Below are 57,671 nucleotides of genomic sequence, written 5' to 3' on the forward strand. Positions count from 1 at the left end.
AGTTGCCTTCGAGGATGACCTCGATGTGTGGTGGGGTGGCGGGAAGATCATGGGGTGTGTCTTTGTAATGGGTGTGGCCACACAAAGGAGTGTTTGTGTGGCCGCGGGGTGGGTTGGGTGAATTACCCTTCTAGGGCGCGATCCACCGGCAACCAATCCGCACCAAACAACGAAGCAATATCTTTAAGCATGGAACGATCCGCATCAACGCTGGCAGCCAAACCAGATAGACGTGTCACCATGCGCTGAGCTGCATCTTCCTCAATTGTGCCTTCACCAAAAATCAACGACCAATCACACACCTGGCCATCACGGTGCGCCCTGCCCATCATCTGTTGCGCAGCAATGCCGGAATAGCGTGGCTGGTGGAAATACCCGCGCCGTGGGGCTGTCGTGGCCACCGAACCATCGGACAGTTCCTCCCCTGCGTGCAACGATACCGACGATACTGTGTTCAAAACAGCGACCTTGACCTGTCCTTTTTGAAACATTAGGCGTTGCTCCTCCATGTCGGGTCGGCCACCAAACAGTCGTGCCACTGGGATTCCCCGTTCCTCCAACGCATCTGCAATAGGTTGCGCTGCAGTACCCACATGCTCCACAGCGACCAACACCTGAAAACCGCTCTCCACATCCATCGCCACTCGATCCACCGTGGAATCAATACGCAAATGCGAAGCCTTTTGTCTGAACCTCGTTACTGCAGCCAGCCCACGCGCCATATCGTTTCCCTGGCGTGCCAACCGCATTTCCCGCTGGTAGTCGCCCCATTCGGCCAAATAGAGTCGGCGTTGCTCGGGGGACAGTTCGACCGGCAATCCCTCCAAGCTTGGGGCACCCCACGCAGCTTGGCGGTTAATCATCACAGGTGGTGTGGCGTGCAGCATCCAGTCTCGAACCGTGGCAATCGCTTTGTCCCGCACATGTTGGCTGGCTGCAGCGTCATCATCCCACCCCCAAGTACCGAACTTTTTGACCACTGGGAAACCATGCTCCGACAGCTTTAATCCCAGGTCATTCCACTCTTTCGGGGACTCTCCATGGATTTGAGCAAGGAGCGATGACAGATACAGATATTCCGTGGGGCAATGCCCCGGCGTCGCCGTCACCGACAACACAAACGGTGTGCTGGCACCAGGAGCGCTGTTGGCTTTGTTGATCCGCTTCATGCGGTTGGTGCGCTGAGAATCGCGCCTAAACTGGTGTGCTTCGTCGTTGATGACCACGGTGGGATTGATCCGTGGACGACCGTTGGGGCCGATCAGGTGCTTTAACCCACCATCTGATGACACGATGATCCAGCGCAGCCCACCATCACCAATGGCCGCGATATTAAGCCTCCACATGGGAATAGTCATGGTCGCTGGCCGATCCACGGTAATCAGCACTGTATCCCCACCACGGAGATGGCAGATCGCTTTCGCCGCCAACAGGCACGTAATCGTTTTACCTGTACCAACGCCTGAACCAATAAACGTTCCCCGCCACTTGGCAGCTGCAGCCTGCACCGCAATCGTGGCGTCCTCAATCTGGGCGGGGCGAGGCTTTCTGGGGGTTGCGGTGGCGTGGTGGGTGGGTGTTTTCTCCCCGTTGAGTTCGTCCTCCACCCACGCCTCATAGCTGTATGGTTTTGCAGCATACGGCGCTAAATCCGCTGGTAGTTCTTTCCCGACATAGAGGTGACGTTTCAAATCTTGACGGTAGTGAACGTGCGGTGGTCGGAGTTCAAATGGGAGATGCAGGAGGAAGAACTTTTCCCCCGGCCCTGGGGTGGGTAGTGGTGGGAGTGCTTTTGTAGTGCGCTTTTTGGGTGCTCTACGAGTACGGGTTCGGGCGGTGGCCATGGTTTTCACCAATCTTAAATCTGTGGATAGGAAAACACTGCACACCCCAAGAAAACGCAAAGGGTGCGCAGTGCGCTGTGGGAAAGCTAGTTGGGGGGAATTACACCTGGGAAAGTGCGGGGCGCAAGCGCGTTTTATCGGGGATCGCCCAGACGTAGACGATCTGATCCGCTGGCACGTTCAGTCCCTCCAATCCTCCACTGACCAGCCGTGATGCTTCTTCGCCGGTGATTTTAGGATTGTTTTTGAGGGAGGACACCACCTGGTTGAGGTATTTTTCTGCAGCACAAATGGCGTCCCATTTTCCATACACCGGTGCGCACACACCGGTTTTCAGCAAAACAACGAGTCGGCCCCACGCGGGATCGTTGTCTACATACTGTACGAACTGGCACATCGTCATGATCTTTCCCTAACTGTTGTGTGGATCTAGGTGGGTGAATGTTCAACTCGGAGGAGCTGTACGGTTTGGTTGTCGATTTCCCTGGTCTGTGGCCAGCCTGTTCCTGCAGGCAGGGGGATGCTGGGGTATTCCCATCCACGTGGATCCACGTAGATGCCGCACTCCATGGGTGGGTGACTAGAAGGGGTCGTCATCTCCATCCTTTTCTGGGGATTGGGACTGTGGTTTTTCAGCGAGAAGTGTTGCCAGTGATGTTGCCTTAGGGGCATTCTCCGTGCTCGCAGGTGCTGGCACTGCCTCCACGGTGTCCACATCCTCCGCCACCGGCGCCGGTTGTGGGGCAGGTTTCTGCTCTGGCTCTGGCTCTGGGGTGGGTTGTGGCGTGGCCACCGGCGCTGGCGCTGGCGTGGACACCGGCTCCGGGGTGGGTTCCGGAGTTGGTGTGCGAACAGCTTCTTCCACAGGGGCGACAGGAATAAACGCCGGGGTACGTGTGCCATCGTCGTGCACAAGAACACCATCGCTGCTCACTGTTGTTGCAGGCAGAGGGTTACTTTTCTCGAAGATGGGGATTTCTGGGGCGTCATCAGCACGGATCAGCAACTCCGTGATGTTGGCTTTCCTTTGATTAATGACCGTTGACAGGAACATGCTGTAACTCAGTCGCAGTGCGATACGCAGCGTGAGTAGACGAAGGTGCTGGTCGTCGCTGTCGGAGGCGAGTTTCATCAGCGCAGCGGTGTCCGCGATGTTGGCGGGATCTGCAGCAACCAGCGCGCGCACCACCTTCATGTGGGTGAGCGCTGCAAACGTGAACGGGGCGCGGTCATCACCAGAGGGCGCGGTCAAACCTCCACGGTGGTCTGGTCGCCCATCGGCCAGCCATGGGGATGGGCCAGCCATGGACACGATGTCATTGGTCAGCCTGGTGGAAACTTCGCTCAAAAATGCGCTGACTGATTCTGGGGTGAAGTGTCGCAACGTGATCTGTGAAGCCGCCAGTCCCAGTTGTTCCACTGAGTCCCGAGTGTTGTGTGAAGCCATAGTTTCCTCCTAGTTTTTTCTGTTTCGACAGTTTAGGGGGAGGGTGTTCACGAACTGGGTGGGTGGAGGTTGCGCTGGGGTTTTCATGTCCGGGCATACGTGAACACCCCAGTCTTAAAGTGTTCACCATCAAACAAAGTTCACAGAACTGCAGCCCCAGATTAAAGAAAGTAGAACCATGAATTGCCTTATCATTCAGCACGAAGTTGTCAGCACCAGAAAGATCATTATTTCGGGTTCCTATATCGGCGCTGGTGGTGCATCAACCATCAACCGTATTTCGTCATCTGACAAAAGTGATGACACCATCGCAGACATGTTTTTGGAGCTGTGGCAAAAAACAGATCCCAACGAAACCACCATCACCTACATCTCCGAACACAAGGTGCGGAGAATCCTCATTGAGCAGGCAGAACATTTCCCCGGCCTGAAAATCCAGAAAGTAATCACCGGCGCAGCACCCACCGAAGCATGGAAAATCTGCAGAAAAATGCTGTCCGACCTGGTAACCGACTACGAAAACGAACACGGCATTAAAAAGAAGCGGAAGACTGCCACGGCAACCCCCGTCGTCGTGGCCACCGACGCATCCAAAGGCAAACTACGCAAAATGGCCATCAGTGCAGTATCAACCACCGGCGTCATTCGAATCTCCACGGTGGAAGCTGGCCAAGTAGTTGAGGGTGAGTTCGCCGCTGTACTCCTCGCCCTCAACCACTGGGGTCAAACCAACGAGGATCTACACATCCTCACCGACTCCCTGGACGTGTTTGAACGGCTCAACTCAAAGCCCTCCAACCGCTGGAAGTCTGATCATGAAAAGAAGTGCCTTGAAAAGATTCAGGAACGCAGGGACGCCAACAAGGTTGTCGAAATTCACTGGGTACGCAGCCACAACGGCCATTTCCTCAACGACTTGGCCGACCGAGCGGCACTGACTGTTCGACGCTGCAAGCAGTGGGAAATGGACGAGACTTCGAAAGGTTTCATCGACGCATTCCACGAAGAACTCCGCGCAGGCCTGGTCGGAAAGGAACCGACAGACTTCATCCACGAAGCCTGCAACGACTTCCTGCCAGCCACGCGGAAAACCCTTGCACTTGCAGCATGAAAGAGCTAGTCAAGCATGTTATATACAGGGTTACTTCTGGCTGCATCTCTCGTAGCTTTACCCGCACCGCGCGTGTAGCGCTCAGTTGATCGCAGCGATTCATGACCTAACAGGTGTTTCAGCTCATGGATGGTCACGTTCGGATCATTCGCAAGCATGGTGGCCACAGTGTGGCGAAGCTGGTGCACGAGCGCTCCTTGGCTTCTGCTTCCCGTAATTCCAGCTACATCGAAAGCGTATTTCACTCGGTAATACACCGTAGATGGCGTAATCCGCTGGCCTAAATGATTGACGAAAACTGGGTCATTGGGCTTCCAGTATTTCCAAATATTTTCCGACCTTCCCTCTTCAACAGGTAGCTTTAACCTGCGACTTTCGAGGTAGTCTTCCAGAACTTTGGAGACTTCTTTTTCAAAAATCTGTACACGCTCTTTATTGCCTTTTCCCCTGATTTTGAGGGTGCGCGCGCCCGGTTCCTCGTAGATTTCTTTAATGTCTTTGAAGTCGATGCCACACAGTTCTGATTCTCGCATTCCGGTGACAAGAAACAGCAAAATCATGGCGTGGTCGCGTTCCCTCCACCTCGCAGGATGCGGGGAGGTGAAGTCTCCGTTGTATTCAACGTCGCTGGCTAATGTGCGGAGTAGTTGGTCAACATCTTCGGAGGAAAGTGGGGTGGGAATTCTGTTGGCGAAGTTGTTTGCCGCCGTCACCACTTGGCCCATGGGGTTTCGTTCGCTCATTTCATAATCGACCAGGAGCTGGCACATAGAATTCCACACCGTCCAACATTGTTGCTGGCTTGAGGGCGCTCGGGTGGTGGCGTATTCGTTGAAGGCGTCGCCCAGGTCGTTGCGGTTGATTAGTTCGATGGGTAATGCGTTGGCGGGTTCGCCTGAGATGTCAGAAAGAATTCGTCCCATCGAGTTGATTGCGTTTCTGTAACTGCGAATGGTGTTTGGTGATTTTCTTTGTCCCTGACAGCGGGATAGGAACCATGTTGCTAATTGCGTGATGGTTTCTACTTCGGTTCCCGTGCGCCACTTGTATCGAAATTCTTCTCCAATGGTTTCGACCATTTCAGTTTTTTGTTTGGTGTTGGGCTTTTTAGAGTTTTCGTTTTGTTCGTCCATTTTCTTTCCTATTCTTTGTTTTTGTTCAGGATTGAACTTTTTAAGATTCTTGATGTTTGCTGCTTTTTAATTATAAATAGTCAGTGTGTACCAAGTTTGGAATGTTTACACACTTTCGTCACATTGTCTGGTTTTGAATCGTATTGACTGTTTTGTATCTGTAAAAATCGGTTCTGCTCAAAAATGGTGCCGCCGTCTCACGGCTTGTAAGCCACTGTTGGGTCACCGGTAAGGCTTCAACGCCTTAAACGGGCGTGTAGAGCATTCATGCAGGTCAGAGGGGGTTGGGTGGGTTAGTGAATTTGGGGCAGAAGGAGTCTTTAACGCTTGGGGGAGGGGATTTTGCCTGCTCATGCTCGAATTGGAGAAACGTGGATAATGTCAATTATCCACGTTTCTCCGACTTCTTGCCAGAAGTGCCATCTAGGCGACTTTCCGGAAACTCGAAATGGTCAACATGTTTCATATCTAAACATCGTTACTTTTTGGACTATATGTTTAAAAACCATTCAATATTAAATATTGAGACAATGGCTTGAAAACATCTTTCAACAACATGCTTCATCAGTGTTCATCAAAAATCATGAATATGACTTTTTGGACGATGTTGGACTTTGTGGGGCTACCGGTTTTTCGAAACTCACTTAACTTTTTGCGCTATTTCCTAAAAGGTGAATATCTTGCAGTTGCGATCATTCCCTCAACGGACAAAACCTCCACGCCCCAACCCCCAACAACGATACTTTTATAAAAGTATCGTTGTTTACTTGTATACTTTTATAAAAGTATGATAGTTTCGGGAATGTCATCGACACAGCGCTAAGGAGAAAAACGTGGCTAGGGAAATTTTGACTGCACGACTTGGGGCACGCAAAGCCACCGATGAACCGACTGTCGGCTGGGTGGAGGGAATGTCCACTGCAGACGCATGGGAACATGGGCGAAGCTGGTGGCGCATGAATCCTGGCAGGGCCATCGAGTGCGAGTTGATGCTGATCCTTGACCCCGACTACACCGTCATCGCGGTGGGCACCATTGATGGCCTCATGAAAGGCGAAAACTACACCGAATTCAAGCGCGCGGAGATTGTTGGTGAAGTGATCGACGACCACGAGTACATGGGCTGCACGGTGAACCGCACCGGCTCCCAGAACCCGATTTCCTACGTCACGGATCGAGACATCATCGCCCCCACCGACAGCTAGATTCTTTAGCACTAAAACCCACCCACGCTCCCGATTTGGGGAGTGTTGGTGGGTTTCATTATTACTGCAATGACAGGCAAAAGCCTGCTCACAGCTCTTAACACCAGGCAGTGCGAGAAAAAGACCACATATACGCGGGGATCACTCCTGTCCCATTATCTACCCCATTCACCTGCATGTCTTATCTGGGGCGGGACTTGATGCGCGAGATTAAGCAGAAACCAATACGCGAACACGTGCGCATAAACGGTCACACCTGCATGTCTTATCTGGGTTTTTAGGTCTAAAAGTATCAAGCCCGCTCCCAGGATTCCTGGTGCGGGCTTAATGATTGAGTCTTATCTTAACCGAACAGCTGCAGTTTGGACAGTCGCGGCACATACCAAGAAAAAAGTCCCCCACCTCAAAGCATCGAGGTGGGGGATTTTTTGTTTAGCCTGGGAGTCGAATAGGCATGAGAATCATCTTGTGGTCACGTGCTGGGAGGTCACAGACGTCAAGGCGACCAAGTTGTTCGGTAGCGTCTTTAATCATCTTTTTCTTATCTACCGTGATGTTTCCATCGGCGTCGTATTCGTTGGCATCGAACATCAGGACGGGGCGACCAGGATTCATAAGGGTGAGTGCAATGTCTTCCACGTCGAAGCTGTTGAGGCAGTCCACCAGGTAGTTGCAGTTGACCCCGAACAGTGTGTTTCGGCCTGTTTTGTATGCCACATCTGTATCAATGGTGGTTGTTGCCAGTGGAATTGAGTTGCCGTTGTCGTCCATACGGCCGGTTTTGTCGAAAATGTTTAGCCCCACTTCCCCATCGACAATATTGATTCTTAGGTCTGCGAATCGCGGAGCAACGCCACTAAGCTTTTTCAGTTTGGTGACTAGTTCGTTGCGGTTGAATACGCACACAGTTTCAGCCTGTTTTGCCAGTAGTGGATCAATGTTCGGGAAATCCGCATCGAGTAGTTTTGCCGTGAAAACGGTGTTTTCGAACTCAAAGGAAAGGATTCCTTCGCAAGGCTTAGTGTTGCCCACAAATTTTACGGTGACCTCCCCTTCAACTGTTTTAAGCTGTCCAACCAGCAGTTTCAGTGAGTTTCCACGGATCAGAATGGACTTGTTCTCCAACATTTGTGGATCTACATGTGGTGTGTAGTCCACGGTGGTGGTGGAAAGCCTAAAACGGTCTGTGGAGCGGAATTCACACTTGTTTCCGACCAGTTTCATGTCTACGCCGGTGAGCATGGGGAGGCTGTCATCAGTGGAGCATGAGGACGCCACCTGTGGCCAGACTTCGCGGATTGTGGCTGCAGGGAAAGCACCAATTGGGGAGGACTCTGGGAGGTTGAATCCGTGGTCTTCCAGGGGTGTTTCCTGATCGAGGTTGAGCGTAATGTCGCTGATTGTCATAGCGACGTTGCTGTCGGTGGCCACGAATGTCACGGGAAGTGCGTTGGTGGTCTTGTTTCGCTTTCCAACGGCCTTTTTGAGCATGGTGTTGGTTCGTGGGGCGTCTACGGTGAATTCGCCGGGGGTGGTGTTGGTGGCGGGGAGGGTGACTTCTGCGGTGACCTCCCAGTTATCGACACTTAGGGTGAGTGTGCTGTTTGGGTTGGTGCGGATACGCATGTTTTTGCGTTGTTTGGTGCAAATTTTTGCGAGGTTTTCGACTGCTGGCAGGAGGTGTTCGACGGTGGTGGTTGCTTCCACGGTTTTGGTGATGGTGGTGGTCATGATCGTCTCCTTTGAAGACTTAGGGGGTGAGCGCGGTCTGTGTGGAACGCGCTTGTCGTTTTGACTTCTTTACTGTCTCAAGTGGTGGTGTGGTGGTGCCCGAGGTTTTGTGTTGATGGCGGTGATCGTTGGGGTATTGTGCTGGGGTTTTGTTGTGTTTGGGGAGGACAGTTGGGTGTTGTTGGGGTGTTTTTGTTGGGTGTGAGGTGTGGGAGTTTGGACAGTGTGTGATGGTTTTTGGATATGGGAAAAGGGTGTGGCCACGGTTGGTGGCCACACCCTTTTTGGTGGAGGGGTTATGCGGTTAGCGCTACAGGTTGTTTGTTGATTCGGGTTTGTCCGATGTCTGTGTTTTCTGCACTGTCAGACCCTTTTTGGACTAGTTCAGCATCGTATCTAGCCCTTGTTGTGAGGGTTTTGCGGTCAGGGTGTTCTTTCTCTGCCATTTCTTCCGCTGCTCTCAAATCATCTACTAGGGAAATTTCTGTGCCTGTTCCCTGTGCTGTGGCCTCTTCCACCACTGTTTTTTCGATGTTTTTGAGGCGTTGCCCAATGGAATAGATGAATCCTCGCATCCATGAGCGCTTGAGTACAGCGGTGGTTTCACCCCATGGGTTGTTGGCTGTTTTGGCTGCTTTCGTTGCGCCTGTAGCCATTTGGGGGTTCAAAATGGTGAACAGCATCATGACACGTTCAACGTGACGGCGACGGCCAAAGATGGTGACCTTAGTGATTTTTCGACCGTTTCCAGTACCGACAATCGTGCAGCTTAATGCCTCAGAAATGCTGGAAAGCAACCTGAACTGCATTGGGGTGTGTGCCCCTCCAAGGGAGATGCTCTCGGCAATAAGCTGTGAGCTTTCATCGCCGTTGACCTGGGATTCTTCCACACCGTAGTGTGCCATCAGTTCAAACGCTTTGGCCTGGAAAGCATCGCCCTCGGGGGTTCCCTCCTGGTCTGCTGCTTTGGCAAGCAAACCCCGGATTTTACGTTCGATAGCGCTTTTCTGACTCATGATGATTCTCCTCTACAACTCGGGTGCAAGACTTTCTGTGTAAGCCTTGCTCTGTGGAACTGATCTCATAGTCGCATCGTGGCGATGTGGGGTGCCCGAATGTCGATGCCCACGGCGGTGGTGTGGCCACGGTATTTTCCCAGGTCGCAGGGTTGGGGTGTGGCGGACAGTCCGGAGGGGGTTATCGTGATCCGGCTGTCAGGCAAGTGATCGCTCCGGATACTGCAGATCCGGCGCGTGTTTCGGCATCCGCTGGTGGGGAGTTGGTTGCTTGTTGGGTTCCTGCGGTGGCTGCCTGCCATTCATCGTTGACGTTGACCCACACAAGGTGGGGTTGGTCGATGGTTCCTGCAGCACTTCTAACCATGAGAGCTGTTGCTTCGGTGTGGGTGTCTGAGTCGATCCAACTGGCGGACAGTTCTGCGGTGCCGCCAGGTTGTTTCAAGGTGTCGAGTAGATCATTTATGTGTTGTTGGGTGGGGGTGGTGCATTCGTCTGGTTTTTGGAGGGTGGTTGTGGGTTTCGCGGCGGTGAGCGTTTCCGCTGGTTGGGTGGCTGTTGTGGTGTTTTGGGTAGGGGTGTCTTCGTCGTCGTTGAGGACGGCGAAGGCGACGGGGCCTAGGAAGGCGAGGGTGAAGATACCGCCAAGTCCAATGAGTGTGAGAGTGTTCTTGTTTGTGTTGTCGGCCATGGGATTGTCCCTTCAAAAAGGTGTGGGTTAGTTGAGGGGGAGGTCGCATAGTGCGGAGATTTGGTGGGTGACTGTTTCCAACGCGACAGTGGGGTTGGTGTGCAGGTCAGCGACCATTTGGGGCATTTGGATGTGAAGGTCTAAAAGTTTTATTTGATCCGCTAGTTCTTGGATGCGGCTGGCGGGTTGTTCCACGTTGTGGTGGAAGTTTTCGTCCACCACCTGCGTCATTTGGTTTATGAGGGTGCTGGCGCTGTCTAGGTCGTGGTGGGTGGAAACGATGTCGTCGTGTTCTATGAGTGCGGAGTCCACGGTGAGCATGGCATCGAGTTGGCGGTACAGGGTGGCCACGAGCGCGCGGACTGTGGTGGTGGGGTCGCCTAGGTAGCTTTCGGATACGGTGCGGGAAGTGGCGATGGTTTTGATGTTGGCGACAGTGGTGTCGGCTATGTCGGTGACTTCGGGGTGGAGGAAGCTGGTTCGTTTGATGGTGTGGGGATCTGGGTAGCTTGTTTTTCTGATCCAGGTGAGGACGCCGCGTGGTGGCTGGGGGATGGTGTCAGGGTCGGTGACGGTGATCCAGTTGTGGTTGTTTTCGATGATTCCTGGGATGGCCATGATGTTTTTCCTTTGTTTGTTGGGGTGGTGGTGTTGATTATTCCGCGTGGGATGTGGGTGTTGCCCGCTGTTGTGGTGGACAGTGTTTTTCAGCGGTGTGGTTTGTTGTCTTCCCAGGTGGCTTGGCGTTTTGCTTCTTCTGCGAGGGCTGGGTAGTGGTGGGCGATTTCTGCGAGTTGTCGGCCTTTGATGATCGCTCCGGCTGCGTTGCGGGTGGTTTTGTCGGTGATGGTGCGGAGGAAGTCTCGGTGGTCGTCGTAGTGGGAGCAGACGTGTCGCAAATAGTTGACGGTGATGCGTTCCAGGAAGTGTTGGTCTGATTCGTTGGTTGCTGTTTTGTTGTCGCCGCGTTGGTTGTAGTGGCGTTGTGCGGCTGCGATGGCTCTGGGCAGGGGCATGGTTTTTACGGAGACATCGACAAGGCGTGCTGCGCCGAGGATTTGTTGTGGGGTGGGTGTGGTCATGCGTTGAGGGTGCTTTCTACGAGGTCGGCTGCGGCGGTGGCGATAATGGCTTGGGGGTTGGGGTGTGCGCGCCAGGCTCCGATGGTGGTGCGGATGGCGGTTCCGACTGCTTTGTCGGTACTGAAACCTCCGGTGATCAGGAGGCTGCGGGGTGTGTTGTCGTCTTCATCGACGTTCCAGATGTGGGTGATGTCTGGGTTTGCGGTGAGGCGTTTGAGGGTGAGTGCTGCGAGGTCTTCTACGAGGTCGCTGACTTGTCCTGCGGAAATGTTGATGGTTGAAAATGGTGCGGGGAGGGTGATTTCTATGAGGTCTTCGGGGTGTGTGGTGGCGTGTGCTTTGGTGCGGAGTTGTTGTCCAACTGTGTGGGCTTGGGTTTCCCATTGTGGGGTTGGGGTGAAGGTGGGGTCGAGGTGGGTGGCGATGCGGGTGGTGAGTTCAGTGTCGAGGTGGCGTCGCCCGCCGTTGGGGTCGGCGCGGTGAATGTCTGGGATGTGGGTGTTTTCTTTGGGGAGGGCCATGGTGAGGGTGGCTTTGTTTTCCCCGAAGTCGATGCAGGTGACAGCTCCGGTTGTGGTGCTGTTGAGTGTTGCTGCGTGTGCGGTGGCTTCGTCGGCTCCGATGGTGGTGACGGGAAGGCCTGTGGTTTCGAGTGCTTTTGTGTAGGCGGTGGTGATGTAGTCGGGCCAGTGGGTGGGGACGACAGCTGCGATGTGTGTGGGGCGTTGGCCTGCTTCGTCGGTGGCGGCGTCGATGGCTGGGCGGATAGCCATTTCTATGAGTGCGTTAGCTCCCCAAGGGGTGTTGGCGATGATTTGGGGTGGTTGTCCGAGGTGGGTGGTGAGGTTGGTGACGTGTTGTGTGGTGTCGCCGGTGTAGTCGGGGCGTTTGATTTCGCCGTTGGTGTCCACCAGGAGGGTGGCTGGGTAGTGGGGTTGGTTGTTGATGATGGGTAGTGGTGTGGGTTGTTCGCCGGTTTCTGCGAGTGCGGTGGCGATGGTGGCGGTGCCGAGGTCGATGCCGAGGACGAGGTTGTGTGCCATGGGGGTTCTCCAATCCAGGGGGTGGGTGTGGTGTGTTTATTGAAGCATGGTGGTGTGCACGGTTTTTGGGGGTTGGTGGACAGGCGGGTGCGACAATCAGAGCTGCTAAATGTTCGTTGAATTTTTTGTTGCGGAGTGTGATGTTGATGTCCACGTATTCGAAGTACACGGCCCACAAATCGTCTGGTAGTAGCGGTTCTAATGGGGGGAGGTCAGGGCTTTGGGGTCGGTTGACGACGCCGGTGAAAGTGGGTGTGGGTGTGGTGTCTGCGGTGGCTGCTGTGGGTGGGTTTGTTGCTGTTGCGGTTAACTCGTTGACCACCGAGTTGGATACCCTCGCCTATCGGGACAGTCTGATTACGGTTGGTGGTGGTGATTTGCCTGCACCTCCGTTTATTGGCTGGTCGCAGGAATTTGTGGAGTCCCCACCTGAGCGTTTGCAGACGTCGGGGACGATCACCAATGTCAGTAATCCTGAGTGTGAGCCTGGTGGCGAGCGCCAGGCGGAGTTGTATGGCTTGGTGATGGAGAATGCTAGTCGGTGGTCGGCCACGGAGTTGTTTAATGCTGCCTATAATTCACAGATTCGTGTGGATGCGTCTGACTCATACATAAAATCTAATGGGTTAGATTATGGGGTGGTTGACCGCTGGCTTGACGACTGTGGTTTTGTCAGCTTCGACCAGGGCGATAAAACCATCCGCATCACCAACAAACCGTTGGACGTGGATATGGGTGTGTGGGATTTCTCCGATGGCCGAGCCTGGGTGCAAACAGTGGCCACCACCACCGCCCAAGGATTCCAGGGCGCGTCATCAACCATTACGACACTGGGCAACGCCCCCGGCGTGACGTTGCAAGCACAACTCACATTCCGTGGCCGCGCCGATGACAATGCGGTGGCCACCATGGACTTGTTGTGGTCTTCCCAAGCAATGAAAGCACTACAGACACAAAAAGACAGCGCTAAATAAGTTGATGTGACGCCCGCGTTTCCAACTGTTTCGCCAGTTCAGCGACTTGCGGGGGAAGTTGCGCTGGCTCCAACAACGTCGAGGCTGGAAGCGCTGGCACACCATGGCCCACAGGGGAGATGCGAAGCACCGCACCAGGATAATCCAACGCCCAATCATGGGTGTGGCGTGGGCGCGGGTAGGTTTTCCGCGCCGAAGAATCAATAATCCGGGAATCATCCACAAGAAGCTTGAACCGTCGATCCCGCAGTTTTTCAATCTCCCCCGGCTTCTTATTGTCCCTGGGGGAAAGAGCATCTTGAACAGCGCGGAGAAGCTTGTCCACATCTGGGGGAACCATCGGAGGCACCCGTGGCGGTGTCGAATCCTCGGTCTCCAACGGATTCCAGGGTGGCAGTTTCGCCGGTGCAGGCACAGTAAGCACCACATCGAGGCAAACAGGAATGTTCAGCGCAGTCCACTTCCCTGCTACTGTGCGCAACGCTTCCTTCGTGAGGGTGTCCCGCCAGGCGTGGAGTTTCTTGCCGTTGGAGTGTTTCACCACCCCACCCACCGCTTTCATGGATCCTTGTGTCTCGGGTTTTCCTGCAGCAACAATCCACAGGGAGCAATCCTCAAAGCGGGACAGTTCCCCCAACGCCTCCGGTCGAATAAACGTCTGGGAGGTGGGGTTTGGGGTGAGGAAACGCTTCCCCGATGCTGTGGGCGCGGCAACAGTCGAGGCAGGTTTCGGTACAGAAATGTTGGTTGGGGTGTTTTTGCAGCTGGCGCAGCATTCACTAGCAGTGAGGATGATGGCATTTTTGCATCGTGGACACCACTGGTGTGTTCCCGCTTTAATCAATGTTTCAACATTCATGCCTGTTAAACCTATGGGGTGGGTGTGCAGCAATGCCCGACACGAAACCATCCCTCACCACAATCGTGTTTATGCAGGTTAAGGCGCTTTTTCCTGTTCCGGGCATAGGTGGAACAGTCAGTGGGAACATGGAATCACACAACACCACAACCCCTAGCCGAAAGCAGCCACACATGTTCCAGCGTCAAAACCACAACACCTCTTTCGTCGCCTACTCCGCGCAACCAAGCAAAAAGCCACAAACCGTTGTTGTAGACGGAAAAGAGCTCGCCACCCGCATCCACCCAGACGTGTTCATCAACGAATACACATCGGTGAAAATTAAGTCAGTCACCGACAACGGCGAAACCGCCAACATCGTGTTCGACGCCTCCACAGTTGTCACCTCAAGCGACAAAAAAATGAAGTACGACTTCGGCGCGAACATCCAATCCAACACTGACCTCCACAAGCTCGCCACAGAAGCCTACAACCAGGGCACACCCGTCTATGTCGCCCTAGAAACACGACGCCGATACAAAACCAAAAACGGGGAAATCGTTCCACTGACCACCCCAATCCACAAGCTCCGTGGCTGCAAAGACGGCCCCCAGTCCGCAGCGAACTCCTCCACCACCGGCGAAAACTGCTCCAAAATCATTGCAGCAATGGGCTGGGCTGAACAACCCAACCACACCTTGTTTTCCACGGAAACCCAGTCTGATCCCAACATCTGGCCACTGGTGCGCGGAAACCAGGACGGCGACCTCGCCCCAGAAGGCTTCACCATTCCTTTCCTCCCCAACGGCGCAGCCCTCCCAGATGGCACTCCCCTCCCCAACGGCACCCGTGCTGGCGGAATCATCGCCACCCCACGCACCCAAACAACCGGCGACAACACTGAATTGTTGAAGGAACTCGCCCAACTCAAAAAAATGGTCGCCCACCTGCAAACCAGTTCCAGTAGCGCTGGTGGTGCAAAGCCATGGTGTGAACGACTCGGAAACGGCCAAATCAACCCCGGCTCCTACGAAATCACCCAGATCCGCCACACCCGCGAAACCGCAACACACATCATCACCACCGCCCTCGCCACCACTGACACCACCCTCCCCGGTGAACAGCTCAGGTCTTTGGAATCCTCCCTCACCCGCGTACTCCTATGGCTGGCCGATGGCGTCCAAGCCCACGTCGCAGGCTCAGTCGATCGCATGGGCAAGTCCTACACAGAAGCAGGCGCATGGGTAAAACACGTCATCCGCTGTGAAGATCCCTACCTGGCCTCCATGATCGGAGACGATGATGAAGCAAAAACCCAAGCAAACGCCTGGGCAAAGCGCGTCCGCACCGCAGCAAGCGAACGCTACGCAGAAGCCGTGGAACTCGCTGCAGAACACGCCGAACAAACCACCGGAATCAAAAGCCACACCCCCGCAGACACCAACCAAAATGTCACCATGTTTTCCGACGACGTGGAAGCCCGCAAACTGTGGGACGAACTGATTGTCACCATCGGCATGGAAAAGCACGTTAGCAACCTCAACCCCGCGCTCACCACCCAATTTGGAAGTCACCTCTCCACCCAAATCCCTGCAGACCACATGCGTGCCGCACTTTCCGAATGGTTGGCCAACCCGCAGCAATTCCTCGCTTGGGCTGAAAACGAATGGGCAAAATCACACGCATAAACCCACCCCACACCCACCACGACAACTCCCCTCGTGGTGGGTGAACACCCATCAGTTACCGTTCAACACACCCCTTAACGAAAAGGAACACCCCATGGATTTCACATCCCTACAGTTTTGCGCATTCGACCTGGAAACCACCGGCATCAACGTCAACGAAGACCGCATTGTCACCGCCAACATCACACACATCGACCCCATCACCGGCCACGTAGACAGCACAAATTGGCTCGCCAACCCCGGCATCGACATCTCACCGCAAGCCACCGAAGTTCACGGCATCAGCAACGAACACGCCAGACAACATGGACGCCCCCACGACGATGTTGTTCAAGAAGTAGCCACCAACCTCACCACCGCATGGAATGATGGGAAAGCCATCATCGTGTACAACGCGCCCTTCGACCTGTCCATGATGACAGCCCTCACGCAACAACAGTTTCAAGTCGGTGGCCTTGTTATCGACCCTCTTACACTGGATCGTGCGCTCAGTTTTCGTCGTGGTTCCCGCAAACTCGTTGACGTTGCCAAACACTATGAACTGCCGGTGGATGAAGGAAACGCCCACGCAGCGGACTACGACGCGCTCCTTGCAGCACGAATCGCTTGGCGCGTTCTACGCCGCTTCAAAAGGCAACTCCCCTCCACAATCGAGGATCTTATGCTTTACCAAAGCAACGCCTACCGGCGTCAACACGAAAGCCTGAAAAAGTATATGGAAAGCAAGGGGACACAAATCTCCGGCGACGCTGGCTGGCCAGTACAGCATTCAGTAACCACAGGTAACTAGTACATTTTCTTCCCCCACCATGAAAATGGGGTGTTAAACGCCAATCGTTGTTTTACGGTCGGCGTCTTTCCCTTCCCTGCCACAATCCAGCACAACGGACAGTAAAAATCCCCACGTGTGTGGGGAAGATCCACTTTTCATAGCGCGGCGAACCCGGTCTAGCTAAAAATCCCCACGTGTGTGGGGAAGATACTTCTTTACCTGCACAAACAGATAGTTGTGTGCAGGTTTTTGTTCACTTTTCAGCTACCAAAGAGCAGTAATGGGAATCAGCATACACATGGGGTTTTGCTGTCTTTAACCCTATTCGACATCTGTTGGGGGTGCTTCCTTAATGTAGGTGAGGAAGTCTACTACGGGGGTGTCTTTCAGGCTGTACAGCATTTGTTTACCCCACCTTTTCCCCTCCACAACACCTTTTCCCGCCAAGTACACAAGCGCCCTTGATGCGTGGTTGACGCTCATTTCGGCCTGTTTTGCAAGGCAGGTGACAGGCGTTGGTGTGGGAGTGGAGTGTAGTACGAGGAGGATGCGTAGGCGTTTAGCGTTTGACAGTGTTCTGCAGTGGTCGGCCCAGGTGGTGATGGTTTCTTCGGGGAGTGAAGGTGTGGTGTGCATGGTTGTCCTTGGTGGTTCAGGGAAGTTGGTGTCCATAACACTAGGAATCGGGTTGTGGAGTGTGCCCGAGCCTTTTCATCTGTGGGCCTTGCACGTGCGGTTTTGTTAGTAGCCTACGTGCTTTCGGAATTTCCTTATCCATGCGGCACTTCGGTCGGCTGCTTCTGCAACGTCGTTGACTGATGCTCCCTCCCCGAGGGCTTTGACAATGAGGTTGTCTCGTTGTTGGAGGAGGTTGTCGAGTTGGGTTTGTGTTTGTTCGAGTTGGTGGGCGGTTTTTTCGAGTTGGTGGATGGCGTCTTTTCCGAGGGTTCCGTCTTTTTGGGCGGTGGTGATGGTGGTGGTGAGGTAGGTGATGTCGTTGTCACTGAGTGCGTTGCGGTTGATGGTTCGGTTATCGGTTTCTTCTAGGCCGGCTAGGTAGTTTTCGGCGGCGGTGAGGGTGAAGGTGGGGTTGAGTCGGAGTTTTCCTGCGATGAATGTGGCGATGGTGTGGAGGTCGGTGGAGTTTGGTTGTTCAGTGATGGTGATGTGGTTGGGGTGGATGTCCCAAAGGTCGGAGGCGCATTCTTTGAGTGAGCCTGGGGTGAGTTCGATGGGCGTGCGGGGTTCTTCGTCGTCTTCGTAGTCGTTTTCGTCTAGTTCCCAGACTGTCCAGATTCCGAGTTCTTGGTTTGTTTTTCCGGCTTGTTCGAGGAGGTGGGTTTGGATGTCTTTGAGGGTGCCGGTGATGGGTTCGGATCGTCCGTGGGGATCGTATTTTTGGTTTGCGGACAGTGTGTAGATGGTCATGTGGTTTTCCTTGTGTGGTGGGTGTGTTAGGTTTCTTTCCCCAAACGTTATGCGACTACAGTTTTGTTCGCAACCATAAGCGCAGTGAACAACACCACCCAAAAAGTGGGGGCTTCAACCAGCCAAAAACACCCCACAACCACTCCGGGCACCCACAAACACCCAACCCGTACCGTTAAACACACACAACAACCCACCACCCAACCAAGGAGAAAACACCATGGCCATCGGAGATACCAACATCACCGTCGTCGGCAACATCGTTGCTGACCCCGAGCTACGCTTCACCCCATCAGGAGCAGCCGTCGCCAACTTCCGCATCGCATCAACCCCACGCTCATTCAACCGCCAAACCAACCAGTGGGAGGACGGCGAAGCACTCTTCCTCACCGTCAACGTCTGGCGACAGGCTGCAGAAAACGTCGCAGAATCCTTGTCAAAAGGTATGCGCGTCATCGTCACCGGTCGCCTCAAGCAGCGCTCCTACGAAACCCGTGAGGGTGATAAGCGCAGTGTCTTCGAGGTTGAGGCAGATGAAGTTGGCCCGTCCCTCACTTTCGCTAAAGCAGATGTGCAACGCACCCCACGTGGCGGAAACGGCGGGGGCAACTTCGGAGGAAACCAGAACCAGAACCAGAATCAGGGCGGTTTTGGCGGCAATAACGCTGACCAAAATCAGAATCAGGGTGGAAACTTCGGAGGAAACCAAGGAGGATTCAGCGGAAACCCACAACAAAACACCGGCCAAAACACTGATCAAAACACTGATCAAAACACTGGCCAAAACAGCTTCGGAGGACACCCAGCCCAGCAAGCCCCAGAAAACGACCCCTGGAACTCAGCCCCACCGGCAGGAAGCGGAGGATTCGGCGGAGCAGACGACGAACCACCTTTCTAAAATCCAATAAAACCCACCCCACCACATTGGTGGGGTTTCTTTTTTCCGTACCCACCTGTACCCCTCACACTCTATTCGCCCAGTTCGTGGACACCCACCCCGTAGTCTGATCCCGCCAAGCATAGAAAAGGATGTGATCACCATGGCCACCAAAACTCGGCGTAAAAACCCAAACAGTATGTCGAGCCAACTGGCGGACAGTGCTAAAAAACGCTCCGGCCAGCTATTCCTCGATTGGGCGACCCTGACATGGAATAAAGACACCACCAAAATAGGACCACTCCCCATCATCGCCTACAACTGGGCGCTTCTCGTGATTTTCCCCGCGCTCGGGTACTTTCTCCCCACCCACAGACTCGCTGTAGCCACGGCTTGCGCCCTGTGGATTCTCACCACCATTGGGCGCGCAGCTGCAGTACAACCGGCACGTCGGAAAACGCTTCTCAGAATCTATGAGCAAAACCAACGGTCTGCAGCGCTCCCACGAATCACCCCAACCAACGGTCTTAGCCCCAAAAAGCAGATTCAGGTACGCCGGTGGGGAAAGAAAAGCCAGCCCACCGACCTCACCCTCAAAATCGGGGATTGCCCTGCAGCGTCCAGCATGTACGCACGCACACAGGTCGAAAAAGCGCTGATCAGCTCCCTTGATGCTCCACCACAAGGCCAAACGTGGCTGATTACATGGCCTTCCCCCACGGTGGTGCGCTGCCACACCGTTGATGAACACGGTGAGGAAGCCAGCCGCCAAAAATTCACCCGCAAAGTCCATGGCAGAACAGCCCAAGTTTTTAAAATCAACATGCGTGATTCTGCGGACTACGCCTACGCCTGTTCCGACTGGTTTAGTACAGAATCCAAAACAGGTGAAATGGTGCAAACCCCCAAGAAAATCATCCTCACCCTTGGTTCCTTCAACTACGCGGACATGTTTGCGCGGAAAATGGTGGAACGCGGACTAGACGACCTTCTCAAAGTCCCTGGTTCCTGGATCTATTCTTGGGGTGAAGGCGACCTCGAAATGACGCAGGTTGAGCGTAAATCTGTGGAGGCACGACGCAAAAACACCACCCGCAAAATCAACGACGACATCGGTGGCCTTGTTCAGGGCCGGGGTGATATGCCGATTGTGGACGTGAAAAAGTGGTCTGATTTTGAGGATCACTCCGACTACCCCGAAGAAATCATCATTAATTTTGGGACGCGCAACCTGTCTGAGCGTCGTTTGCGTGACAACATGGAGAACAGCTTGGACACCTCCATGGAGGCGATGTATCAAGGTTCAACGTGGCTTTATGACTGGATTCCTTCTGGTGCTTCCACGGTGCTTCATGCGAAAGCTGTGGCCAAAGATTCCCTCCAATCCTCACGAAAATATGCCACAAAACGTCTCCGCAACGTGGTGGAAGCGAAATTTGGATCCTCCCGAAACTTCGTGGATTGCGACATTGTGGAGTGGCAGGAGGAACTTGCCAAAACTGGGGAGTCCCTACCGAAGGAAGCTACCGTCAATTTTGGTGATGTCGATGTCACCAAGCAGGAAACCCAGGACTCGTTCGAAATGCACTGGGACAGTCTGACCACTGCTTGCGACTGGCATTATCGGTGGAATCCTGCAGAAGGTTTTGTCACGATGACCGCTGTTCCCCCACTGCCTCCGTATGCGTTTTTCCCCAAGCCTGGCACCCCAGAATTCGACAAGTGGAATGCGGATGCACGCGACGGCAAGATCAATTTTGGTCTCCGAAAAGGTGGCGGACACCTGATCTGGGATTTCAACAAGACCCCACATGGTCTTATCGGTGGAAAAACCGGTATGGGCAAGTCGGTGTCCCTCAACATCATTGCATTCGCAGCGATGTACAACCCTGACCTGCTTGAACTTGTTGTCTGCGACCCGAAGAGGACTGACTTCACGTGGACACCAGAATTCCCTAACGTCATTAAATTTGCTGCCCTCGATCCTGAAATCGTTGCAGCTGTCGCCATGGCCAAAAACGAGATGGAACGCCGACAGTCGCTGCTTGCCAGGGTGGGTGTCCGCAACATTGGGGAACTTCGCCGCAAACTTGCCGAAAACCCAGAACTTGTGGCTGAATTCGGTGCACCACCTAGGCGTCTAGTCCTGTTTTTTGACGAGCTGGCAGACTTCCTTGCCAAAGGTGCTGACAAAGACAATGAGGAACTAAAAGACGAGGCACGCTCCGATCTTGAAAAGATTGCGCGTCTTGGTCGTGCCATGGAGGTCAACATTGTGGCTGCAGCACAGAAACCTGATTCGAAGATTGTGTCCACACAGCTTCGCTCCCAGCTTGGTTTCCGCCTTGCTGTTGGCCCCACAGACCGGCATGAGTCAGAAATGATCCTCAACTCCGATCATGGCACCCGCCATCCTGCATCTGGTGTGCCAAAGGGACGTGCTTGGGGTTATGACCCTCTCGGTGGATACCAGCTCTGCCAGGTGTTTTTCCTTGCCGATAACTCTGGCCATCTGGATTGGAAGCCAGACGAATACATGCTTGGTTTCAAAGATATGGTGCGTGATCGTCTCAAGCACTTAGGTTATGCCTCCCACACGATTACCAATAGTGATGGTGGCAGTGAAGGTCGTTGGGCAAAAGTTGAGGGTGTTGGTGTTGATCCCAACGCCCCCACCATCGCTATGACCTAAACCACCTCTGCTTTTAAGCGGTGTGACCTCGAACAATACGGTTCGGTGTCGCACCGCTTTACTGTTTTCTACGCACACCATTTCCCGCATAACCCCACCACGGCTGGCCTGTGGTGGCGGACAGTTCGTGAACAGGGGGGTGAGACAATCGAAACCACATAAAGCTGAAAGGTCGTTTCATGAAAATTGTGTCAGGAGCTGTCACCGCACTCCTCTTCATCGGTGTTGTTATCGGTGTTTGGCGATGGTTGGGCGATGACCAACCCTTGTTGTCCCCCGAGTGGTTTGAATCATCCACACAAAAATTTGAGGATCTAGGTGAGGTGGGTAACCAGCTCGTTGAGAAACTTCCCGACCCGGAAAGTGTCTCACCATCACTTCCAGAGTTGGGGGATGACCAGTGAGTTTCGGAAAAGTTATTAGCGGAATCCTGGTCACCCTTGTCGTTGTCGGTGTCCTCAAAGGTTTAGGCGATGTGGAGTCTTTCACCGGCGACAACATTGGCGACATCCTGCTATCCATCATCAATGGCATCTCAGATCTGACCATCAAACTGGTTCCCACCATCATTGATACGGCGAGCAAGCTTCTCGACCAGATCCTGTAACCCCACCCTTGTCAGGGTGGGGAGGATACTAAACCAATTCCCCCACCTCTGCGGTCTTTTCCAGCGTGTAAAACACGTGGGTGGCGCACTCAGTGGGGCAAGGGCACCCGGCTGCAGTAACAGCCTCCACAAAAGCATCCCACCCGCTTGTCGCATGGAAGCTTGGGGCTGGCTTGTGACAGTTTTTACACACAAACTCGGTGAGGCTTTCCGCGTTCACGCTTGCAGCACAGCACCTGGTCAAAGATACAACGCCACAGGACTGAGAGTAAGCAGCGTTAACTCCGCAACGGGTGAGAAGTGAAGCAACAATCATGGGGAGCCTCCTAAAGGCTTTGTGAGGAGGGTTTGTCCCGTCCTGCAGTGGTTTTAAAGTACTGACCCCACCATGGGCGGTGCCCGATTTTTGGGCTCCCCGCACACTTCCCGTGAACTCATTTTGTGGATTTCATTCCCCCAAACTGCCCACAAGTTTTCCCCTGCAGTCCCCTACTAAGAAAACTTCGGGCATTCGTGCACACCCCCTCCATAGAGTTCATTCCAGAAGAAACCCAAAAGGAAGGACTATCCCATGGTTATGGGGCCTACACACGCCATGAGTGGCGCTGCGGTTGGTCTTGCCGTCGCGCAAGCTCTACCTGCCTCCTGGGGCGGGGTTGCCACCGCTCAGGAAGCTTTTGTTTACGCTGGCATTGCAGCTGGTGCCGCACTACTCCCCGATCTTGATTCCCCCCAAGCCACCGTGTCGCGGTCGTTTGGGCCGTTAAGTCTTGGCCTATCCCACGTCACTGAAAACGCTGCACAAGCATTGGTGAACCTCACACGCGGGGCGAAAGACGAATACTGCGGAAATGGGCACAGAACCGCCACACACACCATCTGGTTTGGGTTTTTGGCTGGTGCTGCAGCGTCTGCGCTTATCGCCGCGTTTGGAAAAAACGCTGCCATCGGGTTGCTGTTCCTGTTCCTGGGTCTGGCGATTCGAGGGCTGGTGCCAAGCTGGTCGAAGAAAAACGATTGGCTGGTGGTCACGGGTGTTGCTGCAGCTATTTCCGTGGTGGCGTGGACTGTGGTTCCGCATACAGCGTCGGCGTTGGTGATGGGGTCTGCGGTGACTGTGGGTGTGTTAACCCACCTTGCTGGTGATTTCATCACCAAAAACGGTATTCCAGCGCTCGCACCGTTTGTTCCAGTGTCAGGTCGCCGGTGGTGGGATTTTGGGTTGCCTGCTCCGCTGCGTATTTCTGCATCAGGGATGGCCGATAAAGTGCTGTTGACGGTGTTCACTGCGCTGGTGGTGCTGCAAGTGTTTTTGGTGGGTTCCGGTATGTCTGGGGTGGATGCTGGCCACGTGGTGGCTGGGTTGTAGAGCGCTAAAAATGGCCTTGTTTTTGTAACAGTGCGTGTAGTAATACCCGCGCGGTGCGATATTATCACTCACATTGTTACATTTTTGGGTTGAAACCCCAGGTCACATGATCATAGGGAAAGCCCCACGCGGATCTGTTCGCGTGGGGCTTTTTCTGTGTGCGAAACGTTGGCTCCGCACCCGTGCGGTGGTTAAAAATCTTGAATGATCACGTCGATTTCATCCATGAAATCCTCCAACCGTTCCACCACCTCCACTGCTTCTTCGCACAGTTCAGCCACCACAGATACTGGCCCCAAGCCTGGGAGTTCTTGGCGTTCGCCAGCAACTTCACCCAAAATCTTCGCCAGCGCCTGAACTGTGGGGGCGACCTCCACGGCTTGTTCCACCTGTTCGTGAAGGTCATCCAACTCTTTTTCATTCAAACTGTCGAACAAACCTTCAACATCATCGGTTTTTCCGACCGACAATGCTGCCATGCCTGCATCGAGGACAGTTTTCAGCACGTTCACCATCTCCGGCAACGCTTTTTGAACGCCCTGCACCGCTTCGGATAGGTCAGCGGGGAAACCAGACAGCTTTTTCACGCTGTCTGTCGTCCGATCTGCGGTGCGCATCATTTCCAGCGCTTCGGCCATCCCCGTGGTGTTCTTGGGGGCTTGGGAACCTTTGCTGAAATCTTCATCAAATGATTCAGCTGCAGACCGTGGACGAGACTCCGCTTGGCCTTGCCAGTCCCCCTCTGATTCCCCCACAGCTTCACTAATGCCGCGCCCACGCTGGGTGCTTTCAGCGGTGCTGGGGGAGTCACCAAGAATCGGCTCAGACGGCAACAGGCCGGAGGGTACAAAATCGTCGTCCGGTTCAGGCGGGGTTGGTTCACCCGCTGCAGCGGATGCCTCCAACGTGGCGTCGATGGCTTTTTGCACGTCTTCGGCGCTGCCAGCCCCACGCTTTTCGATTTCTTCGAGGACTGTATCGACCAGTTCTTCATGAGTTTTTCCACCCACACCGAACGGGATTTTCTCTAGATCCCGCGCACTGATCTGCAGTTCATCTACATCCAAGCCGGTGTATTCAGTCAGTGACCACAAGACCCATGCCATGTTGGACATTCTGCGAATGTAGGAATCCGAATACGGCTCCCCAGTTGATGGATTAATGAGCTTGCCGGTGAATCGTTCCCGCATCATGTGGCGCGGGTCGCTGTACCCCAACGCCTCCCACGCTCTTTTCGACACGATTTGGCGCATCGCATCAGCAAACGTCATTGCAGCGCGGATCGCTTTGTTGATCAGCTTTTCCGCTTGCTCCGCTGTCAGTGGCCCTTGGTGCGAGTCAACTGCAGCGTTTTTGGTGCTGGCGGGTGCGGAATCCGGTACTGAATCCGGTGTGGATGCAGGTTGATCCGGTTCGGTGACTGTATCACCTAACGCCATTTTCATTGCGTCTTCCGCTGTCATGGTGGTCATTGTGGTGCTCCTGGACTAAAAACTGGCCCACAGCCTGCAACAGTGCGCGGGCTGTGGGTGTGGACTAAACGTTGGCGGTCACGCCTCGCCAGCCTCGCAAAGAATTCTTACGGCTGGCTTCGTAGCTTTCTGCAGTGGGCAACGACACTGTTTGTGGGCCGTTGATTCTGCGGGTGTTCACATTCTGCGATGCCCTATCCAGATATTCCGCGTATGAGGCGGTGTTATCAGGGATGAACAGGCCTTTCTCAGTGACGGTAGACTGTGGCACCCCAAGCATGTCTGCGAGGCCTTTTTGTGCCGCGCGTCGTCGTGCTGGGGTGGTGCGCTGGAAGCTTCGTGGCAGATTGATGGTGATTCCGCCAGGATTGCTACTCATGTTCGCTGCGTATTTGATGCGCTCCCTGGATCCATCTGGCATTTCGACGTAGCGGTTGGACATGAGTGTGCGGAATCGGTCTGCAACGGCTCCACGGTTGGTGAGGTCAGTGACTTTCCCGAGGGACTGTTCACGACGCTGCGTGCCGTCATCGGTCGTGGGTTGTGGTGCCCACGTGTCTGGCCAATCCATAGCTTCACCATCGTTGGATCGTGGGCCTTCCACCATGAGTGTGGTGGTTCCTTGACCTGCAGCACGGTTGGAGACGAAGTTTTGCATTTCCTCCCACCGACGACTGCGCTTCATCGACTGCAGGCGGTTCATTCCGATGCGCTCCTCATTGATTTCTAAGCCGTCTTGTGCGGTTTGGTCGGCGTTTGCGCCGCGAACAATGCGGTCGCCTGGGACAACACCATCTGGGAGTGCGCGGGTGGGTGTTCCTGCTTCTCCGTAGGCTTGTTGCACCATCACGCGGGTCGCTTGGATGTGCTTGCAGCGATAGTTTTTGGCGTAGTCTGCACAATCACATTTCAGACCTGCTTCTGCCAAGCCTGTGTCGTAGGCAGACAACATGCGCTCGCCGTCGTCGTTGGCCCAGACGGACACACGACCAGAGACTTGGCCATCCTCAAACGAGGCTGACACCGCTGGTAAAGCGACTTTTCCTTCATCAACAGAAGAAAGCACCTCTTTGGGCTTTCCGAAACGATAGTTGTTGACTGTGATGGCTCCTTGTTCCCCGTCAAGGGCGTAGCGGAGATTGCGTTTACGCTGGCCTTGGTGCCCACGGAAATCCACGTCACGTTCGAAAGACGCCACTGGCTCCCCGCCGTCAGCTTGACGCTTGCGACGCTTTTGCTGTTGCTCAATGCGTGCACGTCGGCGGTCATGCTCAAGCTCCTCTGATGGGCCACCAGGGACTGGACATTTGTGTCCGGATGTCATCGACGCCCACTGCCCACAGGTTGGGCAGCGGTTCATGGTGAGCGCTGCTTGTGCGTCTCCACGGTTGGCGAACTGGTGGCCATCTGTGTTCATGCTGGTGGCGAGAACCTTGTCTAAAGGTTCGGTGCGGAGGCGTTCTGAGAAGTCAGCTGCTTCATCTGGGTGGCAGCGTCGAATAATCGGTTCGCGTGGTTGCCCATCTTCGTCTGGGGTGCGGTGGATGACGATGACGCCAGAGTCTTCGTTGTATTGCACGTCGGAGACATCTTTGGAGACGATGGCGGCGTTGTTGCTGATTTCTTTTTCGGCGCGTTTTTCTTCGCGCTCGATACGCACTTGGGCGCGTTTGCGGTATTTTTCGTCCAAGTATTTTGCGCCGGTGCCATTGGCTTCCGCCGACAATTCGTTTGCCATCGCATCGAGGGTTCTTCTCGTGTCAGCGCGCTCTTGATCTACATCATCAACGCCATAAAGTTCACGGATGACATCATCTGATGCTGTGTCTATGAAGTGACGGTCGTGGGCGATTTCTTCTGCCCTACTGATGAGGTGACGCTCGGCCCTAATGTCCTCCAAGCGCTCAACCTGCTTAATGTTTGGGCAGGATGAATCCTCATGGCCAAATTGGCCACATTTGCGACACCTGAGCTGGGATTCCTTCGAACCTGGGGCGACGAATGTTGCCAAGGAATGCTCTTTGGTGACGGCTGGTTTACTCTCTGAGTTTTTCACCATCTCCATCCTGCGTGCCTCCATGACTTCCATGGCGTTGATGGCGCGGCCAGAAGCCCCCAAGTTGGCTTGGACGTGGGAGTCAATGCCAGCGGTGGCCAGCGATTCACGCACATCGTCACGGATCAGGGAGCGGGACTCAAAATGTCCTTTTTGCGACATCAGCTGCGACCACTCTGCTTGAGCTTCCTCGTAGGAAATGCCACGGTGGCGGGCATTGGTCTCCAAAAACTCCTGCTTGGCAGGGTTGATGCGCTCCAACGTGTTACCCAAACGCTGCATGGCGTACATGTGTGACGCGGTGTTGAGTTGGGAGGCTGTAAGCGGGTCACCTTTGGCGGTTTTTCCGCTTTCAATGCGGGCGATTTCTTCGTCCAAGCGGGTCACAATGCCTGGTCGTTGGGTGGATTTGCGGTATTTTTCTTCCTCCGAGATGGAGGGGTTTTCAATGATCTGGGAGCGGAGTCGGCGCATCATGTCCACCTGCTCCTCCTTGGTCAGTGGTGCTTCCACGTCAAGGGCGTCACCGTCGTGTTTGACCTGGTGAATCAGTGATTGAACCTCGGCGTCGTTGAAGGCTTCGCCACCCAATTCACGCTGCAGGTGCTTGACGTAGCCCATGATGGCTGAACGACCTTTATTTTCACGGCATACCATGTGTGTTCATTCCTCTCAGTTGTCCGCTGCAGCGGAAAGGTTGGCGTCGATTCGGGCTTGTACGGTCTCGGCGTAGTTTGGGCGGAAAATAGCATCTACCGGCACTGCAGGGCGGACAGTCATAGAAATAACGCCCAGCTCTCCGAGGTCTTCTAAGAGTTCTTCGGCGGAATCGACACGGATGATTCGGAGATTGAGTTTGGAGGAATCATCGACGTAGCTGTTTCCCTGAGTGTCGGTAATTGTTACCTGGGAAAACACCGGTGGCACTTCGCACCACGGGTAGTAATCGACTTCGTTGAGAATGAGGTCAACGTCCGCGCCCCACTCTCCCACCCGTCCAGTCAGCGTGTGTCCAGGGTGTGTTGGATCGGGGATGGTCATTTCCTTCACGATGCCTACGGGGGCTGTCTCGCTGGTCATGTCCGCTGCCTGTTCCAGGATGGTGCGTTCCTGGTCGGTTAGTGCCTCCCATGCTCCGCTGGCTTTGGCTTTGTCGTTGACGAGCTGTTGGGCGCGGGCGCGGGCGGTGTGTGCGAACGTGCCGCGAATCATGCCAAGGAGGGTGACTTCTGAGTCGAATTCTTCGCGCATGGTGTGGCCTGCGCTGCCCATTTGGTCACTGTCGCTGAGTTCCATGTAGTTGGCTTCGATTTGTTTGCATCGTGCCAGCTGGGATTGGTATTCGGTGCCGAGAAGGACAGCGAGTACATCATCAGCTTCATCGGCGTAGATGCGTACCTGTGAGCCATCGAGGGGATTGAGGGAGACATCGAAAATGGGTGGTCGTGTAGATCCGATGACGGGAATAGTGCGTCCGTGGGCGGTGCCGATTGCGCTGACATGGCCGTCATCGGTGACTAGTGGTGGGATGTAGTCGTGGTCGGGGTGCAGCGTCTTGTAGTCGTCAAGCGTTGCTATACGAAATTCGCTCATTGGCCTCTCCTTCTAATGTTGCACACACTTTAAAGGGGGGGTGTTCACGAACTTCGTGGTTTTTAGATGCTGGCGTAGGTTTCCATGATTTTTTCGGTCAACATTGGGGTCAAATCTTCACTCCACGAGCAGTCAATGATGTCTGCGTTGGTGATGCCGTGGTCTTGGCGTGCAGCGCCGGTGAGCACCAGGAAGGTGGCCACACCGCTCTCCCTGAGAAGGCCGAATGTGGTGTTGAGCGCTTCTTTTTCCACGTTTTCCCCAGCATCTGTCACCACGATGGCGATACGTGCACCTGATCCAGCTTCCAGATTGGCGTCGAGTGCTGCATGTGCGAGGGCTTCGGCGGCTCCCAAAGAGTTAGATCCAGTGTCCACCACTTCGGGAACGAGTCGTGGGGTGGTTCCTGCGCGCACAATTTCGAAAGCGTTTCCACCAAAACCCCAGGAAGACAGGGTTCCGCCAACGGTGCGGGTGGCTTGTGCCATCACCCAGTTCAGGGAGACCAGGTTGCGGATAAATGTTGCCATCGACCAGGAGGCGTCAAGAACGAGTGCACAGCTTAGACCAGGTTGTTCGGATTGGAGGGTGGCTTTTTCTGACCATGGGGTGGCGGTAACCAGGCTTCCCGCTGTGCGTTGTGCGGTGAATTGAACGAGCTGGCGGGTGTTGAGTCGCCCATGCGGGATTTGGCTTGCGGTGGTGGTGGTTCCAGGCTTTCGGTAGCGAAGTTTTTGCAGATCACGTGAGACTGCGACGGCGCTGCGCTTTTCTTTCTGCGTGGGCTGTCGGTAGTGGAGGTGGCGGTGTGCTGGCAGACCTAGGGATGGAACAAAAACATCGTTGTCGTCGTCATCATCGTGTCCTGTTTTTGATGGTTCTGGGGTTTCTGCGTTGTTTTCGGTCAACGTGTGCAACCATTCCTGCAGGCCTCCGGGGTTCTTTTTTGGCTGGCGTCGAACAACAGCCGGTGGGTACTTCACTTTGAGGAGTGCCACGTTTTTCTTCGCTGATCGAGTAATGATCTGGTTGAGACGCCAGCATCGAAGATCAAACTGCTTCATCACCGGGGCTTCATCGTCCACGGTGATGGTGTTGATGGCTTCCACCCACCTGTGGCCATGGGACAACATTTCTGCAGGGTTGTGGCCATGTGCTGCAACAACATCGTCAACAATGCTGGTCAACGTGTCCACCAGTGGTTGCCCAATAACAGGTTCCAGGGCTTTTTCCACGATGGTAGTGATTTCTGCACAATCCCCACCACTAAACACGCCGTGGGCTGCACGAGCGTAGAAATCCAGCACCAAGTGCTCCACCATGGATTTCACCGAGGAGGTCACCTTCTTGTGTGCGGTAAAACCATCATAAAAATGACTGTGTGCTGCATGAATCAAAATTTTTGAGAACCCACGTGCACGGCATTCACCCACCTCCACACGAAGCTGATCAAGGGTGAGGGCTGCGCGGTAATCATCGTCGTTGACGGTTTCTGTGGACGTAATTTCCGCCCGCCACGGGGACTGCACTAGTGGCGCACATGCCATGGTGATCGCACCAAACAGGACGGGTTGCTGCAGCTGGTAGCGCACCTCCCCCACCTGCCCAATGGGTGCGGGAAAAGTCATATCGGTGATGACACCACGTGGAATAAGCAGGCGCGTGTTGTTTTCGCGCATCTCCACTTTTTCCACTTCAAGGGTGGATAAAGCAATTTTCCCAATGCCGGTGTTGAAGTTGGCGTTGATCCATCGGGAAAGCGCTGGGGTCATGAGAAACCAGGTTGGGTGATTCTTTTTGAACATGGTGGTGAGATCCTTAAAAGTGTTCGTTGTTGTGTTCCGAGCAATCTTCGCACACCCCATGTGAAGATTGCCTTAACCAATTTTTCACAACACACTTTTTTGTAAAGGACTTGTTTTATGCTCGCATTCGGCTTCGTATACTCCACCAGTCGGGACGTTTTTTCTGATGAAGCACCAGATTCGGCGGTTGTTCTCACCGAGGATGGTGCGCTTCTTCAAGGCGACTCTAACGCTGTCTCCGTGATTGATCCTGTGATCCGTGGGGAAACCAGCTCCCAGCGCCTCACCCACCTCATGGAAAAACTGTTCTCCATTTGTCTCACCATTTCTGAGACCAACATCGCGGGTAGCTCCCTGGCCACCGCTGTTGTGGATCTTCCCCAGGAAACTGGCAACGATGATTTCCTTGACGATGCTCCAGAAGCCACCAACCTGCGTATCGTGCACCAGTTTTTGCAGCGCATGAACGCTGGTGAAGGCCGTGAAGTTACTGGCCCAGATTTCATTTCCCTACTGGATCTGGAATCCGAATTAGACATTGACGACACCACCTACACCACCCCAGAACCCACCGTGGCAGATGAACCACCCACGGCGTCTCTTTCCGACACCTACAAGCCACGCACCATTGATTCCACCCGCGACATTGATGTGCTGCGCAACGCCCGCACCCACCATATGACCGTGTTGCTGTCCGGCGCCCCTGGCACAGGAAAAACCGCACTGTGTGAAGCCTCCTTCGGTGACGATCTGGTCACCATTTCCTGCAATGAGGGCATGGTGCTGTCCGATCTGGTCGGCCAATGGATGCCTGTTGCTCACGCACCCGGCGAATTCATCTGGCAGGACGGCCCGCTGGTCACCGCCATGTTGGAGGGGCGTCCACTTCTGCTTGACGATGCCTCCTGGCTGTCGTTGGAGGTGCAAGCCAACCTCCTTCCAGTTCTTGATACCCGTCGCTCCATCACCGTCGTTGATCGCCGCGACGGTAGCCACATCAAGGCTGCAGACGGTTTTATGGTGGTGCTCACCCAAAACCCAGACATTGGTTTGGGCATTATCGAGCCAATCCGCAACCGCGTCACCTTCGAAGTGCACGTCCCCGCTGACCTGTCCACCGCACGTAGTTTGAAGGTCGATGGCGATTTCCTAGCCATCGCCTACCGCTTGGAGGAACAGGATCGTGAACTGCGCCAACAGGGTGGCCAAGGATGGGTGCCTCCGATTCGTACCCTCCTTGAGGTCACCCAGTTGCGAGCGGTGTTTGGGGTGAGCTTCGCGGCTTCCCAGTTCGTTGCAGCATGTCCAGTGCAGCAACAAGATTTCCGCCAGCAAGTGCAGCAAATGGTGAAAGACCAGATGGGTGCAGCACGTGTTAGTGATGGTCTGGTGTCGATGGGTTAAGCTTTCCTCTGCATGAGTAAAAGTCCCCTCCCTGTTCACACTGTGTGAACGGGGAGGGGTTTTTGTATGTCCACCCTGATGCCGTGGATCCATGGCGCGGGGTGTGATGGCAACACAAAAGCCCCGAACATCACCGTATGTAGTGATTTTCGGGGCGTTGTGGTGGGGTTTTAGGCGTTTACCAAGTCATCAACCCACCGGGTTGCTTGCAGTTCGGCGCGTTCCACGCGGTGCACCTGGGAGGCGTAGTCTTCGACTTCTGCAGTGTGGGAAATCAACAAAACGGAGGGGAAAATACTGTTGAGCGCTGCCAACACCGCACGGCGACCCTCTTCATCCAAATAGTTGGTGATTTCATCACCCAAGATTTGTTCAGGCATTCCACCACCAGTGATGTGCAAGGTAATTCCGATACGGAACGCCAAACCCACCATTGCAGCTTCACCACCAGACAAAATCGCTGTTCGAACGAGGGTGCCATCACCTAGTTCGGCGCGGGGAACGAAATCATCGTCCATTCGGAAAGCTACATATTCGCCACCGAAACCGGCCAAAAGATCAGATGCGGAACGGCAAATCGAGCGGGTGAATTCGTTGAGCAAATCAGATCGCAATGCGCTAAGAACATCAGCTTCACCACGGGTGACCAGGGCGTTTGATTGTGCCGCAACCTTGTTTGACCAGTCGAATCGTGCCTGTTCAACAAGGCTTTGCATGATGCTTTGCGCGGATTTTGCTTGCGCATGAACGCTGGTTGCCTCGTTGAATTCTTGTGAAGCCTGATCAGCGTCGGTGCGGAGAAGTTGCGCGGTGTTTTCTGCTTCGGCAATTTCTTGTGCCGATGGTGCATCCACCACCAACGACTGTGTTTCCACCAATTTTTCCTGAGCCAGCGTGGCGTCATGGTTGGCACGAATGTAGCGCTGTTGCAGGCCTGATGCTGCCACCAACATGTCCCGCTGGTTTTTCAGCGACACATGCAGTTCACGGCCTTGAGCAAACAGGTCTTCGTCGCCACCGTCCTGGTAACCCACCAACGACGCCAGCGCGTTGCGGTGCTGGTTTTCGACCAATACTGCCTGATCTGCAGCGGTGTTAAGCCTTTCCACATCTCGCTGCAATTGGTTAACGGACTGGCGGTGGCGTTCAAACTCTCCACGAGCCTCGTTGATGGCTACTAAAGCTTGCTTTGACTCTTTTTCCACCGTCCGCGCGGCCCTACCGGACTCTACTGCCTTGTCCATACGGCGCTGCGCACCATCACGGCTGGCCTCAATATCGCCCACCAGTGCCTGGAAGTTTGAGACCTCCTGGAAACAGGTGGGGCACTGGTGTCCGTTGCCGTTATGGCCATACAGGCTGTTCAAAGCCTTGTTGAGGCGTTCCAGTTCGGCTTTTTCGGTGGCATGGGCACTTAAACTTGCTTCGATGATTTCCGCTGCGTTGTGAGCTTCGCTGTTGACCCGCTGTTCACGTTCGGTGAGGAGCTGTTCTTGCGCATCGAGTTCCCGCGTTTTCACCCCGGCTGCTTCCAACGCGGTGCGTGCTTCTGCAGCGAGCTTGTTGGCAGTTGCAGTGTTGTCCACTGCTTCCTTCAAACGACGCCCCGCCGTGGAAATGTGATCGAGTTGCTGATCAATGTGTGCCAGCTTGTTGGCGCGTTCTTCTTCTGCGGAATTATGCAGGTCAACGCCTGCTTCTGCAGCTTCCTGCGTTAATGCTTCCACCGCTTGTTTCGCGGAGTTAGCCCGTTCGGTGAGCTGGGTGACCAGTGTTTTATGATCGGTGGCTTTACGCTCCTGGGCGCGAAGTTCAGAGGCGTGATTGTGTGCGTTTTTTGCTGCGTTGTTGGTGGCGGTGAAGTAGTCTTGGGCGTTTTTGAGTGCTGCTTGAGCTTCCTCGGTTTCCTCACTGGCGTCTTTGAGTTGGTTTTCCTTCTCGTAGAGGTCTTCTGCGTCACCGGGGAGTGCTTTTGCCGTGGATTCTGCGTCGTTGGCGCGTTTGCGGGCCAAGTCGCGTTGCTTGGTGAGCACGTCGAGGCCGGTGTGTTCCTCAATGAGTGCTTGCACCTCCGCTGGGGAGGCTTTCATGAGTGTTGCGACTTCGCCTTGTGGAATGAGGCTGGCGGAGGTGAAAGCTTTCGCATTCATGCCCAAGATTTCTTCCATTTCTTGGGTGAGTGTGCGGGCGGTGATCCCATCAACTGGGGTGCCGTTGATGGTCAGTGATGCTTGTGCTTTTTCAGCGACACCACGGGCCTTGGTGACAGACCTGCGAAGCCACCTGCGAGCCACGTAGGTGGTGTTCTCATGGGTGAAGGTGACTTCACAACCGGCGTCCTCCCCTTCGGGGCATCCACGGCGTCGCAAATCGAGGTTTGCACCAGCTTCACCGTTGTCCCCAAACAAGGCGAATCGGAGGCCGGTAAGGAAGCTGGATTTTCCGCTACCGAAACTGCCAATCAGTGCATGTAAACCGTCGTTGGTGAGGTCTAGGGTGAGGTCTTCTACTGATCGGAAATTGAAGAGATGAATTTTTTGAACACGCATAGTTTCTTTTCCTTATTTGTTGTGGAAACCCACCTCGTTGCGAAAGGGGGTGTAAACACTGTCCCAAGGCACCGACTGTGGGTGCCCGAAGGGAACTGTGCGGGTGGTGTTTAGGGCGTGTCCACGGTGACGGTGGTGAGTGTTTTGTGCACCCGGTCGATGACCTGTTTGTGGGCTTCCTGATCATGCTCATTTAGCTGCTTTAACACCGCGCCAACTTTGCCGTGGTTGGTGTGTTGGAGAAAGCGTTCCGCAAGGCTTAGATTGGGGGCTTTTTCCTCCACATCGTCGTGTGGTTTTTCTGCCACAGTTTCGGTGAGGGGCTTGACGTAATCTGCAGACCAGAAGGCTGCATCTTCTGCAGTTTTCGCCCATGTTGCACGACACGAGGCAAGGTCACGTCGCTGTTGTGGGGTGGTGTGTGAAATGACTTGTCGAAGAAGGAACCCACCGTCGCCGGTGATGGTTTCTGATTCCTGATCCCACATGTCCTGATTGCGGAGGCGTTCGCGGATTTTCACATCAATTTCTTCGGAGGTCATGGTGCGCGCGTCGATTAGTGGGAAATCCACTTGCGGGCGTTGCCACACGTAGTGCGGGGTGATGGTGGTTTCACCGTTGTCCTGCAGCGTTAGCTCCAACCAGCCACGTCCACATGCTTCGTCAGAGAAGCCACGACGCACCGCTGAACCTGTCATCCAGACCTGTCCGCGCTGGCGTCCATCCTCGGGGCCAAACCCAGGGATTGGGCCAAGGGTGTGATAGTCCGACAGCATGATTTGATCCCACCCTCGGTTCGCCCAATCTTCGGGAATTACGCGGGTTGCGCCGTGGCTGTCATCGGCACCAAATAGGCGTCCGTCTGCGGAGAAAATTCCGTGGGACACCAAGATGTTAACCCCACCATCAAGTGGTTGTGGATCAATGGTGATTCCACGTTCCGCTAGTTGCGGATCGAGACCGTTGTGGGAGACGACGTGAATGTAGAGCGGGAGAGTTGGATCTGGCTGGTGGACTTCGTAGAAACCAGGCCACGGGCCGACCTGTTCTGCTTCTGGTTTGGTGGGGTCTGGGTAGACCGCTTGTGAGTTCAACCAGGTGCGGTGGACGTGGGAAACAGCGGAAAGTTTGCTGCCTGCACCGTTGTCGTGGTTGCCGCCGTTGGTGATGCGCCAAATGGTGTTGTCGTTAGCTGCGACACGGAGATCATCGACGTGGAGTGCGGTGTTGACTGCGCGAACGGAGGGGTGCTCCACGTGGAAGAGGTCTCCGCCGTCAACGATGCCGTTGATGTTGTGTTCGAGGGCGTCTTTCATGATGTGGGTGTGGGCGATGAATCCGTCTACTTCGCGTAGGTTTTGGCCGGTGCTGTGTCGGCGGTTCATGCCTTTCATTGCGTAGCCCAAATGTTGGCATCCGAAAAATCCGATCTTGTACACAAAAACTCCTTTGGTTGGTGGCACATCCCGGTGGTGGGATTTCCTGGTTTCTACTTTCCTTTAGGGGTGTTTGTGGGTGCCCGAATGGTTTTTTCAGAAACTTTTCTGAGTTTATTTTTAGGCGTTTGCTTATCGAAAAACAGGGGTGTTGCTCCGCTTTCGGCCGTCTTCATTCAGGTGCAATTTATCAACACTGACCAGCGACTAAAGGGTTTTGTGGGGAAAAAATTATACCTTAAATTTCTGCGTTAATTAATAGGTAAGTTTTGGTAAATTAAGGGTTTGTAGGTTGATAAACAGTTCCCTCCATATAGATTCCGCAGGTTAAACCCCTTATAGTGTTTTACTAACGAATTAAAACCATCCGACTTGGGGAGCAGCCATGAACCGGAACATAGCAAAACCATGCGAAAGAAATAGATCCGCGTTTGACGCCGATTTTCTCGATCCCAGCGACTTCCGCCAAGCGAAAAAGCGCGGACAGTCCACCGAACGCCACGCCGCCCTGTTGCAGGACGCCGTTGAAGACACTGTGAAAGCCATCCAAGCGTGCCAATCCTGCCCCATACTGGCGTTGTGTAGAAATGAACTCAAAAAATCTATTGCCGAAGGCGCTGCCCCTGCAGGGGTTGTGCAATGCGGAATTTTCTGGGGCTACGACCATAAACCAGATTTCACCCTCAACGGCTGTGTCAACAACAAATCCGCAGAAGCCGCCAAAAAGCGTTCCGGCGACCTCGATCAGGTTGCCTACCGAATTGACGACAACGGCCAGCGATGGCCGATGACCGTCCCGGTGTACGTCGAACGCGGACGAAACGCCCGCGCCTGCACCAAAACAAAAGGTGGCCCCATCAAAATTGATCTGGGCACCTGGGATCTAGCCTGGATTCCCCCCATCCCTGAATCCATTAACCGCGCAGCGGTCGCCCTCGCCGTAGAAAAAATCCAATCCGGTGAAAACATCATCATCACGAGAGCGAAACTGCAACGCACCGACGTGGATGCAGATGGCCGCGAAGTTCTCAGTGACGCCGATGTGTGCGAAGTCATGCGGGAACTCCACACCAAAGGCACATCTGTTCGCCTAATCGCCACCCGCTTGGGGCTTAGCCACGCAACAACGAAGAAGGTGCTACTCAGACTGGGTATCCCCGTTGAAAACTCTAAAATTCACCAGGAAGCAGCCCAACGCCGTGAAGAGCGTCGCAGGCAGGTTCGTGAACAGTTCATCCGCGAAATGGAACAAGCCAAACTCAAGCGATACCGCATGTGGGATGACACCGAAGCAGGTGAACAAATCCCACTAATCATGGACAGTATCCACATGTGTTAACCCCATGGTGAAACAAGAAAGCCACAGCCCAGATCGGGTTGTGGCTTTTCTCATTAATTATGGGCGTTATCCATCTCCAAGATGTCCTTGAAAATGTCTTTCACATTCTTCAACGCCTCAACCTGAACGGTCTTCGCCTCCGAATCTGGAACTGTGTTTAGCTCCTCCAACAGGGAGACGGCAAGATCGCGGCCACGCTGTGCTGCATCCTTCTCAATGGTTTCGGGAGTTGCCAACCGCTTCAACTCGCTGAGACCGGAACGCAGATTGTCGCCCACAGGCTTCATCAGCGCAGTGAAACGCTTGGTGTCATACACCTCACGCAGCGTAGTCTTCTCGTCTTCGTCCAACGCCAACACGGTCATATGGATTGCCATATAGATCCCTCCAATAGAAGTTACTTTCTTGATCGCACAGATCATAAGGTACGGGTGTTCACGAACTTGGTGAACACCTTTTAAAACGGCGGATCATCAGGCCAAATAGAATTATCAATCACCGGCTTCACCACCGACGTGGACACTGGTTTCACCACCGGGCGACGGGTTGGCTTACTTTGCGCAGCCACCACCGTCACCGCAGCTTTATTCGCCCCAGCATCCACAACCGCAGCACGCCGAGCCTGTCTGCCCTCCACCCCACCCAACACCGGCTTCAACGGCATGGTGGTGAGTGGGCCACCGAAGTCACCTTGAGGTAGTTTCCCCGCAGCCTGGCGACGCGCTGCAGTCACCCACCCCTGGTTCGCCTCCAACCACTGTTCACCAGTGTTGAACACCTCCAAAAACACCGGGTTTGAACCGAACGACAAACCAGTCACACCACCACCCACAACCATCCACACATACCTGCCTGTCGCTGCAGGTGGTGGGGTAGTTTGATACAGCTTGAGGTGGTTGTCTCGCACACGCCCCGACAACAGTTTCAACTCCGCTGGCTCATGCAAACCATAACCCACAAACAGCACCGTGATCTGTTTGAAAATGTCTTCCCGCAAACCCGATGGGGCCTGCAAAATGAACAAGAAACCAATACCCAGTTTTCTGGCATCACGCGCAGCGCCAGCCAACAAATTCGACAACGAAATCACAGCCTGGGAATGCACCCGCGCATCCGGTTGTGGGGCATATGCCCACGCTTCATCAACAGTGGTGAGCACGTTGAGTGGTGTGCCACGGGAAAACTCCCGCTGCCCCACCAGAAGCATCGTTCGAGACAGTTGCGCCATGACACGTGCTTTCACATCGACAGAATCCAAAATTCTGATCGCATCCGCAGCATCCACATCATCCTCACCCGAGTCATCACCATCCAATTTGATGGACGACAAATCCGCCGACAAATCCAAAATCAGCATGGGTGCAGGATGGCCAGCCGGTGGCGACATGACCTCCATCATCAGACCCCACGCATCACGACGTAAATCTTCATCCACAAGATCACTGCCATCAACACCAGCCAAAATTTTCGCCATCCCCGTGGGAGACCACGGAGACCACAACGACGACAACGGGGCAAAAATAGCCATCAGCGTCGCAAACTTCCGCTCCCCACCATCATCGAGCGCACCAAAAGCAATACGATCCAACAGGTGATCCTCCAACGGATGCCCATCAGAATCCTCCGTAGGTCGATAAATCGTGGACGCGACACGTCGTTGCGGTTCCCTACTGGCATAAATCATGCCTGCAGGGAGCTGTTCATGCAGTTCATTAAGCAAAAATCGAAGCAAAACATCGGGGCGGGTGGATGACCAATCCTCAATCCCATAGCGCTCCAACAACCTCTTGTTGCTCAATGCCTCGGCCAGCACATCTTTCGCCTGGGCCACGTTGTCATCCGCGCCGGAACCAAACGCCAGCTTCTTGAAAAACCCGGCCTCCTCCAACAAATTCATCAACAGCGGGGCATCTTTACGCAATCGCAAACTGTGAGACAATCGCGCCACCGTAACTTTGCGCCCCAAAGAACGCGCCAACCCCTGCAGCGACCACAACGTGCCATGCTCCGTAGACCACTGCCCTTGCGGATCGAAAATAATATGACCTTGACCTGCATGTCGAAGCAGCGAGGAAATAAACGCCGTGGACGTAGCAGTCTTACCACTACCACTCACACCCACCACAGCCATATGGCAAGCACCGCGCACACCCGAAAAATCCTCCAACGTCAACGGGATACGCACACCACTACCACGCAGGGAACCAATACAGGCATCCTGATCAGAATCCCCCAACACTTCATTCACCATCGCCTGAGACAACACCCGCACCGGCGTTCCCGTGGCAGGCGAATTCGACAGCGTGGATGAATGCTTCGTCCACACACCATCAACCTTTTTGAACACGGCCTCCACTTTCACCGTCACCGCACGAGTATCCGCAGCATCACCAGACTTGTGCGCAACAGCCCCATTGTCCGCAATGTGGCGAACAACAGAAGAATTCATCGAATGCAACGGATTCACTGTCTCCACATGAGTCACCGTCGCCAACGCCAATTCATCACTATCGCCCTCAAAAGCGACCTGAAACGCCAACATTTTTCCCAACAGCGGTAGGTGATATGCCGCAGTAGACAAATTCAATACCGCGGACTCGCACGACGAGGGTGCACCAATAACAGCAACAGTGAGGTTTTCAACATCATTCATACCTACGACCCTAAAACCCCCCTTTTCACCACTGCCCGAACCCACCCCGACCAGTTTGTGCACACCCCCTAGCTACTCTGATCCCGCCGTCAGAAAACGCTCAAACACAACCTTTTTGAAAGGAGCGGGTGGTGGAAGAAAAAGATGGCCTTCACCACCCACACAGCACCATGTCAAACACACCCCGCCGTCCGCTGTCTGGTCGGCTTGCAGCCCTCACCTTGGCTGCAACCACCACAGCGGTAATCGCGGCATCTGTAGGAACAGGAGCTGCCACCGCAGCACCTGGCGGACAGCCAGGCCTCAACTCCACCACCGCGCGATCCACCCAGGACACCGCATCCAAGCTCGCCGGTCTCACCACCGCAGCACCAGCACCTGCACCCCAGGTCGCAACCACCCCAGTGGTGTCCAACCCAACCCCAGCGCCAGCGCGCACGACCACCACTGTGGCCACCCCAGCGCCAGCGCCGGTCTACCAAGCCCCCACCCCCACCTACCAGCAGCCGGTCTACCAGCCACCAGCACGCACGACCACCACTGTGGCCACCCCAGCGCCAATCGTTGAACAGCCAGTTGTTGACGAAGCACCCGTCGTAGATGCCCCTGTCACAGACACCGCACCAGCACCAGAAGCTGACATCGTTGTCGAAGACACCATCGACCCAACCATCGACTCCACCCTCACCCAAGATGAATCCATCATCGAAACCGGTGGCGTCAACCTCGACCGCTTCCCTGAACTGCACGCCCTCCCAGAGGGACGCACCACCCCAGTAGGGGAAATCCCTGTCGGAGACGACACCATCGTCGTTGAAGCACCGATCGTTCAGGCCACCCAGAACCCCACCGTCAACGAGGAAACTGGCAACGCCAACGGCTACCAGCTTTCCGGAAGCGTGGGCGAAGGATTCTCCGCTGCAACTGCAGAGCAGCTGAGCCAGGAAACCGGTTACACCACCGCATCCACCGTCCAGGTTGGCTCCAACCGAGTGGGCGTAGCAACCAGCTACGAAACCAACAAGGACTACAACCGTGCGATGGCCGTCAACGGTGATCAGGTCGGCCAGGGTATGTACGCCATTTCCTCCGATGACCACGGCAACAACACGGCCACTGCAGCTGCAGCCGTAGATTGGTCTTCCACCGATGGCGTTGTTTCCCTCACCGGAAGCGGCACCGGCACGCTTGCCAACTTCGGTCTGGAAAGCCCTAACGGTGACCTCACCCTCACCGTTGGTGACCACTCCACAACCTGGTCTATCTAAGTCCCACGGACAGTAGCCCCAACCACTATGGCCTGGCAGGCACCAGTACCTCGCCTGCCAGGCCTTTTGTAAAAATGTTGACCAAGGAGAATCCATGAGCCAGAGCGGATACAACCCTTTCGAAGATGATTCTGACAGCGACTTCGCCCCAGAATCACCCTCCAACGAGTCCGACCTTTTTGGGGACGACTCCATTTTTGGAGACGGATGGCCGGTCGAAGAACCTGATGACTTTTCCGAGGTCAACGGCACTACGACCACCAAACCCACCCCACTTGAGCGACCTCGCACACCTGCGCCACCAAGCACGCCGCAACCGCCAGCACCCGAGGTGCCCACCACCCCACGCATCATCAAAACCGAACCCGATGCGGACATCATTGATGATCCACTAAAAAACGTGAAACCCACAGACTTTGGTGATTTCACCCCACAAACCTCCCGCTTTGTCGCCCCCAGCGCCGACGCGGTTCTCACCGTCCCCTCCAAACAGTCCGCACACACCAAACTTGATGCTCCCGCAGATCCTGGCGAGCCAAAACGGTCGAAAAAAGAGCAACGCAACAACGACAAAATTGCGCGCCGTGCAGCCAAAGTGGAGAAGAAAAAGAGCGAGAAACGCCTCACCAAGCAGGAAAAAACTACAGAAAAACCACCCAAAAAAGCAGCCCCAGCACCCAAAAAAAGGTCGCTGACAAAAATAAGCACCGCAGCCGCCGTTGTCGTACTTTTGGGCGTCGGTGCAGGAGGCCTGTACTGGATGAACACTTCGCTGACCTCCCCTGGGGAAAGCACCACGGCATCCGCTGCAGAACCCACCACATCAGAACCAGTGGTCACCTCCACCACCGCTGTTCCCGAAATCACCCCACAAGACAAGCTGGACAGTACTGTCGCGGCGACCTGTGAGCGGGCGGGCGGAACTTTTGCCGATGGGGACACGAGCACACCGGAGAAGACGATCCAGGGCTTCAACTATTCGTATTTCACGAAGAAGGATGCGGTCTCCACTGCGACGTATCTTGATGATGGGCTTTTCGATTCGGTGGAATCCTTGCAGGAAGGCATTGATCACCCTGCCAACGGTGACGCTTTTTGTATCACCATCTCCCCGGAGTCGGAAACAGTGTTTGACGTGGGTGTAACCGAGTTTGTGCGCCCCGACACTGTGGATGATGAAGTGGTGTCGTGGCGTACCGATCAGACTGTGACTGTGGAGAAGCAGGGTGAGGCCTGGAAGATTGTGGAGCAGTCGATTAACACCTCCAACGCCTAGCTTCGGTACTGGTTGGCTGCCTCGGGGTGGGTGGTGGAGAATTTCATGTCCACAGCACTCATGAGGTCGATGATCGCGGAGCTGACAGCTTTTTTGGCGGTTAAATCGACTAAGTGTTGTGGCAAAGGCTCAATGATGTGGGGGCCAACAATGTGGCTGTCGATGATGCTGGCAGCCACGTCCATATCGTTTTCTGCATTATGGGGATTGGTGCAGGTTAACTCTATTTTTATGGCACGTCCGATGCCGTTTCTTGGCATGACGTAGGCGATGTGCGCGGAGACTTCCTCCCGCCATCGGCTGTAGTGCTGGTTGAGGACGTTGATCCATTTTTGTGCCGGGATGGACATGGCGGAAAGTTTTTTAATCTCAACTTTGAGGGCTTCCACTGCGATGCGGGTGGGGGTGCGTTGGCCACGGTCGAGGAGCAAGCTGACACAGGATCTGTCGCTTCGGGAGAGGAACCAGTCGTGAAGTTCTGGTGTCACATTGGGGGATGTGGCCCAGTGTTGGACGAATGCGCGGGCGGTGTCCTGTTTTGGGAGGGCTTTTAGGCGTCCCTGGATCGCCAAATCGACGTAGTTGGCGATGATGTGGTGTGCGTTTGAGCGGTTGAGGGTTTTGACGAGCGATGTGGAGGCAGCCTCATTCGTGTCTGTAAGGGCCGTAGCGACGGAAATGAGTGGTGTTACTAGTCCACCATCCATCCAGACGTGTTCGTGGCTGCGTGAGGCTTCTACGGCCATTTTCATTTCTGTAAGTGCCATGACGGCACCGCGTAGTCGTTCAGCAGATGGGCCGACTGGGGTGACGGCGGCGTCTGTGATGGCTTGGTGTTCGGCGGAGGTTGCGGCTGCAGCAGCGATCCACACGAGAGCATCTGTTTGGTGGCTGGCGACTGCGCCGTCGATACAGACAAGTTGGTGGGTTGTGGTGGGTTGTGGGTAAGTCAGGAGGTTTCCGGTGGCGTTGAGGGTGCGTTGGGCGGTGGTTTGTGAATTGGGGTCTGTTGATCCGAGGAATAGTTCTGCGTCTTGAAGGATGTCGGTTATGGGCATGGGGTGTCCTTTCGCTTGTGGTTATTGTGCAAGCGGTTGGTGGGGTGGTGCCCGGCTGGTGGGTGGGTGGGTTTTGTGCCCAATCAATCGCGGAGCGATTGTGCGGGAGGGCAACGAGCGGAGCGAGGCGACAGGTTTTTGGGTGAGGTTGCTGACTTCGTTGAGTGTGGTTTACATATAGGTATTGCATATAGGGTGCATATAGGGGGGTCGAATTTAGGGGGTTTGACCTGGCGTTTTACGGGGGTCGTGTTTCCAAATATGTTGTTCTGTGTTTCCAAATATGTCGTTTTTGGCCCTTTTTGTGTTTCCAAATATGTTGTTTGGGTTTCAGGTTTTTTGGCCGTGTTTCCAAATATGTTGTCGCCTGTGGATAACTTTTCGTGTTTCCAAATATGTTGTCGCCTGTGGATAACTTTTCGTGTTTCCAAATATGTTGTTTTTGTGGGGCATGAGAAAGTCCCCAAAACGGTGGGTGGTGCCGCTGTGGGGACTGATGGTTTCTATTTGGTGTTTCGGGTGATTTTTCTCCTGTTTTTTCGCCTCACACTGGGTGCGGTGGGTTTGAGCATGAGGCCTTTTCCCCCATCGAGGACGCTAACTTTCGCATCCGGCCAGATTTCGTGGATTTTGGCGATAGCTTTTTTCAGTTTGACCGTGAAGTTTCGTCGCGCCACCGGGTCTTGTGGATCCATTTTTGTTCCGAATTGCTGCATGAGCTGCGTTAACGGCACGATGGTGGGGCGTCGAAGATAGCTAAATCTGTAGGAGAGCCACATGAAAACGTCGAGCGCGATTACTGAGCTTTTGATGTGGCGCACAATGTCCATGTCGATGGGGACTGCGTTGTTAACCAGCATGTCGAAGAATTCTTCGGTGAGGATGACGTGGCTGTCGTGGAGGAAGCGGTGGGGATCTTCACTGTTCCAGCGGAATTTCCAGGCTTTTCCTATGAGTGTCATGTGTCCGGTGGTGATGTTATCACCGTCGTGGGTGTAGTCGCGTTGTACAGAAAGGGTGGTGCTGAAAAGTCGGAGAAGTTGGTCTCGGGCGCGGTCGGAGGTGCTGTTTTTTCCGTAGCGGGTGTCGATTCCTACGTCTCGCATGAAGGCTGCGAGGTTGGTGCCAAAGGAGATTCGGAGACGTTCTGGGTCAGTTTTGTCGTAGTCGAGGTGGTTCATTTGGGCGGCTTTGACCAGCCAACACATGATGAGACGTGGGTAAACCCCGTAGGGCAGTCCGTTGACGGAGGACATGGTGATGGTGAGGTTGCCGTTTTTGACGGTGTGGATGTGGTCGGTGGTTTTTCTGTAGGGGAAGGTGCCTTGGATTAGTGTGGCGTTGGCGTAGCCTACTGCGCTGCGTTCTTCTGGGGTGAGTTCTTGTACAACTGTTATGTTGTGTTGGCGGGCGAGTTCTTTTTCTTTTTTCTTGGTTGTTGCAGCGATTTGTTGGTGTTGTTGGGGCATTGTGTTTCCTTCCCTTAGCTTTTGGGAGGAATTTATCGGTGGGGTGTGCACGGTTGCCCGGAGTGTGTTTTGTGGCTATTTTTTTACTGTTAAGTTGTCTGATGTCCTTGCTGATTTTACCTAGTTGGATTCTTTTATTATTTCAATAAAGTAATGGTCACCTTGGTGTTTTTTGATAAGCACCTCGGGGTATGGTCACAATCAAGTAACATTCATTCCTAAGTTTCTTGGAATGTTTTTCGGCGCTCAGGCATGAAAGTTGGGATTTTTAATGAGCAAATCTAACGTGAAATTTAGTCACGAGAAATTTGCTCAACTGCGCGAACAGAAGGGGCTGACCGTCGCTGATTTCGCTGAAATCATCGACGTCAACTACAAAACGGTCTGGTTGTGGGCGAAAGGCAAAACCATCCCCAGTCTGGAATCTTTAACCATCATCGCCCATATTCTGGAATGCGATCCAGGCAGATTGATGAATATTGAACCAGGCAAAGAAACCCTCTCCGACCTGCGATACCTTAAACTGATTAGCGCTAAAGAGGTGGCAGACAACCTTGGAATTACTGTCCCCAGCTACACCGCCATTGAGCGCGGACAGTCAGCCATCAGTCCCCGCAGAGCCGCCACGCTTGCCATAATCTTGGGTTTTGATAAATCAAGAATCTATACAGCTTGGGATAATTCTCGGGCCGAGTACTTCCAAAAAATTGAGGAAAAATCTAGAAAGAAGAAACAAAGCAAATAACCCCCATTGATGGGGTGGATAAAACCCACCCCTACTTACTGGGAAAAAATATCAAAATCGCTAGTATGCTTAACATAGGGTTTGTAGACAGATCAACAAAAAGAGGGTTTTCAGATGAAACTAGCAATTCAACATCGCCTGCAATTCCTCGTTGACTACGTGTACCCCGCAGACCGTGGCCCCTACACAGCGGACGAGATAGCCGGCTTCACCGCAAAAAGCTCATTCAAAGTGTCGAGCACCGATGTCTCCAACATTCTTTCCGGAGAATTAACCGCCCCCAATGGTCATCAACTTAGGGCTTTAGCCCAAGTGTTTGAAGTTCCTATCGAATTCTTCGAAACCACCAACCAGCAAGAATGGGACAGCTACGTCACCTGGATTAAAAAAGTGCGTGAACGTCTCAGCCCCGCCGAACTGCACGCTGCACGCATCGACAATTGGTTTGAGAAAAGACAAAAACGGCGTGAACGCCGCAGAAAATCCATCCGGCAAAAAGGTGACTCCACCAGCTAAAACGCCATTAGCGTCACGCAGGACACCATTAATCCCAGCAACGCACCAACACTCACTTCCCCCACTGTGTGATGGTTTAACGCCACACGAGACCACCCAATAACCGGTACTGCAACCACCGCAAAAAGCCACAACGGTGAAACCTCACCGGCCAGGAAAACCGTCACACACAACCACAATCCCACGTGAATTGACGCTTTGATCTTCCCCACCGCTGTCATCACAGTGAACAGCACAACAAACGCCAACGCCATCAAAACACCTGTCCACACCAGCGGATCAGTGGCGAGCACGCACAACACCCCAATGAGTGCGAGAACACACACCACAATCCCCACCAGAACGGGGCCGCGCTGGCGTTTAGAGGTCACATGGTGCCCACCGACATCTTTTGAGCGCATAAGCACCAAAATCAGCACCATGGGAACAACACCAGTGCCAATGGCGGAAGCAGTCGCTGGCACCCAATTTTTGGTCACAGCCCCCAGGACGAGGAAAAACCCAATATTGATCACCCAGGGGGCAAAAATTTCACTAACTACTGATGCTGCTCGCCTCATGCGCGCCTTTCCTGGTTTTTTGGAGTTCGCGGGACACCATCACCAACCATGCTCGCTGAACGGATGTGGATGCGGCTGCAGGCAAACCCACCTTTGTTGGTAATTCACGGCCCTCAAGGTAGGCGACCAGCGTGGAAACTGGGTCGGTGGATTCACAAAATACGATTTCCACGCCATCTTTGTGGAGCATGAACCGTAGTGCGTCCATGGCGTCTGTCACGGTGTATCGTGCGCCATCACCAAAAATGAGTGACGGCGATTTGCTGGTGGAAAGCTTCTCCATCAGCGGTTGCGTCCAACGCCGGAAAAGCATTGCAGTCACAATGCGCTGTGCTGGCAGGTAAATCACTGTGGTCATCCACAGGAGTGACGCCAGTAGTCCCAGAGGGGTGCGTAAAAGGTATTGATCGGGGCCGAGTTCACCGGTATAGAAGACCTCGAAGACACCTACGGTCGCGGTTGCCGTCCACAAAATTGTGGCGACCAGCGCGGAAAAAAGGATCCTACCTGCTGTTTTCTCAGGATTATGTGGTCCAATGATTGACCACATAAAAATCACGGTGATGATCAGGAAGGTGAGGACTAGGAAGTACGTGTACAGCTGAGATGCAAAGCCTAGAGGCTGGGCTTGCGCACAGGCTTGGAACTCGGGTGTGGTCTCAAAGGCACACAAGGCGCGATTACTGATCCACGACAAGTATGCGGTGATCGGCATGATGAAAACTAGTGTTTGTGCAGGTATGGACACTTTTCTGGGAACATTGATCTTGCCCCACACCATTGAGACAGACACTAAAGATATGAACAGAAAAACGTCTTTTAGTAGTGGGGAAATCGCCCGAATGCCTACGGTGGCAGTCAGCCACTCTTCGACTGGTGGAATCATCAAAACTGCGTATCCTGCCATCGACAGGCCAATGGCAGTCAAACTGAGTGCGTACAGGGTGCTACGCCGAATCGCCACATACAGCTGAACTAAAACAATTAAGGCCAAGGCAATCGCAATGACAAGTGGAACGGTGAAGTTGTCACTAGGTGACAAGTGAAACATGGAAAAGTCCTTCTGTTTTAGGCGAGTCCGTAGATTAATTCACTGACCGCGCGGGGCCTGCCTGCACCGGGAAGGATGGTCAAGAATTCGGAAGCGAAGAATTCAGCTTCCCATTCCGACTGCATCTGCTCCTGTCTGCTAAAACACGCTGGAAGCATTTTTCTATGCAGGGCCTCAAGACCCGGTGGGCAGCTAGAAAGATCCAGATCGACCTCAACCCCTGGAATTCCTTTATGTCCCAACACCAGGTGTCCCAACTCGTGAGCCAGAGTGTGTTGGAGGGTCGCGCATCCTGGGGTGACGGAAATCCGTGCGATGTCATCGGCTACGCGGGCGCAAGCCAGCCTTCCAGTTTCTAGGGAGGCAACTTTAATTGAAATCCCTTTTAGCCCTCGAATTTTCGCTGTAGCCGCTAGGACACTTTTCAGAGACAGGCCATTCTCGTCGGAAGCTGCAGTGTGAGCCAATTCACATGCAACGCGCCTAATTTTGCGCCGTTTTTTTAAGCTCATCATTTTGATTCTCCTGCACAGATAACGGGTGCACCATAACCTACCGGGCTGCGGAAAGAAGCAAAATTCGACAGGACTGTTTATTAGCCTAAATTTTCCTGCTAGGCTAAATCTCAGCGCGCCTCAATTGTAAAGAATGCGCGTGTGATTAACTAACGCAAGGGCACATTGCCCCACTTTTGCCGACCCCAGGAGACCGTGCGCTGATCTGAATTTAACCCCTCGAATCGAGGGCCGGAAAAATTTAATAGCGGGGATACAAAAATTCCCCTCGTGGAGTGACAGCCACAAGGGGAATGAAAGTTTTTGTTTGAGGGAAGTGTCCAGCTTCTTCTCAAAATTCCCCCGAATTGAAGGGAATGACGATGCGGATCGTTGATTCCCAGGATAGTCGTACCCACTTGCCTTTGGCAAGATTTGAAGAAAAAACGGCTATGACCTGGGGTTTTTCATGCCAAATTACTCAATCTGAGAGTAATCAGGACGTAATATGTAATACAACCAAAAAATGTTCTCCTAGGATTATTGAGACACTGGAGCCTGCACAGGGTTTTTCAGGGATGTCGTTTGAGTCCGCTCTGGGAACTTGCCCCCAGGAGGCCTTGAGGCGGTTTTCGAGGCTACGCACCCTGGATGGAATTTTATGTCGCCTGCGCACGGAAAAAGGCCAAGACACTTTTAGCAAAAAGTTCCGTGGCTTGCCCCAGGGGCTGACCACGGAGCAAGAGTTAGAATGGGCGCTCCGCGAAGCGGAGGCCGATCACGACGCGGAAAGCGCTTTTACCGCGTGGGCGCACGCACTCGATCGCACTTTCAACTTGCGCCGCGATGGCCGGGCGAAATCTTTCATCCTCCCTGCCCCCGAATCGGGTCTCCGATGGCAAAGCAGGAAACTATGGATCGAGGGCGCTCTTGCCGACCCCCAGGTCACTACCGCTCCTGCCATGAAACGGATGGCCAAAAAGCACCTGCCGATTTTGCTACATGCAATTTCGGATTTTGCTGATGGTGTGACCGGCTGTGGAGTTGCCGCATCTCATGCCACTATCGCACGACGCGCGCGTCAGATCGCGGTAGAGCGACCAGAAATTGATCCTGGCGGGCGTGGAAAGCCACTGCATCAGATGACCGCCGATTCGATTGAAAAAAACGTCCGCACCCTGCGCGCGGTTCTCCGAAATACTGGTTGGGCGGTGGATTGCGCGGGTGGCCGCCACCTCACGACAGTAGAAAGATGTCTTGCAAAAATCCTTTTTGGGATCAATCAGACAAAAGTCGCGTCGGTGCAGGATTTGGTCACCCCAGAAAGAGCTTGGGTGCGGGAAGAACCCCGCGATGCACGCCCAAATTGGGCGACCTCATCCAACGCTTTTACGCTGCGTTTGGCGGCTCGAAGCCTGTGGAAAACCGCGCGGAAAATCATGTTTTCGTCCACCTATCCCGCTAGGGCTCAGGTTTCTTTTATCTTTAAGATATTCATTGGGTTACTCAAAAAAATAAAATCGTTTGAGATTCAAAAATCTGCTCCGAAGCGAAGAAAAACCAACCGCTTTGCAGGCGTCCCCGATCCCAGCCGGGAATCACAGAAAATCACCGCTGATTTGCGACAGTCGTGGGGCTGGCTCCTGCCTAAAACACGCTCCGGACAGCGAATGGATCCACGAGTCGTTGCACGCATCATCGACGAGGAAGGTGGATCACATCTCACTGCAAAAAAGATAAAAACATTCGTTGACCTGCGACTTTCTATGAATTTTTGGGAATTCAGCCCCGCCAGGATCAAGAATCGGCTGGCCTGGTTCCGCACGATTCTGCGGGATCTGCTTGGCACGCGGGGGGAAGATTTGCTGTGATTCCGCGTCGATTCTCCTACGCTTTTAGAGCTTCCCACCTGCTACCGGTTCTTCTGGTTTCTGCCTATTCTGTCACCCGCCTAAAATCGTCTGACCAGTGTGTGGACAGTCCCCTGATATGTTTTTCGCGCGGCAGGCCCTGGGCCGGTGACACCGGCAAAACGCAGCAACCTGTCGCAGATAGACCTCTTGAGAGGAGGATTCCATGAGATTTTCACAATCCCTTTCGGCGGTTGGCGCTACCTGCGCCACAGTTGCAGTTGTTTCGGGAATGCTGTCCCCTCCGGTAGCCACAGCCCAAACCGAGGACGTGTTAGCGCAGGTCGTTGACGCAATTCCTGGCGCGGTTCAGCTACCAGATCTTGATGGCCTTCCTGGAACGGCTGGTGGACTTACCGCCGAATCGGGGATTTCAGCTCTGAAACAAAACGAAATGGTACAAAACGCCTTGGCGTGGGAAACCAACACGAAAGCGCCGGTCACGGAAGTGTCCGCTGGTGTTCAGTGTGCTCCACTGATGCTGGTTGCGGTTCCTGGAACGTTTGAGATTAACCGCGATCAAAGCGCATCGGAACCGGTGGGCATGTTGGGATCATTTGCGGAGCCGCTGCAGGCGTTGGGTTCGGGGTTTTCTCAGACCTACATTGCTTATGACGCCGACGCCGGTGTGTCTGGTACAAGCTACGCGCAGTCGGTGCAACGAGGCGTTGAAAAAACGTTGGCCACAATTCAGGATGCACAAGACAACTGTGATGGTCGTGTGGTGCTGGCTGGTTTTTCCCAGGGTGCTCATATCGCTGGTGATGTGGCCACTTTGATCGGCAACCGCCAGACCGGTGTTGATCCTTCGACGGTTGCTGGTGTTGTGTTGTTCGCTGATCCTAAGCGTGACGAGAATGCGAACGTTTTGGTGGGTACTTCTGCGGAGGTTCCCACATTGCCTGCAGTGGTGGGTGATGCGGTTGAGAAGTTGATGGAAGATCCTTCGATTGCTCAGTTGCAGATGACGGCTGGCCAAGTGTCTGGCATTGCTGGCCAGTTGTTGGGCGGACAGTCTGATGCGGGTGCGGAGAAAACGTCTGCGCCGGTGGTGGCTGGTCAACAATCATCGCCTACGTCGTCGGTTACGCCGTCCCATGAGTCATCGGCTGTTGAGATGACTAATTCCTCTGCGACTGTTCAGGCCCCAACGTTTTCTTCTGCGGTGCATTCTGTTGCGGCTCCGGTGAAGGTGTCGCAGGCAAGCAACATCACGGGTTTTTCTGACACTGTTGATCCTGAGCTTCCAACTTTTGATGACAGTGATGATGACGCAACCCGCGAGGCTGCGACTGGCGTTATTGTCCCTGGTCGTTTGGGTGATTCCCCACGTCAGTCGGTGCTTGTGGATTTGTCGGATGCGGAGAAAGCATCCCTCGAATTGGGTGTTGGCCAGGTGTGGGCGACACCAGAAAACATGGCGGTGTTGGCGGATCATTCCGACATCATTGCTGAACGCACTGATTTGGTGTTCGACAAGGTGTTGGATGCGGGTACTCAAGACACGGTGGATCGTGTGTTGGGTCGTGATTTGGTGCTACAGGATCAGGTTGGCCAGGTTTATCGCGCGGGTGCGTGTGATGAATTGACGTTTGCTGACTGTGTGAGTCTGTTTAGTGGTGCCGCTGGTATCGCTGCGTTGACGCTGCAGTTGGAGACGATTGGTGATGATGTTCCATCAGATTTGGTGGGTATTCCTGCCGGTAATTTGATGGAGACCGGTTGTGTGGATGCGTCGGCGTCGGCGTGTGCTGCAACACCTGTGGCGGAGTCGTCTACGTTGCCGGTGGCGGAGTTTTCGCAGATCAGTGATGTTTCTTCGGTGGTGGGTGGAGTGTCTGGTGATGCTTCTGGTGATGTGGTGGAGTCTTCGGAGTCCACGGCGTCGGAAACCCCAACATCTGAGTCATCTGAATCGTCTGCGTCATCTGTTGCTGCAGCGGGTGCGCAGTCGCGCCCCACGACGGAACCTGCGGAGGAAGCATCGTCGTCTACGACATCAGCTGCAGCGGGTGCGGTGTCCCGCCCCACCACGTCGGAGTCGCCAACAACAGCTTCGACTACTGCTTCAACGTCGAAGAAGTATGAGGGCACGTTGGGTGGTGCGACAACAGGTGTGTCACCTGATGGTGAGGAAGTTCAGGGCATTTCCCCGATCACCATGAATGCGGTGGCTGGTGGCGGTGTCGCCGGTCAGCGTGAGCAAGGTTTTGGTGATTTGGTGGGTTCCGTGGTGTCGCTGTGTGTTCCTGGCGACATTGTTTGTTCGTTGCCTGAGAATTCGCAGTTGGCGCGTGATTTGGTTCAGATCGGTGAAAACATCAGCACCAACATGGCGGGTGTGGCGAAGGAAGCTCTTGCTGGCAACACTCGTATGGGTGGCTTGCTGGCTGTTGAGGCTGTCAACACGATTGCGCAGGTCTCTGGGCTTCCACCGCTGAAACTGTCGCCTGAGACCATTGAAATGCTGATTACGCTGGTTACGGGTGGTGCGATGATTGCAGCTGGTGATCCTACGGGTGCCGGTGTGGCGATGATTGCATCGACTATTGGACAGATGCCGCAAGCGTTGCCGGAATTGTATGCGCAGTTGCAGGATATTCCGGTGATTATTGAGGCGTTGCCTGGTGTGGCTGACAATGTTGCTCGCAACCTCGGGTTGGCGGATATTGCACAGCGTTTGGGTGTGGGCTTCGAGAATGCGGGAATGACCAATATTACTGATATTGGTAATTTGCCTGCAGCGGTAACCTCGATGGCCACCGACTTGTTGGAGGATAATTCAGGGTTGATGGATCTTGCCACCAATCCTGATTATTTGAAGACGGGTGCCCACTCCGAGGCTGGTTTCCGATCGGTTTACATCGCTGATGGGATCGAATCGTTTACATGGTCGCAGGATTGGGTGGCTGCAATTCGTGAAATGGTGTCCTAAACCGTTTTGCAGGTGGGTTGTTGCCGTTTAACACAGACAGGGCCTGAACATGTTGCCAACATGTTCAGGCCCTGCTTTTGCGTTGTGGAGGGTTTTTACAGGTGGGTGAGTCCCTGCTTCTCGTCAATGGTTCGGCACAGTTCACGGACTGATTCGAGCTGTCCTGCACCCAAGCCTTTGATGCGTCGGTTTTCTGCGATTTTGAGTCCCTGCATCGCTTCTGTGGCCTTCACTTTTCCAAGACCTGGAAGGCTCTGCAGGAATTCTGACACGCGGGTTCGAGTCAAAATTTCGTTGCTGAACGCCTGCTCCAAACCGGTGGTGGCGCTAATTTCACGCTGGCTGAGACTGTTTTTCCATGCGGCGCGTACTCGGCGGGATTCTGCGGCTTTCGCTAGTGCTGCAGCGCGTTGTTCGGCGGTGAGGGTTGGTAGTGCCATGGGATACTCCTTGAAAATGGTTGGGATGAAAAAAGGGGGTGGGTTAAACAGTGGCGGGTGCCGTGATGTTTTCTTGCGGGGTTTTCTTCACGTCGTTGTAGCGTCGAATTGTGTCAGCGATGGCGAAACAGGCAGTGACGTAGTGGTGGTCGTAGACGGAGAAGTCTGCTTCCCAGTAGAAATCTTGGGAGAGAACGGTGTCTTCGTCCCTTGCCCATTCTCGTGCAGTGTATTCGTTGTCGGTGTGGTGTGACGCTTGAGTACACAACGCTTCAACGTCGATGTTTTTGTCGTATTCTTTCGCATACGCTTCGGCTGCTTCGCGCACTCGGTGGAGGAATTGCTCGGGTGAAAACCTCTTTTCTGTGCCTCGTTGTGCGAAGCCAAGTTTTTCCGCCCAATAGTGAAAATCAATGGAGGGCATGGTGTCGTTGGTTGTCGCATGTGGATTAAAGAAATCGAACATGTCATACAGTCGGGAGAAAGTGTAGCCGTCGCCCACGTCTCCGGAAATTGCTAAATGGCCTGGCCAGGTGACAATTTCCCAGGCATATGTGTTGGTTCCTGGTGTTGCGACGCGGAGATGGCGGTACACGCCATCCTCACGGATGATGGTGAGTTCGTGATCTTTGGTGGCGTCTTTGGCGAAATAGTCCCACTCCTGTTCAAGGGTGTTGTTCATGAGGTCAAACATCGGGGTGTCCGTTTCTACGTGGTGGGGGAAATCAGCTGGGTTAACGCTTTACGCACATCATCGTCATCGTCTCGTAAACTGTTAATGACCTCCACAATCTTGCTGGCTGGCACGACCTGCTCTTCTGTAGGCGTTGGCCCGTTAGAGTCGTTGAGTTCACGAATCATCGCGGGGATATGGTTCAATGCCTCCACAAGTGGATTTGGGCGCCCCTCCCCCGCTGGATAGGCGGTGAGGTAGAGGGATAGTGGTTCGTCGTGTTCCACGCTGAACACGTCGTTGGCAGCATCAGCATCGGAGCTGTGGAACGCTTTTGCTTCCTCAAAGCTTTGGGCGAGGACGTACCATCCAACATGGTCGTTGTTGCGGAATTCGATGCCGATGTCACCTTCGTCGTTTTTGCTGACCTTTACGGTGAGGCTTCCGCCAGCCATGTTTTCTTCCACGGATTGGTGGAAGGTGGGTGCGTGTTCCACGGCCTCGGGGGCGTTGTGGGCGACAAGGTTGGTCACGGGGTCTTCTTTCTAAACGTTGTTGTTGTGGGGGGCACAATGAAAATTACGGGCCACATTTTTTCTTTGCCTGGATCATGCCCTGTTGCTTTGTCAGTATTGGACTTCTGTGGGGGTTCACGTGATTTGAATGACCACACCATGGGTGGGTGGCTAAACGGTGCTTTCTGTGGGGAATGAAAACAGTGTTGGAGTACATTCCATCTCCCATCTTTGATTCCGGTGCCACAGTCGGTGGCATGTACTTTTCCCTTTTGGGTGTTTTCAAGGGAACGCTGATTAATCTATCGAGTGGGTGTTCACATATGCCCGAACGCTATGGAGTGGGGCTGGCAAGGGTACTGACTGTGGTGTTGCCGACTTTCTGCGAGGTCAGGGTGAACAAACCAGCACAAAGACCTGCAACAACAGCGTTTGCTTCCCACCTGCGGGGCGTGGGGTGTGTCCAGGGGTGTTGTGAGGCGGACAGTAGTAGTTGCTGCCAGTGCTCAACAGGGTGGGTGTGGGGTGTGTGTGCGGTGTCGCCGCTGAGAAGCCAGGGTGGGAGCATTCCACCGGCTTTGGCCATCATGTTGATGATGTCGGTGCTGATGTGGTGGGTGTTGGGTGTGCGTACCCATTCGATGCTGCGCTGGTTGTCGAGGGTGATGGCGTGGCAGGTGTTTTCTTCGGGGAGTGCTCCGGGACTTGCGGTGTGGTCGCTGGTGGCTGCAGGTGGGGTGTGGGTGGTGTCCCAGACGAGGGTGATGCGTGGGTGAAGTGTGCTGGGAAGCTCTGGGGTGGTGGTGAACAGATGGGTGCGTGCCAGGCGTTGGACTGCGGGTGCGGTGGTGTCGTTGATGATGATTAGCTGGGAGTCGGACAGTCTGGTGGCTTGCCAGTGGCGGAGTCGTCCGGTGATGGTGTGGTTGGGGGCTGGGGGGAGTGTGCCGTAGGTGCGGGTGATCCACTGTTCGAGTGGTGCGGGGTTGGGGTCTCCTGGGGTGAGTCCGTCATGTTGGCCTCGGATTTGTTCATCCAGGTGCGCCATGGCGGCACTTTGGTCGCTGCTTAGCCAGAGGGTGGTGGCGTCACGGTCTTTGAGGTGGCGTTGGGGTGTGCTGATTTTCATGGGGATCATTGTCGCAGGGGCGTGTGCGCGGAGCTGTGGCGATCACGTATTCGTCGTGTGGCCAGCTGACATCGACTGATCCGGTGTCTGTGTGGAGTCGCATGGTGTGGGAGGTTCGGCGTTCTTGGCGCACGATGCTGCGAATGTTGGCGTAGGAAATCAGCGCCCGGCGTTTTTTGGTGACGGGAACGAGGTTGGGGGTGGTTCGTAGTGTTTGGGCGATTCCTTGGGTGGTGGGTGCGGGAAGGTCGAGGTTGGGGGTGGTGAGTGCTGCGTAGAGGATGGATCCATCTGGCATGGGGAATGCGAAGTGCCGCCAAATGCGGTGGATGATTTTTGGGGCGGTGACCAGCTGGTTCGGGGTGATTAGGGTGCGCCAGTCCCCCAGGTTGAAGCTGGTGCGGGTGAGGATGTTGATGTTGTACTGCAGTCCGAAGTCACGTACCTGCAGTGCAGCGTCGGTGTGGCGGTCGGTGATATGGGTGTCTGCCCATGCCCACGTCCAAATCTTGTTGTGGAACACGCCAATGGGATGGATGTGTGCGGTGAGGATGTGGCCGGTTCGGGTGAGGAATTCGGCGGTGCCATCTGAATGGAGCTGCCAGCGGGGTGTTTTGCCTAGTGTGGCTGCGAAGTGCAGCTGATATTCGGTGGAGGCGAGTGCGGAGTCATCGAGTGCGGCTTTGAGGTGACTGTAGGTGCCTGGCAGGTTCATGGGGCTTCTTTCGGCGGTGAATGATTGTGGGGACAGTACCACTAGGGTGTTCACGCCGCGTTGGGGTGGGAAATGCGAAACCCCCAGTGTGGGCTGGGGGTTTATGCGCTGTTCTTTGCTCTTTCGCCACGAAAAAACAGTTTTCGGTAGGTTGTCACCCACCAAAAAGAACCTCACGATGATGCGGATGGCATCGCCAATGATTTTACCATTGGGGCGTTGAAAATCATTGCGGTTGGTGAATCTGGGGTGAGTTCGAGTCGCAGACCACGTGGGGTGGCGCAGATAGCTTCTTTGGCATCCCACTCAAGGTGCCTCCACAACCGGTCGGGGATTTGGGAGCCACGGTTGAACCGTTCCACGATGTAGGTTGTGTACGATTTGCGCAGGCCAGCGTCGTTGAGGTGCCGGTATGTGTCGTTGAGGGTGAGCTTGTTTTCCTGGTTGCAGACCATTCGGCGTCGCGCACCATCGAATTCGCGGTAACTGGGAATCCGATTGTTGATGTCGAAACGGGCGGAACCGATAGCTTTGGCGAGTTCAGCGTCGCTGAATGTCAGTTTGCCTCGGACGGGGTTTTTCTGTGGCGCGTTGAAAAAGTCGATGTAGCTCACTGCTCTACCTGCCTCGTTTTGGTGCGAATGAGATTGTCGATGGTTTTTGCGATGTCTGCAGGGCTGTTCGATGGGGAATACTTGTTGTAGATGGCGTCGCGGTCAACGATGTCTGCATCGAGGCTGTGGATGCGGGTGCTATTCACTTTCCTGACTGTGACCAGGAGGTCTGGGGTGACGGTGGCTTCCCAGATCCATTTGCCGGTGGATTTGATGTAGATGACGGATTTGGGGAGGTCGTCGTAGTTGGCCAGGTGGGCGCGGCGTCGTCGGTGTTCGAGTTGGGTGGTGGTGTGGGGTGGGATGCGCATGAGCGTCATGGTGGGGTTCCTTTCAACGGATCTGTGTTTGTTTGTCTGGTTGAAAGGTTTCCAGGTGGGGTGTGTGGGGTGCCCGGAAAAGTTTTGAACCCCGCTCCTTGTTTGGGTCAAGGAGCGGGGTTCAGTGC

Annotated in this window: 51 protein-coding genes; 18 read left to right on the forward strand and 33 right to left on the reverse strand. The window is 54.3% G+C overall.

Translation table 11 applies throughout. The features are described from left to right. Positions 1–122: 122 nt before the first annotated feature. From ccrud_RS13960 to ccrud_RS15830, 3 genes are all read right to left on the reverse strand, one after another. Positions 123–1,844 carry a DEAD/DEAH box helicase gene (locus ccrud_RS13960; RefSeq protein ID WP_066570070.1) on the reverse strand — a complete coding sequence of 574 codons (1,722 nt, stop codon included), beginning with the start codon at positions 1,842–1,844 and terminating at the stop codon, positions 123–125. Between the two features lie 100 nt (positions 1,845–1,944). Then, entirely contained in the window at positions 1,945–2,241 is a 297-nt protein-coding gene (locus ccrud_RS13965) for a hypothetical protein (RefSeq protein ID WP_066570073.1), read from the reverse strand. 183 nt (positions 2,242–2,424) lie between these two features. Next, complete coding sequence (locus ccrud_RS15830) at positions 2,425–3,291, reverse strand: hypothetical protein (RefSeq protein WP_066570076.1); 867 nt, start codon at positions 3,289–3,291, stop codon at positions 2,425–2,427. Between the two features lie 178 nt (positions 3,292–3,469). Here ccrud_RS15830 and ccrud_RS13975 point away from each other — a divergent pair, with 178 nt between their 5' ends. Continuing rightward, positions 3,470–4,402, forward strand: coding sequence for a ribonuclease HI (locus ccrud_RS13975; protein WP_066570078.1), 933 nt, complete (start codon positions 3,470–3,472; stop codon positions 4,400–4,402). Positions 4,403–4,407: 5 nt separating this feature from the next. Here the strand turns inward: ccrud_RS13975 and ccrud_RS13980 are convergent, their stop codons facing one another. After that, positions 4,408–5,535: a tyrosine-type recombinase/integrase gene (locus tag ccrud_RS13980; RefSeq protein WP_066570080.1), complete on the reverse strand. Its 1,128-nt coding sequence runs from the start codon at positions 5,533–5,535 to the stop codon at positions 4,408–4,410. Between the two features lie 833 nt (positions 5,536–6,368). Here ccrud_RS13980 and ccrud_RS13985 point away from each other — a divergent pair. Beyond that, complete coding sequence (locus tag ccrud_RS13985) at positions 6,369–6,740, forward strand: hypothetical protein (RefSeq protein WP_066570083.1); 372 nt, start codon at positions 6,369–6,371, stop codon at positions 6,738–6,740. Positions 6,741–7,172: 432 nt separating this feature from the next. On the opposite strand, the gene ccrud_RS13990 is transcribed toward ccrud_RS13985, so the two are convergent. The 6 genes from ccrud_RS13990 to ccrud_RS14015 form a co-directional block, all read right to left on the reverse strand. Then, entirely contained in the window at positions 7,173–8,471 is a 1,299-nt protein-coding gene (locus ccrud_RS13990) for a DNA polymerase III subunit beta (RefSeq protein ID WP_066570085.1), read from the reverse strand. A 296-nt stretch (positions 8,472–8,767) separates the two neighbouring features. Next, positions 8,768–9,487, reverse strand: a complete 720-nt coding sequence (locus ccrud_RS13995) for a DUF2786 domain-containing protein (RefSeq protein WP_066570086.1) — start codon at positions 9,485–9,487, stop codon at positions 8,768–8,770. Positions 9,488–9,668: 181 nt separating this feature from the next. Further along, positions 9,669–10,178: a hypothetical protein gene (locus tag ccrud_RS14000; protein ID WP_066570089.1), complete on the reverse strand. Its 510-nt coding sequence runs from the start codon at positions 10,176–10,178 to the stop codon at positions 9,669–9,671. Positions 10,179–10,205: 27 nt separating this feature from the next. After that, a complete protein-coding gene (locus tag ccrud_RS14005; protein ID WP_066570092.1) occupies positions 10,206–10,796 on the reverse strand; it encodes a hypothetical protein in 591 nt (196 codons plus the stop codon). 89 nt (positions 10,797–10,885) lie between these two features. Beyond that, positions 10,886–11,260 carry a hypothetical protein gene (locus ccrud_RS14010; protein WP_066570098.1) on the reverse strand — a complete coding sequence of 125 codons (375 nt, stop codon included), beginning with the start codon at positions 11,258–11,260 and terminating at the stop codon, positions 10,886–10,888. After that, on the reverse strand, positions 11,257–12,303 hold the full coding sequence (locus ccrud_RS14015) for a hypothetical protein (protein ID WP_066570108.1): 1,047 nt from the start codon (positions 12,301–12,303) through the stop codon (positions 11,257–11,259). The genes ccrud_RS14010 and ccrud_RS14015 overlap by 4 nt, the downstream gene beginning before the upstream one ends. Before the next feature lie 230 nt (positions 12,304–12,533). Between ccrud_RS14015 and ccrud_RS14020 the strand changes: the two genes are divergently transcribed. After that, complete coding sequence (locus ccrud_RS14020; RefSeq protein ID WP_157776034.1) at positions 12,534–13,277, forward strand: hypothetical protein; 744 nt, start codon at positions 12,534–12,536, stop codon at positions 13,275–13,277. Here ccrud_RS14020 and ccrud_RS14025 read toward each other — a convergent pair. Continuing rightward, on the reverse strand, positions 13,270–14,136 hold the full coding sequence (locus ccrud_RS14025; protein ID WP_066570115.1) for a hypothetical protein: 867 nt from the start codon (positions 14,134–14,136) through the stop codon (positions 13,270–13,272). The two genes, ccrud_RS14020 and ccrud_RS14025, sit on opposite strands and share 8 nt — an antisense overlap. 32 nt (positions 14,137–14,168) lie before the next feature. On the opposite strand from ccrud_RS14025, the gene ccrud_RS14030 reads away from it, so the two are divergent. Then, entirely contained in the window at positions 14,169–15,803 is a 1,635-nt protein-coding gene (locus tag ccrud_RS14030; protein WP_066570118.1) for a hypothetical protein, read from the forward strand. A gap of 94 nt (positions 15,804–15,897) precedes the next feature. After that, entirely contained in the window at positions 15,898–16,593 is a 696-nt protein-coding gene (locus tag ccrud_RS14035) for an exonuclease domain-containing protein (protein WP_066570121.1), read from the forward strand. Positions 16,594–16,896: 303 nt separating this feature from the next. Here the strand turns inward: ccrud_RS14035 and ccrud_RS14040 are convergent, their stop codons facing one another. Beyond that, on the reverse strand, positions 16,897–17,211 hold the full coding sequence (locus tag ccrud_RS14040; protein WP_066570124.1) for a helix-turn-helix transcriptional regulator: 315 nt from the start codon (positions 17,209–17,211) through the stop codon (positions 16,897–16,899). Between the two features lie 105 nt (positions 17,212–17,316). Further along, positions 17,317–18,003, reverse strand: coding sequence for a hypothetical protein (locus tag ccrud_RS14045; RefSeq protein ID WP_066570128.1), 687 nt, complete (start codon positions 18,001–18,003; stop codon positions 17,317–17,319). A gap of 220 nt (positions 18,004–18,223) precedes the next feature. On the opposite strand from ccrud_RS14045, the gene ccrud_RS14050 reads away from it, so the two are divergent. The 5 genes from ccrud_RS14050 (at position 18,224) to ccrud_RS14075 (ending at position 23,548) form a co-directional block, all read left to right on the forward strand. Beyond that, complete coding sequence (locus ccrud_RS14050; protein WP_066570131.1) at positions 18,224–18,901, forward strand: single-stranded DNA-binding protein; 678 nt, start codon at positions 18,224–18,226, stop codon at positions 18,899–18,901. 142 nt (positions 18,902–19,043) lie between these two features. After that, complete coding sequence (locus ccrud_RS14055; RefSeq protein WP_066570134.1) at positions 19,044–21,572, forward strand: FtsK/SpoIIIE domain-containing protein; 2,529 nt, start codon at positions 19,044–19,046, stop codon at positions 21,570–21,572. Between the two features lie 179 nt (positions 21,573–21,751). After that, the gene (locus tag ccrud_RS14060; RefSeq protein WP_066570137.1) at positions 21,752–21,976 is read left to right on the forward strand and encodes a hypothetical protein; all 225 of its coding nucleotides are present in this window, start codon (positions 21,752–21,754) and stop codon (positions 21,974–21,976) included. After that, entirely contained in the window at positions 21,973–22,179 is a 207-nt protein-coding gene (locus tag ccrud_RS14065; RefSeq protein WP_066570139.1) for a hypothetical protein, read from the forward strand. The genes ccrud_RS14060 and ccrud_RS14065 overlap by 4 nt, the downstream gene beginning before the upstream one ends. 571 nt (positions 22,180–22,750) lie before the next feature. Then, entirely contained in the window at positions 22,751–23,548 is a 798-nt protein-coding gene (locus ccrud_RS14075; RefSeq protein WP_066570143.1) for a metal-dependent hydrolase, read from the forward strand. A gap of 191 nt (positions 23,549–23,739) precedes the next feature. On the opposite strand, the gene ccrud_RS14080 is transcribed toward ccrud_RS14075, so the two are convergent. The 4 genes from ccrud_RS14080 to ccrud_RS14095 form a co-directional block, all read right to left on the reverse strand. Next, on the reverse strand, positions 23,740–25,020 hold the full coding sequence (locus tag ccrud_RS14080; protein ID WP_066570146.1) for a hypothetical protein: 1,281 nt from the start codon (positions 25,018–25,020) through the stop codon (positions 23,740–23,742). A gap of 64 nt (positions 25,021–25,084) precedes the next feature. After that, positions 25,085–27,733 carry a hypothetical protein gene (locus ccrud_RS14085; protein WP_066570149.1) on the reverse strand — a complete coding sequence of 883 codons (2,649 nt, stop codon included), beginning with the start codon at positions 27,731–27,733 and terminating at the stop codon, positions 25,085–25,087. 15 nt (positions 27,734–27,748) lie between these two features. Beyond that, a complete protein-coding gene (locus tag ccrud_RS14090; protein ID WP_066570151.1) occupies positions 27,749–28,669 on the reverse strand; it encodes a hypothetical protein in 921 nt (306 codons plus the stop codon). 62 nt (positions 28,670–28,731) lie between these two features. Continuing rightward, complete coding sequence (locus ccrud_RS14095; protein WP_066570164.1) at positions 28,732–30,474, reverse strand: hypothetical protein; 1,743 nt, start codon at positions 30,472–30,474, stop codon at positions 28,732–28,734. A 117-nt stretch (positions 30,475–30,591) separates the two neighbouring features. Between ccrud_RS14095 and ccrud_RS14100 the strand changes: the two genes are divergently transcribed. Further along, positions 30,592–31,878 (forward strand): AAA family ATPase, encoded by a 1,287-nt coding sequence (locus tag ccrud_RS14100; protein ID WP_066570167.1) that lies wholly within the window; start codon positions 30,592–30,594, stop codon positions 31,876–31,878. Positions 31,879–32,048: 170 nt separating this feature from the next. Here ccrud_RS14100 and ccrud_RS14105 read toward each other — a convergent pair whose 3' ends face one another. Both ccrud_RS14105 and ccrud_RS14110 read right to left on the reverse strand, forming a co-directional pair. Further along, complete coding sequence (locus tag ccrud_RS14105) at positions 32,049–34,427, reverse strand: AAA family ATPase (protein WP_066570169.1); 2,379 nt, start codon at positions 34,425–34,427, stop codon at positions 32,049–32,051. A 110-nt stretch (positions 34,428–34,537) separates the two neighbouring features. Continuing rightward, complete coding sequence (locus ccrud_RS14110) at positions 34,538–35,866, reverse strand: hypothetical protein (RefSeq protein ID WP_157776036.1); 1,329 nt, start codon at positions 35,864–35,866, stop codon at positions 34,538–34,540. A 382-nt stretch (positions 35,867–36,248) separates the two neighbouring features. Here ccrud_RS14110 and ccrud_RS14115 point away from each other — a divergent pair, with 382 nt between their 5' ends. Beyond that, the gene (locus tag ccrud_RS14115) at positions 36,249–37,202 is read left to right on the forward strand and encodes a hypothetical protein (RefSeq protein WP_066570174.1); all 954 of its coding nucleotides are present in this window, start codon (positions 36,249–36,251) and stop codon (positions 37,200–37,202) included. A 53-nt stretch (positions 37,203–37,255) separates the two neighbouring features. Here the strand turns inward: ccrud_RS14115 and ccrud_RS14120 are convergent, their stop codons facing one another. Together ccrud_RS14120 and ccrud_RS14125 are read right to left on the reverse strand one after the other, a co-directional pair. Further along, the gene (locus tag ccrud_RS14120) at positions 37,256–37,579 is read right to left on the reverse strand and encodes a hypothetical protein (protein WP_157776037.1); all 324 of its coding nucleotides are present in this window, start codon (positions 37,577–37,579) and stop codon (positions 37,256–37,258) included. A gap of 80 nt (positions 37,580–37,659) precedes the next feature. Then, positions 37,660–39,855, reverse strand: coding sequence for a helicase HerA domain-containing protein (locus ccrud_RS14125; protein ID WP_066570179.1), 2,196 nt, complete (start codon positions 39,853–39,855; stop codon positions 37,660–37,662). A gap of 170 nt (positions 39,856–40,025) precedes the next feature. Between ccrud_RS14125 and ccrud_RS14130 the strand changes: the two genes are divergently transcribed. Together ccrud_RS14130 and ccrud_RS14135 are read left to right on the forward strand one after the other, a co-directional pair. Continuing rightward, a complete protein-coding gene (locus ccrud_RS14130) occupies positions 40,026–41,123 on the forward strand; it encodes a hypothetical protein (RefSeq protein ID WP_157776038.1) in 1,098 nt (365 codons plus the stop codon). Between the two features lie 94 nt (positions 41,124–41,217). Next, a complete protein-coding gene (locus ccrud_RS14135; protein WP_066570184.1) occupies positions 41,218–42,399 on the forward strand; it encodes a DUF8176 domain-containing protein in 1,182 nt (393 codons plus the stop codon). Here the strand turns inward: ccrud_RS14135 and ccrud_RS14140 are convergent. Both ccrud_RS14140 and ccrud_RS14145 read right to left on the reverse strand, forming a co-directional pair. Beyond that, positions 42,396–43,457 (reverse strand): hypothetical protein, encoded by a 1,062-nt coding sequence (locus tag ccrud_RS14140; protein WP_066570187.1) that lies wholly within the window; start codon positions 43,455–43,457, stop codon positions 42,396–42,398. The genes ccrud_RS14135 and ccrud_RS14140 overlap by 4 nt on opposite strands. Positions 43,458–43,960: 503 nt before the next feature. Further along, positions 43,961–44,926, reverse strand: a complete 966-nt coding sequence (locus tag ccrud_RS14145) for a replication protein RepA (RefSeq protein WP_066570190.1) — start codon at positions 44,924–44,926, stop codon at positions 43,961–43,963. Positions 44,927–45,197: 271 nt separating this feature from the next. Here ccrud_RS14145 and ccrud_RS14150 point away from each other — a divergent pair, with 271 nt between their 5' ends. Together ccrud_RS14150 and ccrud_RS14155 are read left to right on the forward strand one after the other, a co-directional pair. Continuing rightward, entirely contained in the window at positions 45,198–45,671 is a 474-nt protein-coding gene (locus ccrud_RS14150; protein WP_066570195.1) for a helix-turn-helix transcriptional regulator, read from the forward strand. Positions 45,672–45,785: 114 nt separating this feature from the next. Next, on the forward strand, positions 45,786–46,187 hold the full coding sequence (locus ccrud_RS14155; RefSeq protein ID WP_066570198.1) for a hypothetical protein: 402 nt from the start codon (positions 45,786–45,788) through the stop codon (positions 46,185–46,187). Here the strand turns inward: ccrud_RS14155 and ccrud_RS14160 are convergent. The 3 genes from ccrud_RS14160 to ccrud_RS14170 are packed head-to-tail and all read right to left on the reverse strand — an operon-like array spanning position 46,184 to position 48,313. Beyond that, positions 46,184–46,747 (reverse strand): phosphoesterase, encoded by a 564-nt coding sequence (locus tag ccrud_RS14160; RefSeq protein ID WP_066570201.1) that lies wholly within the window; start codon positions 46,745–46,747, stop codon positions 46,184–46,186. The genes ccrud_RS14155 and ccrud_RS14160 overlap by 4 nt on opposite strands. Further along, positions 46,722–47,798 (reverse strand): hypothetical protein, encoded by a 1,077-nt coding sequence (locus ccrud_RS14165; RefSeq protein WP_066570203.1) that lies wholly within the window; start codon positions 47,796–47,798, stop codon positions 46,722–46,724. Before ccrud_RS14165 ends, ccrud_RS14160 begins: the two co-directional genes overlap by 26 nt. 17 nt (positions 47,799–47,815) lie before the next feature. Then, positions 47,816–48,313: an ImmA/IrrE family metallo-endopeptidase gene (locus ccrud_RS14170; RefSeq protein ID WP_066570205.1), complete on the reverse strand. Its 498-nt coding sequence runs from the start codon at positions 48,311–48,313 to the stop codon at positions 47,816–47,818. A 362-nt stretch (positions 48,314–48,675) separates the two neighbouring features. Between ccrud_RS14170 and ccrud_RS14175 the strand changes: the two genes are divergently transcribed. Together ccrud_RS14175 and ccrud_RS14180 are read left to right on the forward strand one after the other, a co-directional pair. Beyond that, positions 48,676–50,163 (forward strand): hypothetical protein, encoded by a 1,488-nt coding sequence (locus tag ccrud_RS14175; protein ID WP_066570206.1) that lies wholly within the window; start codon positions 48,676–48,678, stop codon positions 50,161–50,163. A 205-nt stretch (positions 50,164–50,368) separates the two neighbouring features. After that, positions 50,369–53,137 carry a cutinase family protein gene (locus ccrud_RS14180; RefSeq protein ID WP_066570207.1) on the forward strand — a complete coding sequence of 923 codons (2,769 nt, stop codon included), beginning with the start codon at positions 50,369–50,371 and terminating at the stop codon, positions 53,135–53,137. Between the two features lie 95 nt (positions 53,138–53,232). On the opposite strand, the gene mihF is transcribed toward ccrud_RS14180, so the two are convergent. The 7 genes from mihF to ccrud_RS14215 all read right to left on the reverse strand — a co-directional run bounded on the left by mihF (position 53,233) and on the right by ccrud_RS14215 (position 57,543). Then, positions 53,233–53,577, reverse strand: coding sequence for an integration host factor, actinobacterial type (gene mihF, locus ccrud_RS14185; RefSeq protein WP_066570209.1), 345 nt, complete (start codon positions 53,575–53,577; stop codon positions 53,233–53,235). A 43-nt stretch (positions 53,578–53,620) separates the two neighbouring features. Beyond that, positions 53,621–54,259 carry a hypothetical protein gene (locus tag ccrud_RS14190; RefSeq protein WP_157776039.1) on the reverse strand — a complete coding sequence of 213 codons (639 nt, stop codon included), beginning with the start codon at positions 54,257–54,259 and terminating at the stop codon, positions 53,621–53,623. 26 nt (positions 54,260–54,285) lie between these two features. After that, complete coding sequence (locus ccrud_RS14195; RefSeq protein ID WP_066570213.1) at positions 54,286–54,783, reverse strand: hypothetical protein; 498 nt, start codon at positions 54,781–54,783, stop codon at positions 54,286–54,288. Positions 54,784–55,099: 316 nt separating this feature from the next. After that, entirely contained in the window at positions 55,100–55,894 is a 795-nt protein-coding gene (locus ccrud_RS14200) for a hypothetical protein (protein ID WP_157776040.1), read from the reverse strand. Beyond that, positions 55,854–56,609, reverse strand: coding sequence for a DUF6882 domain-containing protein (locus tag ccrud_RS14205; protein WP_066570225.1), 756 nt, complete (start codon positions 56,607–56,609; stop codon positions 55,854–55,856). The genes ccrud_RS14200 and ccrud_RS14205 overlap by 41 nt, the downstream gene beginning before the upstream one ends. Before the next feature lie 173 nt (positions 56,610–56,782). Further along, positions 56,783–57,223: a hypothetical protein gene (locus tag ccrud_RS14210; protein WP_066570229.1), complete on the reverse strand. Its 441-nt coding sequence runs from the start codon at positions 57,221–57,223 to the stop codon at positions 56,783–56,785. Beyond that, the gene (locus ccrud_RS14215; protein ID WP_066570231.1) at positions 57,220–57,543 is read right to left on the reverse strand and encodes a hypothetical protein; all 324 of its coding nucleotides are present in this window, start codon (positions 57,541–57,543) and stop codon (positions 57,220–57,222) included. Before ccrud_RS14215 ends, ccrud_RS14210 begins: the two co-directional genes overlap by 4 nt. Positions 57,544–57,671: the final 128 nt, after the last annotated feature.

Origin of the sequence: Corynebacterium crudilactis (genome assembly GCF_001643015.1) — a bacterium.
GTDB classification, from domain to species: domain Bacteria; phylum Actinomycetota; class Actinomycetes; order Mycobacteriales; family Mycobacteriaceae; genus Corynebacterium; species Corynebacterium crudilactis.

What these genes read in the sequence shown, in the direction of transcription:
- ccrud_RS14075 (WP_066570143.1), top strand. Translation starts at nt 22,751, where the DNA reads ATGGTTATGGGGCCTACACACGCCATGAGTGGCGCTGCGGTTGGTCTT.
- ccrud_RS14215 (WP_066570231.1), bottom strand. Translation starts at nt 57,543, where the DNA reads ATGACGCTCATGCGCATCCCACCCCACACCACCACCCAACTCGAACAC.
- ccrud_RS14100 (WP_066570167.1), top strand. Translation starts at nt 30,592, where the DNA reads ATGCTCGCATTCGGCTTCGTATACTCCACCAGTCGGGACGTTTTTTCT.
- ccrud_RS14165 (WP_066570203.1), bottom strand. Translation starts at nt 47,798, where the DNA reads ATGTTTCACTTGTCACCTAGTGACAACTTCACCGTTCCACTTGTCATT.
- ccrud_RS13980 (WP_066570080.1), bottom strand. Translation starts at nt 5,535, where the DNA reads ATGGACGAACAAAACGAAAACTCTAAAAAGCCCAACACCAAACAAAAA.
- ccrud_RS13960 (WP_066570070.1), bottom strand. Translation starts at nt 1,844, where the DNA reads ATGGCCACCGCCCGAACCCGTACTCGTAGAGCACCCAAAAAGCGCACT.
- ccrud_RS14000 (WP_066570089.1), bottom strand. Translation starts at nt 10,178, where the DNA reads ATGGCCGACAACACAAACAAGAACACTCTCACACTCATTGGACTTGGC.
- ccrud_RS14190 (WP_157776039.1), bottom strand. Translation starts at nt 54,259, where the DNA reads ATGAACAACACCCTTGAACAGGAGTGGGACTATTTCGCCAAAGACGCC.
- mihF (WP_066570209.1), bottom strand. Translation starts at nt 53,577, where the DNA reads ATGGCACTACCAACCCTCACCGCCGAACAACGCGCTGCAGCACTAGCG.
- ccrud_RS14060 (WP_066570137.1), top strand. Translation starts at nt 21,752, where the DNA reads ATGAAAATTGTGTCAGGAGCTGTCACCGCACTCCTCTTCATCGGTGTT.
- ccrud_RS14095 (WP_066570164.1), bottom strand. Translation starts at nt 30,474, where the DNA reads ATGTTCAAAAAGAATCACCCAACCTGGTTTCTCATGACCCCAGCGCTT.
- ccrud_RS14080 (WP_066570146.1), bottom strand. Translation starts at nt 25,020, where the DNA reads ATGACCACCATGACAGCGGAAGACGCAATGAAAATGGCGTTAGGTGAT.
- ccrud_RS14010 (WP_066570098.1), bottom strand. Translation starts at nt 11,260, where the DNA reads ATGACCACACCCACCCCACAACAAATCCTCGGCGCAGCACGCCTTGTC.
- ccrud_RS13995 (WP_066570086.1), bottom strand. Translation starts at nt 9,487, where the DNA reads ATGAGTCAGAAAAGCGCTATCGAACGTAAAATCCGGGGTTTGCTTGCC.
- ccrud_RS15830 (WP_066570076.1), bottom strand. Translation starts at nt 3,291, where the DNA reads ATGGCTTCACACAACACTCGGGACTCAGTGGAACAACTGGGACTGGCG.
- ccrud_RS14205 (WP_066570225.1), bottom strand. Translation starts at nt 56,609, where the DNA reads ATGAACCTGCCAGGCACCTACAGTCACCTCAAAGCCGCACTCGATGAC.
- ccrud_RS14125 (WP_066570179.1), bottom strand. Translation starts at nt 39,855, where the DNA reads ATGAATGATGTTGAAAACCTCACTGTTGCTGTTATTGGTGCACCCTCG.
- ccrud_RS14015 (WP_066570108.1), bottom strand. Translation starts at nt 12,303, where the DNA reads ATGGCACACAACCTCGTCCTCGGCATCGACCTCGGCACCGCCACCATC.
- ccrud_RS14120 (WP_157776037.1), bottom strand. Translation starts at nt 37,579, where the DNA reads ATGGCAATCCATATGACCGTGTTGGCGTTGGACGAAGACGAGAAGACT.
- ccrud_RS14090 (WP_066570151.1), bottom strand. Translation starts at nt 28,669, where the DNA reads ATGAGCGAATTTCGTATAGCAACGCTTGACGACTACAAGACGCTGCAC.
- ccrud_RS14045 (WP_066570128.1), bottom strand. Translation starts at nt 18,003, where the DNA reads ATGACCATCTACACACTGTCCGCAAACCAAAAATACGATCCCCACGGA.
- ccrud_RS14005 (WP_066570092.1), bottom strand. Translation starts at nt 10,796, where the DNA reads ATGGCCATCCCAGGAATCATCGAAAACAACCACAACTGGATCACCGTC.
- ccrud_RS14175 (WP_066570206.1), top strand. Translation starts at nt 48,676, where the DNA reads ATGCGGATCGTTGATTCCCAGGATAGTCGTACCCACTTGCCTTTGGCA.
- ccrud_RS14055 (WP_066570134.1), top strand. Translation starts at nt 19,044, where the DNA reads ATGGCCACCAAAACTCGGCGTAAAAACCCAAACAGTATGTCGAGCCAA.
- ccrud_RS14035 (WP_066570121.1), top strand. Translation starts at nt 15,898, where the DNA reads ATGGATTTCACATCCCTACAGTTTTGCGCATTCGACCTGGAAACCACC.
- ccrud_RS14135 (WP_066570184.1), top strand. Translation starts at nt 41,218, where the DNA reads ATGAGCCAGAGCGGATACAACCCTTTCGAAGATGATTCTGACAGCGAC.
- ccrud_RS14200 (WP_157776040.1), bottom strand. Translation starts at nt 55,894, where the DNA reads ATGAAAATCAGCACACCCCAACGCCACCTCAAAGACCGTGACGCCACC.
- ccrud_RS14105 (WP_066570169.1), bottom strand. Translation starts at nt 34,427, where the DNA reads ATGCGTGTTCAAAAAATTCATCTCTTCAATTTCCGATCAGTAGAAGAC.
- ccrud_RS13975 (WP_066570078.1), top strand. Translation starts at nt 3,470, where the DNA reads ATGAATTGCCTTATCATTCAGCACGAAGTTGTCAGCACCAGAAAGATC.
- ccrud_RS14150 (WP_066570195.1), top strand. Translation starts at nt 45,198, where the DNA reads ATGAGCAAATCTAACGTGAAATTTAGTCACGAGAAATTTGCTCAACTG.
- ccrud_RS13990 (WP_066570085.1), bottom strand. Translation starts at nt 8,471, where the DNA reads ATGACCACCACCATCACCAAAACCGTGGAAGCAACCACCACCGTCGAA.
- ccrud_RS14180 (WP_066570207.1), top strand. Translation starts at nt 50,369, where the DNA reads ATGAGATTTTCACAATCCCTTTCGGCGGTTGGCGCTACCTGCGCCACA.
- ccrud_RS14085 (WP_066570149.1), bottom strand. Translation starts at nt 27,733, where the DNA reads ATGGTATGCCGTGAAAATAAAGGTCGTTCAGCCATCATGGGCTACGTC.
- ccrud_RS14140 (WP_066570187.1), bottom strand. Translation starts at nt 43,457, where the DNA reads ATGCCCATAACCGACATCCTTCAAGACGCAGAACTATTCCTCGGATCA.
- ccrud_RS14160 (WP_066570201.1), bottom strand. Translation starts at nt 46,747, where the DNA reads ATGAGGCGAGCAGCATCAGTAGTTAGTGAAATTTTTGCCCCCTGGGTG.
- ccrud_RS14170 (WP_066570205.1), bottom strand. Translation starts at nt 48,313, where the DNA reads ATGATGAGCTTAAAAAAACGGCGCAAAATTAGGCGCGTTGCATGTGAA.
- ccrud_RS14040 (WP_066570124.1), bottom strand. Translation starts at nt 17,211, where the DNA reads ATGCACACCACACCTTCACTCCCCGAAGAAACCATCACCACCTGGGCC.
- ccrud_RS14115 (WP_066570174.1), top strand. Translation starts at nt 36,249, where the DNA reads ATGAACCGGAACATAGCAAAACCATGCGAAAGAAATAGATCCGCGTTT.
- ccrud_RS14050 (WP_066570131.1), top strand. Translation starts at nt 18,224, where the DNA reads ATGGCCATCGGAGATACCAACATCACCGTCGTCGGCAACATCGTTGCT.
- ccrud_RS14130 (WP_157776038.1), top strand. Translation starts at nt 40,026, where the DNA reads ATGTCAAACACACCCCGCCGTCCGCTGTCTGGTCGGCTTGCAGCCCTC.
- ccrud_RS14025 (WP_066570115.1), bottom strand. Translation starts at nt 14,136, where the DNA reads ATGAATGTTGAAACATTGATTAAAGCGGGAACACACCAGTGGTGTCCA.
- ccrud_RS14155 (WP_066570198.1), top strand. Translation starts at nt 45,786, where the DNA reads ATGAAACTAGCAATTCAACATCGCCTGCAATTCCTCGTTGACTACGTG.
- ccrud_RS14030 (WP_066570118.1), top strand. Translation starts at nt 14,169, where the DNA reads ATGCCCGACACGAAACCATCCCTCACCACAATCGTGTTTATGCAGGTT.
- ccrud_RS13965 (WP_066570073.1), bottom strand. Translation starts at nt 2,241, where the DNA reads ATGTGCCAGTTCGTACAGTATGTAGACAACGATCCCGCGTGGGGCCGA.
- ccrud_RS14145 (WP_066570190.1), bottom strand. Translation starts at nt 44,926, where the DNA reads ATGCCCCAACAACACCAACAAATCGCTGCAACAACCAAGAAAAAAGAA.